The sequence below is a fragment of the Oleiagrimonas citrea genome, assembly GCF_012395255.1.
Taxonomy (GTDB): Bacteria; Pseudomonadota; Gammaproteobacteria; order Xanthomonadales; family Rhodanobacteraceae; genus Oleiagrimonas; species Oleiagrimonas citrea.
The window spans coordinates 57,672-114,111 of record NZ_JAAZQD010000005.1 but is presented as its reverse complement, the minus strand read 5'-3'; the positions used below and the strand labels follow the sequence as shown (position 1 = coordinate 114,111).

At 65.4% G+C, this 56,440-nt stretch carries 54 protein-coding genes and 1 tRNA gene (2 of these 55 only partly in view); 26 read left to right on the top strand and 29 right to left on the bottom strand.

The window, feature by feature from the left end:
* The 12 genes from atpD to HF690_RS12850 all read right to left on the bottom strand — a co-directional run.
* A protein-coding gene (gene atpD / locus HF690_RS12905; RefSeq protein ID WP_168609735.1) for a F0F1 ATP synthase subunit beta crosses the window boundary here: on the bottom strand, window positions 1–1,284 show its 5' portion. Its footprint begins 153 nt before the window's first position; only the first 1,284 of its 1,437 coding nucleotides appear in the window; its start codon is at window positions 1,282–1,284; the stop codon falls past the left edge of the window.
* Between the two features lie 108 nt (window positions 1,285–1,392).
* The gene (atpG, locus tag HF690_RS12900) at window positions 1,393–2,265 is read right to left on the bottom strand and encodes a F0F1 ATP synthase subunit gamma (RefSeq protein ID WP_425495914.1); all 873 of its coding nucleotides are present in this window, start codon (window positions 2,263–2,265) and stop codon (window positions 1,393–1,395) included.
* 115 nt (window positions 2,266–2,380) lie between these two features.
* On the bottom strand, window positions 2,381–3,928 hold the full coding sequence (gene atpA, locus HF690_RS12895) for a F0F1 ATP synthase subunit alpha (protein ID WP_168609733.1): 1,548 nt from the start codon (window positions 3,926–3,928) through the stop codon (window positions 2,381–2,383).
* 27 nt (window positions 3,929–3,955) lie between these two features.
* Window positions 3,956–4,489: a F0F1 ATP synthase subunit delta gene (locus tag HF690_RS12890; protein ID WP_113065683.1), complete on the bottom strand. Its 534-nt coding sequence runs from the start codon at window positions 4,487–4,489 to the stop codon at window positions 3,956–3,958.
* On the bottom strand, window positions 4,486–4,956 hold the full coding sequence (locus HF690_RS12885) for a F0F1 ATP synthase subunit B (protein ID WP_113065682.1): 471 nt from the start codon (window positions 4,954–4,956) through the stop codon (window positions 4,486–4,488). Before HF690_RS12885 ends, HF690_RS12890 begins: the two co-directional genes overlap by 4 nt.
* 100 nt (window positions 4,957–5,056) lie before the next feature.
* Entirely contained in the window at window positions 5,057–5,362 is a 306-nt protein-coding gene (gene atpE, locus HF690_RS12880) for a F0F1 ATP synthase subunit C (RefSeq protein ID WP_113065681.1), read from the bottom strand.
* 50 nt (window positions 5,363–5,412) lie between these two features.
* Window positions 5,413–6,222, bottom strand: a complete 810-nt coding sequence (atpB, locus tag HF690_RS12875; protein ID WP_168609814.1) for a F0F1 ATP synthase subunit A — start codon at window positions 6,220–6,222, stop codon at window positions 5,413–5,415.
* 18 nt (window positions 6,223–6,240) lie between these two features.
* Window positions 6,241–6,603 carry an ATP synthase subunit I gene (locus HF690_RS12870; RefSeq protein ID WP_113065680.1) on the bottom strand — a complete coding sequence of 121 codons (363 nt, stop codon included), beginning with the start codon at window positions 6,601–6,603 and terminating at the stop codon, window positions 6,241–6,243.
* 163 nt (window positions 6,604–6,766) lie between these two features.
* Window positions 6,767–7,126, bottom strand: a complete 360-nt coding sequence (gene queD / locus HF690_RS12865) for a 6-carboxytetrahydropterin synthase QueD (protein WP_168609732.1) — start codon at window positions 7,124–7,126, stop codon at window positions 6,767–6,769.
* Window positions 7,127–7,243: 117 nt separating this feature from the next.
* A complete protein-coding gene (gene zwf, locus HF690_RS12860) occupies window positions 7,244–8,698 on the bottom strand; it encodes a glucose-6-phosphate dehydrogenase (RefSeq protein ID WP_168609731.1) in 1,455 nt (484 codons plus the stop codon).
* Window positions 8,699–8,701: 3 nt separating this feature from the next.
* The gene (gene gnd, locus HF690_RS12855) at window positions 8,702–9,730 is read right to left on the bottom strand and encodes a phosphogluconate dehydrogenase (NAD(+)-dependent, decarboxylating) (RefSeq protein ID WP_193568511.1); all 1,029 of its coding nucleotides are present in this window, start codon (window positions 9,728–9,730) and stop codon (window positions 8,702–8,704) included.
* A gap of 239 nt (window positions 9,731–9,969) precedes the next feature.
* A tRNA-Met gene (locus HF690_RS12850) sits at window positions 9,970–10,046 on the bottom strand.
* A gap of 197 nt (window positions 10,047–10,243) precedes the next feature.
* On the opposite strand from HF690_RS12850, the gene HF690_RS12845 reads away from it, so the two are divergent.
* From HF690_RS12845 to bfr, 3 genes are all read left to right on the top strand, one after another.
* Window positions 10,244–10,783 (top strand): RNA pyrophosphohydrolase, encoded by a 540-nt coding sequence (locus HF690_RS12845; RefSeq protein ID WP_113065677.1) that lies wholly within the window; start codon window positions 10,244–10,246, stop codon window positions 10,781–10,783.
* A 103-nt stretch (window positions 10,784–10,886) separates the two neighbouring features.
* Complete coding sequence (locus tag HF690_RS12840; protein ID WP_168609729.1) at window positions 10,887–11,090, top strand: (2Fe-2S)-binding protein; 204 nt, start codon at window positions 10,887–10,889, stop codon at window positions 11,088–11,090.
* 124 nt (window positions 11,091–11,214) lie between these two features.
* On the top strand, window positions 11,215–11,685 hold the full coding sequence (bfr, locus tag HF690_RS12835) for a bacterioferritin (protein ID WP_113065675.1): 471 nt from the start codon (window positions 11,215–11,217) through the stop codon (window positions 11,683–11,685).
* Window positions 11,686–11,757: 72 nt separating this feature from the next.
* Here bfr and HF690_RS12830 read toward each other — a convergent pair whose 3' ends face one another.
* Window positions 11,758–12,189, bottom strand: a complete 432-nt coding sequence (locus HF690_RS12830) for a CopD family protein (RefSeq protein WP_168609728.1) — start codon at window positions 12,187–12,189, stop codon at window positions 11,758–11,760.
* A 109-nt stretch (window positions 12,190–12,298) separates the two neighbouring features.
* On the opposite strand from HF690_RS12830, the gene HF690_RS12825 reads away from it, so the two are divergent.
* The 5 genes from HF690_RS12825 to HF690_RS12805 all read left to right on the top strand — a co-directional run bounded on the left by HF690_RS12825 (window position 12,299) and on the right by HF690_RS12805 (window position 15,918).
* Window positions 12,299–13,045, top strand: a complete 747-nt coding sequence (locus HF690_RS12825; protein ID WP_168609727.1) for a DUF6776 family protein — start codon at window positions 12,299–12,301, stop codon at window positions 13,043–13,045.
* Window positions 13,035–13,505, top strand: coding sequence for a bactofilin family protein (locus HF690_RS12820; protein WP_168609726.1), 471 nt, complete (start codon window positions 13,035–13,037; stop codon window positions 13,503–13,505). The genes HF690_RS12825 and HF690_RS12820 overlap by 11 nt, the downstream gene beginning before the upstream one ends.
* 96 nt (window positions 13,506–13,601) lie before the next feature.
* The gene (gene erpA / locus HF690_RS12815; protein WP_113065671.1) at window positions 13,602–13,973 is read left to right on the top strand and encodes an iron-sulfur cluster insertion protein ErpA; all 372 of its coding nucleotides are present in this window, start codon (window positions 13,602–13,604) and stop codon (window positions 13,971–13,973) included.
* Window positions 13,974–13,989: 16 nt separating this feature from the next.
* Window positions 13,990–14,952, top strand: a complete 963-nt coding sequence (gene nudC, locus HF690_RS12810; protein WP_113065670.1) for an NAD(+) diphosphatase — start codon at window positions 13,990–13,992, stop codon at window positions 14,950–14,952.
* Between the two features lie 63 nt (window positions 14,953–15,015).
* The gene (locus tag HF690_RS12805) at window positions 15,016–15,918 is read left to right on the top strand and encodes a beta-lactamase induction protein (RefSeq protein WP_168609725.1); all 903 of its coding nucleotides are present in this window, start codon (window positions 15,016–15,018) and stop codon (window positions 15,916–15,918) included.
* A gap of 164 nt (window positions 15,919–16,082) precedes the next feature.
* On the opposite strand, the gene HF690_RS15025 is transcribed toward HF690_RS12805, so the two are convergent.
* The 3 genes from HF690_RS15025 to purD form a co-directional block, all read right to left on the bottom strand.
* Window positions 16,083–16,424: a hypothetical protein gene (locus tag HF690_RS15025; protein ID WP_205300838.1), complete on the bottom strand. Its 342-nt coding sequence runs from the start codon at window positions 16,422–16,424 to the stop codon at window positions 16,083–16,085.
* A gap of 65 nt (window positions 16,425–16,489) precedes the next feature.
* A complete protein-coding gene (locus HF690_RS12800; protein WP_168609724.1) occupies window positions 16,490–18,364 on the bottom strand; it encodes an MFS transporter in 1,875 nt (624 codons plus the stop codon).
* Window positions 18,365–18,441: 77 nt separating this feature from the next.
* Complete coding sequence (gene purD / locus HF690_RS12795; protein ID WP_168609723.1) at window positions 18,442–19,725, bottom strand: phosphoribosylamine--glycine ligase; 1,284 nt, start codon at window positions 19,723–19,725, stop codon at window positions 18,442–18,444.
* A 47-nt stretch (window positions 19,726–19,772) separates the two neighbouring features.
* Here purD and HF690_RS12790 point away from each other — a divergent pair, with 47 nt between their 5' ends.
* Window positions 19,773–19,910 carry a hypothetical protein gene (locus HF690_RS12790; RefSeq protein WP_168609722.1) on the top strand — a complete coding sequence of 46 codons (138 nt, stop codon included), beginning with the start codon at window positions 19,773–19,775 and terminating at the stop codon, window positions 19,908–19,910.
* Between the two features lie 6 nt (window positions 19,911–19,916).
* Here HF690_RS12790 and HF690_RS12785 read toward each other — a convergent pair whose 3' ends face one another.
* From HF690_RS12785 to HF690_RS12760, 6 genes are all read right to left on the bottom strand, one after another.
* Window positions 19,917–21,113 (bottom strand): exonuclease/endonuclease/phosphatase family protein, encoded by a 1,197-nt coding sequence (locus HF690_RS12785; protein WP_168609721.1) that lies wholly within the window; start codon window positions 21,111–21,113, stop codon window positions 19,917–19,919.
* A 173-nt stretch (window positions 21,114–21,286) separates the two neighbouring features.
* The gene (locus tag HF690_RS12780; RefSeq protein WP_168609813.1) at window positions 21,287–22,609 is read right to left on the bottom strand and encodes an AMP-binding protein; all 1,323 of its coding nucleotides are present in this window, start codon (window positions 22,607–22,609) and stop codon (window positions 21,287–21,289) included.
* A 98-nt stretch (window positions 22,610–22,707) separates the two neighbouring features.
* Complete coding sequence (tsaC, locus tag HF690_RS12775; RefSeq protein ID WP_168609720.1) at window positions 22,708–23,289, bottom strand: L-threonylcarbamoyladenylate synthase type 1 TsaC; 582 nt, start codon at window positions 23,287–23,289, stop codon at window positions 22,708–22,710.
* A gap of 13 nt (window positions 23,290–23,302) precedes the next feature.
* Window positions 23,303–25,798, bottom strand: a complete 2,496-nt coding sequence (locus HF690_RS12770; RefSeq protein WP_168609719.1) for a DNA topoisomerase I — start codon at window positions 25,796–25,798, stop codon at window positions 23,303–23,305.
* Between the two features lie 130 nt (window positions 25,799–25,928).
* The gene (dprA, locus tag HF690_RS12765) at window positions 25,929–27,065 is read right to left on the bottom strand and encodes a DNA-processing protein DprA (protein ID WP_168609812.1); all 1,137 of its coding nucleotides are present in this window, start codon (window positions 27,063–27,065) and stop codon (window positions 25,929–25,931) included.
* A gap of 96 nt (window positions 27,066–27,161) precedes the next feature.
* On the bottom strand, window positions 27,162–28,268 hold the full coding sequence (locus HF690_RS12760) for a LysM peptidoglycan-binding domain-containing protein (RefSeq protein ID WP_168609718.1): 1,107 nt from the start codon (window positions 28,266–28,268) through the stop codon (window positions 27,162–27,164).
* A gap of 186 nt (window positions 28,269–28,454) precedes the next feature.
* On the opposite strand from HF690_RS12760, the gene def reads away from it, so the two are divergent.
* The 4 genes from def (at window position 28,455) to HF690_RS12740 (ending at window position 33,006) form a co-directional block, all read left to right on the top strand.
* Entirely contained in the window at window positions 28,455–28,958 is a 504-nt protein-coding gene (gene def / locus HF690_RS12755; protein WP_113065660.1) for a peptide deformylase, read from the top strand.
* A gap of 4 nt (window positions 28,959–28,962) precedes the next feature.
* The gene (gene fmt / locus HF690_RS12750; RefSeq protein ID WP_193568503.1) at window positions 28,963–29,904 is read left to right on the top strand and encodes a methionyl-tRNA formyltransferase; all 942 of its coding nucleotides are present in this window, start codon (window positions 28,963–28,965) and stop codon (window positions 29,902–29,904) included.
* 11 nt (window positions 29,905–29,915) lie between these two features.
* Complete coding sequence (gene rsmB / locus HF690_RS12745; protein WP_168609717.1) at window positions 29,916–31,232, top strand: 16S rRNA (cytosine(967)-C(5))-methyltransferase RsmB; 1,317 nt, start codon at window positions 29,916–29,918, stop codon at window positions 31,230–31,232.
* A 67-nt stretch (window positions 31,233–31,299) separates the two neighbouring features.
* Window positions 31,300–33,006, top strand: a complete 1,707-nt coding sequence (locus tag HF690_RS12740) for a glycosyltransferase family 39 protein (RefSeq protein WP_168609716.1) — start codon at window positions 31,300–31,302, stop codon at window positions 33,004–33,006.
* Window positions 33,007–33,014: 8 nt separating this feature from the next.
* Here HF690_RS12740 and HF690_RS12735 read toward each other — a convergent pair whose 3' ends face one another.
* From HF690_RS12735 to HF690_RS12725, 3 genes are read right to left on the bottom strand one after another with little or no spacing between them, the layout of a single operon-like run.
* Complete coding sequence (locus HF690_RS12735) at window positions 33,015–33,848, bottom strand: glycosyltransferase family 2 protein (RefSeq protein WP_168609715.1); 834 nt, start codon at window positions 33,846–33,848, stop codon at window positions 33,015–33,017.
* A gap of 23 nt (window positions 33,849–33,871) precedes the next feature.
* A complete protein-coding gene (locus tag HF690_RS12730) occupies window positions 33,872–34,819 on the bottom strand; it encodes a glycosyltransferase family 2 protein (protein WP_113065656.1) in 948 nt (315 codons plus the stop codon).
* The gene (locus HF690_RS12725; protein ID WP_113065655.1) at window positions 34,816–35,763 is read right to left on the bottom strand and encodes a UDP-glucuronic acid decarboxylase family protein; all 948 of its coding nucleotides are present in this window, start codon (window positions 35,761–35,763) and stop codon (window positions 34,816–34,818) included. The genes HF690_RS12730 and HF690_RS12725 overlap by 4 nt, the downstream gene beginning before the upstream one ends.
* A gap of 250 nt (window positions 35,764–36,013) precedes the next feature.
* Between HF690_RS12725 and HF690_RS12720 the strand changes: the two genes are divergently transcribed.
* Complete coding sequence (locus HF690_RS12720; RefSeq protein ID WP_168609714.1) at window positions 36,014–37,141, top strand: glycosyltransferase; 1,128 nt, start codon at window positions 36,014–36,016, stop codon at window positions 37,139–37,141.
* A 2-nt stretch (window positions 37,142–37,143) separates the two neighbouring features.
* Here HF690_RS12720 and HF690_RS12715 read toward each other — a convergent pair whose 3' ends face one another.
* Complete coding sequence (locus HF690_RS12715; RefSeq protein ID WP_240151775.1) at window positions 37,144–38,397, bottom strand: O-antigen ligase family protein; 1,254 nt, start codon at window positions 38,395–38,397, stop codon at window positions 37,144–37,146.
* Window positions 38,398–38,615: 218 nt separating this feature from the next.
* Between HF690_RS12715 and HF690_RS12710 the strand changes: the two genes are divergently transcribed.
* Genes HF690_RS12710 through HF690_RS12695 form a run of 4 tightly spaced genes read left to right on the top strand, consistent with a single transcriptional unit; the run spans window position 38,616 to window position 42,541 of the window.
* Window positions 38,616–39,431 (top strand): glycosyltransferase family 2 protein, encoded by an 816-nt coding sequence (locus HF690_RS12710; protein ID WP_168609712.1) that lies wholly within the window; start codon window positions 38,616–38,618, stop codon window positions 39,429–39,431.
* Window positions 39,428–40,462: a CDP-glycerol glycerophosphotransferase family protein gene (locus HF690_RS12705; protein WP_168609711.1), complete on the top strand. Its 1,035-nt coding sequence runs from the start codon at window positions 39,428–39,430 to the stop codon at window positions 40,460–40,462. The genes HF690_RS12710 and HF690_RS12705 overlap by 4 nt, the downstream gene beginning before the upstream one ends.
* Before the next feature lie 34 nt (window positions 40,463–40,496).
* Complete coding sequence (locus HF690_RS12700) at window positions 40,497–42,218, top strand: ArnT family glycosyltransferase (protein WP_168609710.1); 1,722 nt, start codon at window positions 40,497–40,499, stop codon at window positions 42,216–42,218.
* Window positions 42,218–42,541, top strand: a complete 324-nt coding sequence (locus HF690_RS12695; protein WP_193568501.1) for a tetratricopeptide repeat protein — start codon at window positions 42,218–42,220, stop codon at window positions 42,539–42,541. The genes HF690_RS12700 and HF690_RS12695 overlap by 1 nt, the downstream gene beginning before the upstream one ends.
* A 63-nt stretch (window positions 42,542–42,604) precedes the next feature.
* Here HF690_RS12695 and HF690_RS12690 read toward each other — a convergent pair whose 3' ends face one another.
* Window positions 42,605–43,495, bottom strand: coding sequence for an LpxL/LpxP family acyltransferase (locus tag HF690_RS12690; protein ID WP_168609809.1), 891 nt, complete (start codon window positions 43,493–43,495; stop codon window positions 42,605–42,607).
* Window positions 43,496–43,941: 446 nt separating this feature from the next.
* Between HF690_RS12690 and dtd the strand changes: the two genes are divergently transcribed.
* From dtd to HF690_RS12665, 5 genes are all read left to right on the top strand, one after another.
* Window positions 43,942–44,382: a D-aminoacyl-tRNA deacylase gene (gene dtd, locus HF690_RS12685; protein ID WP_168609709.1), complete on the top strand. Its 441-nt coding sequence runs from the start codon at window positions 43,942–43,944 to the stop codon at window positions 44,380–44,382.
* A gap of 215 nt (window positions 44,383–44,597) precedes the next feature.
* Window positions 44,598–46,481 (top strand): RNA polymerase sigma factor RpoD, encoded by a 1,884-nt coding sequence (rpoD, locus tag HF690_RS12680; protein WP_113065647.1) that lies wholly within the window; start codon window positions 44,598–44,600, stop codon window positions 46,479–46,481.
* Between the two features lie 302 nt (window positions 46,482–46,783).
* Window positions 46,784–47,743: an EamA family transporter RarD gene (gene rarD / locus HF690_RS12675; RefSeq protein WP_205300837.1), complete on the top strand. Its 960-nt coding sequence runs from the start codon at window positions 46,784–46,786 to the stop codon at window positions 47,741–47,743.
* A 784-nt stretch (window positions 47,744–48,527) separates the two neighbouring features.
* Complete coding sequence (locus tag HF690_RS12670) at window positions 48,528–49,850, top strand: ABC transporter permease (RefSeq protein WP_168609707.1); 1,323 nt, start codon at window positions 48,528–48,530, stop codon at window positions 49,848–49,850.
* 7 nt (window positions 49,851–49,857) lie between these two features.
* Window positions 49,858–51,072, top strand: a complete 1,215-nt coding sequence (locus HF690_RS12665) for an ABC transporter permease (RefSeq protein WP_168609706.1) — start codon at window positions 49,858–49,860, stop codon at window positions 51,070–51,072.
* A 162-nt stretch (window positions 51,073–51,234) separates the two neighbouring features.
* Here HF690_RS12665 and HF690_RS12660 read toward each other — a convergent pair whose 3' ends face one another.
* The gene (locus HF690_RS12660; RefSeq protein WP_168609705.1) at window positions 51,235–51,867 is read right to left on the bottom strand and encodes a hypothetical protein; all 633 of its coding nucleotides are present in this window, start codon (window positions 51,865–51,867) and stop codon (window positions 51,235–51,237) included.
* Between the two features lie 180 nt (window positions 51,868–52,047).
* Between HF690_RS12660 and HF690_RS12655 the strand changes: the two genes are divergently transcribed.
* The gene (locus HF690_RS12655; protein ID WP_113065603.1) at window positions 52,048–53,442 is read left to right on the top strand and encodes a dicarboxylate/amino acid:cation symporter; all 1,395 of its coding nucleotides are present in this window, start codon (window positions 52,048–52,050) and stop codon (window positions 53,440–53,442) included.
* Between the two features lie 297 nt (window positions 53,443–53,739).
* On the opposite strand, the gene HF690_RS12650 is transcribed toward HF690_RS12655, so the two are convergent.
* On the bottom strand, window positions 53,740–54,495 hold the full coding sequence (locus tag HF690_RS12650) for a helix-turn-helix domain-containing protein (RefSeq protein ID WP_168609704.1): 756 nt from the start codon (window positions 54,493–54,495) through the stop codon (window positions 53,740–53,742).
* Between the two features lie 163 nt (window positions 54,496–54,658).
* Here HF690_RS12650 and HF690_RS12645 point away from each other — a divergent pair, with 163 nt between their 5' ends.
* Window positions 54,659–55,651 (top strand): beta-ketoacyl-ACP synthase 3, encoded by a 993-nt coding sequence (locus HF690_RS12645; RefSeq protein ID WP_168609703.1) that lies wholly within the window; start codon window positions 54,659–54,661, stop codon window positions 55,649–55,651.
* Between the two features lies 1 nt (window position 55,652).
* Window positions 55,653–56,440, top strand: partial view of an NAD-dependent epimerase/dehydratase family protein gene (locus HF690_RS12640; protein ID WP_168609702.1) — the 5' portion only. It continues 208 nt past the right edge of the window; only the first 788 of its 996 coding nucleotides appear in the window; its start codon is at window positions 55,653–55,655; its stop codon lies off the right edge, out of view.

Below are 56,440 nucleotides of genomic sequence, written 5' to 3'. Positions count from 1 at the left end.
GCCCGGCGCGCCGGTGAAGACCTCGGCGACGTGGAACGGCTGGCTGAAGAAGCGCTCGCACTTACGAGCGCGGGCCACGACCTGCTTGTCCTCTTCGGACAGTTCGTCCATGCCCAGGATCGCGATGATGTCCTTGAGTTCCTTGTAGCGCTGCAGCGTGCCCTGCACCTTGCGGGCCACGTCGTAGTGCTCGCGACCGACGATGTTCGGGTCCAGCTGGCGGCTGGTGGAGTCCAGCGGATCCACGGCCGGGTAGATGCCCAGGCTGGCGATGCTGCGCGACAGCGTCACGGTGGAGTCCAGATGCGCGAAGGTGGTGGCCGGCGACGGATCGGTCAGATCGTCCGCAGGCACGTACACGGCCTGGATCGACGTGATCGAACCGGTCTTGGTCGAGGTGATGCGCTCCTGCAGGACGCCCATTTCCTCGGCCAGCGTCGGCTGGTAACCCACCGCCGACGGCATGCGGCCCAGCAGCGCGGACACCTCGGTACCGGCCAGCGTGTAGCGGTAGATGTTGTCGACGAAGAACAGCACGTCCTTGCCCTTGCCGGACTCGTCCTTCTGGTCGCGGAAGTACTCGGCCATGGTCAGACCGGTCAGCGCCACGCGCAGACGGTTGCCGGGCGGCTCGTTCATCTGGCCGTAGACCATCGCCACCTTGGAATCGGACAGGTTGTCCGGCTTGACCACGCCCGACTCGATCATCTCGTGATAGAAGTCGTTGCCTTCGCGGGTACGCTCACCCACACCGGCGAACACCGACAGACCCGAGTGCTCGGTGGCGATGTTGTTGATCAGCTCCAGCATGTTCACGGTCTTGCCCACACCGGCGCCGCCGAACAGGCCGACCTTGCCGCCCTTGGCGAACGGGCAGACCAGGTCGATGACCTTGATGCCGGTTTCCAGCAACTCGTTGGAAAGCGCCTGCTCGTCGTAGGCCGGGGCCTCGCGATGGATGACGTTGTGCGCTTCGGCGTCGATCGGACCGACTTCGTCGATCGGTCGGCCCAGCACGTCCATGATGCGGCCCAGCGTCGCCGAACCGACCGGCACCTTGATGCCTTCGCCGGTGTTGGTCGCGACCAGACCGCGCTTGAGGCCTTCGGTGGAACCCAGGGCGATGGCGCGCACGACGCCGTCGCCGAGCTGCTGCTGCACCTCGAGCGTGATTTCGGTGCCGTCGACCTTCAGCGCGTCGTACACGGTCGGCACCTGGTCACGCGGAAACTCCACGTCGACCACGGCGCCGATGATCTGAACAACTTTGCCCTGACTGCTCATCGTTGTGTCCTCGAAAACTCTCTGATAACTCGTAAATTTGCAGGAACGCCGCCCTGGCGCGTGTCGTGCACAGTCGCGGCTCCGGGCCGCTCCTGCAGGTGTCCTGAATCAGACGGCGGCCGCGCCACCGACGATTTCCGAAATTTCCTGGGTGATGGCGGCCTGACGGGCCTTGTTGTAGACCAGCGTCAGTTCGTCGATCACCTTGTTCGCGTTGTCGGATGCGCTCTTCATGGCGACCATGCGCGCGGCGTGCTCGCTGGCCAGGTTCTCCAGCGTGGCCTGATACACCAGCGACTCGACGTAACGGGTCAGCACATGCTCGAGTACGGCCTCGGCGTCCGGCTCGTAGAGGTAGTCCCAGTCGTGCTCGCGCTTGACGTCGATGGCCTGCACCGTGTCGCCTTCGCCCTCTTCCTGACGCGCCACAATTTCCTCGGCGGCCACCGGCAGCGGCAGCATCGCGTCCAGGCGCGGCTTCTGCACCATGGTGTTGAGGAAGTCGTTGTAGCCCAGGATCACGCGATCCAGCTTGCCCTCGGTGTAGGCATCCAGCATGACCTTGATCACGCCGATCAGCTGCTCCATGCGCGGACGCTCGCCCAGGTGCGTGGCCGTGCCCAGCAGGTTGATGGACGCGATGCGGCGGAAGAACTGCACCGCCTTCTGGCCGATCACGACCATGTCCACTTCCACTCCCTTGGCCTGCCACTCCTTGATTTCCATCAGGGTCTTGCGGAACAGGTTGGCGTTGAGTCCGCCGCACAGGCCGCGGTCGGTGGCGACGATGACGTAGCCCACGCGCTTGACCTGCTCGCGCTCGACCAGGAACGGATGACGCACTTCGGTGTTGGCCGCGGCCACGTGCGCGATCACGTTGCGCATGGCGTGCGCATACGGACGCGACGCCTTCATGCGGTCCTGCGCCTTGCGGATCTTGGAGGCCGAGACCATTTCCAGCGCACGCGTCACCTTGCGCATGTTCTGCGTGCTCTTGATCTTGGTTTTGATTTCGCGTCCGCTTGCCATCTTCTTCGCTCGCTGTTTTCGCTACACGTGCGTCGCGCCGCCGACGGTGATCGGCGGCGCGGGCGACTTACCAGCTGCCGGTCTTCTTGAACTCGTCCAAGGCGCTCTTGAAGGTCGCCTTGATTTCGTCGTTCCAGTTGCCGGTCTCGACGATCTGGTTCATCAGTTCCGCATGATTCTGATGCATGAAGGCGTGCAGCCCCTTCTCGAACGGCAACACCTTGTCGATGGCCAGGTCGTCCAGATAGCCCTCTTCGGCGGCGAACACCGAGACCGCCAGTTCGGCGATGGACAGCGGCGCGTACTGCGCCTGCTTCATCAACTCGGTCACGCGCTGGCCGCGCTCCAGCTGGGCGCGGGTGGCCGCGTCCAGATCGGAGGCGAACTGCGCGAAGGCCGCCAGCTCGCGGTACTGCGCCAGCGACAGCTTGATGCCGCCGGACAGCTTCTTGACGATCTTGGTCTGCGCCGAACCGCCCACACGCGACACCGAGATACCGGCGTTCACGGCCGGGCGGATGCCGGCGTTGAACAGGTCGGTCTCGAGGAAGATCTGGCCGTCGGTGATCGAGATCACGTTGGTCGGCACGAACGCGGACACGTCGCCGGCCTGGGTTTCGATGATCGGCAGCGCGGTCAGCGAACCGGTCTTGCCCTTGACCTCACCGTTGGTCTGCTGCTCGACGTACTCCTCGTTCACGCGCGCGGCGCGCTCGAGCAGACGGCTGTGCAGGTAGAACACGTCGCCCGGGTAGGCTTCGCGGCCCGGCGGGCGCTTCAGCAGCAGCGAGATCTGGCGGTAGGCCACGGCCTGCTTGGACAGATCGTCGTAGATGATCAGGGCGTCTTCGCCGCGATCGCGGAAGTATTCGCCCATGGCGCAACCGGAATACGGCGCGATGTACTGCAGCGCGGCCGATTCGGACGCCGAGGCCACCACCACGATGGTGTGCGCCAGCGCGTCGTTCTCTTCCAGCTTGCGCACCACGTTCGCGATCGAGCTGCGCTTCTGGCCGATGGCCACGTAGATGCACTTGATGCCGGTGTTCTTCTGATTGATGATCGCGTCGACAGCCAGGGCGGTCTTGCCGGTCTGGCGGTCGCCGATGATCAGCTCGCGCTGGCCGCGGCCGATCGGAATCATCGAGTCGACCGACTTGTAGCCGGTCTGCACCGGCTGGTCGACGCTCTTGCGCCAGATCACGCCGGGCGCGACCTTCTCGATCGGGCTGGTGCCCTTGGCGTCGATCGGACCCTTGTCGTCGATCGGGTTGCCCAGCGCGTCGACCACGCGGCCCAGCAGGTCCTCGCCGACCGGCACTTCGAGAATGCGGCCGGTGGTCTTGGCGGTGTCGCCTTCGCGCAGGTGCTGATAGTCACCCAGGACCACGGCGCCCACGGAGTCGCGCTCCAGGTTCAGGGCCAGCGCGTAGGTGTCGTTCGGCAGCTCGATCATCTCGCCCGACATCACGTCGGCCAGGCCGTGGATGCGCACGATGCCGTCGGACACGCTGATCAGCGTACCTTCGTTGCGGGCCTCGGCGTCGAGCTTGAACGACTCGATGCGGGTCTTGATCAGTTCGCTGATTTCAGAGGGGTTGAGCTGGGTTGCCATAGTTGTTTCCCGGCGATCTCGATGCTTTTAATGAGTCAGGGCGGAGGCCAGTCGCTGCAGGCGGCCGCGCGCGGAACCGTCGATCACCTGCTCGCCGGTGTCGATGATGATTCCGGCCAGAAGGGCCGGATCGACGTCGGCGGCGATGTCGATCTCGCGCTGATAGCGGCGCTTGAGCGAAGCCTTGAGCTGTTCGGTCTGCGCATCGTCCAGCGCCATGGCGCTGGTCACGCGGACCTTGAGGACCGATTCGGATTCACGCTTGAGTGCGTCGAACAGCGCCTGCACCTCGACCAGCAGATGCATGCGGCCATGCGCCGCCATCTCGGCGAGAAAACGCGCAAACAGTGCGTCTTCACCGATTTCGGCCGGCAGGTGCATGGCCACGAGCTGTGCATCCTCGACGCGCGGATCGCTGCACAGGGCGGCGATCCGCGGGTCCGAAGCCACGGCGGCGGCAAAGGCCAACGCCTGCGACCACTCGTTCAGCGTGCCTTTCTCCTGCGCCAGCTCGAAGGCGGCGCGGGCGTACGGACGGGCGAGCGTGAGCGCTTCCATCAGATTTCCGCCGCCAGCTGATCCAGCAGCGCCTTGTGCGTGCCGGCGTCGATTTCACGCTGCACAATCTTCTCGGCGCCCTTGACCGCCAGCGAACCGACCTGCTCGCGCAGTTCGACGCGGGCACGCTCGGCCATGGAGGCGATCTCCTCCTCGGCCATCGCCTTCTGGCGATTGATCTCGGTGACGGCGTCGGCACGGGCCTTGTCGAGGATCTGATTGGCCTGCTGCTGCGCCTTGTCGATGATCTCGGAAGCCTGCACGCGGGCCTTCTTGATCTCGTCGGCGACGCGGGCGTCGGCATCCTTCAGTTCGGCTCGCGCCTTCTCGGCGGCGGCCAGACCGTCGGCGATCTTCTTCTGCCGTTCTTCGATCGCATTGTTGATGTGCGGCCAGATGAACTGGACGCTGAACCAGATCAGGATGGCGAAAGCGATCATTTCGCCGATCAGGGTCGCGTTGAATTCCATCGCTCGCTACCTGTGGATAGGAAAAATCATGAACCTGCGCGCCGAGGCACACATGCGTACCGCACGACGTCGCAAGTTCGACGTCGTGCGGTTCAGGCCGTTACTTGGCGGCGCCCAGAGCGTGCATATGATCCAGAGCGCTGGTCACCATCGGGTTGGCGAACGCCAGCAGCATGGCCAGGGCCACACCGATCAGGAACGCGGCGTCGATCAGGCCGGCCAGCAGGAACATGGAACCCTGCAGCATGGGCTTGAGCTCCGGCTGGCGCGCGGCGGACTCGAGGAACTTCGAACCCATCACGCCGATGCCGATGCAGGCGCCCAGCGCGCCGAGGCCGATGATGAGACCGATACCGATGCCGGTGAGGCCTTCGATCTGGCCGAGAAGGTTGGCGATGTGCTCCATGATGTTCTCCTGAAGAAAAGCTTCGAGTAGTTAAGGGTTGAACGTAATGCTCAGTGGTGATCGTGGGCCATGGAGATGTACACCACGGTCAACACCATGAAAATGAACGCCTGGATCGAGATAATCAGGATGTGGAAGATGCCCCAGGCGGTGTAGCCGAGGATGCCGAAGCCGTACAGCAGCCAGCTGCCGGCACTGAACAGGCCGGCGATCAGCATGAACACCATCTCGCCGGCGTACATGTTGCCGAACAGTCGCATCGACAGGCTGACCGGCTTGGACAGCAGCTCGACGATGTTCAGCAGAATATTGAACGGGGCCAGCCAAGGGCCGAACGGCGCCGTGAACAGCTCCTTCATGTAGCCGCCGGCGCCCTTGGCCTTGAAGCTGTAGAAGACCACCAGCACCAGCACGGTGATGGACATGGCGAAGGTGACGTTGAGATCGGCGGTCGGCACGGCGCGGAAATGGCTGGCGCCGGTATGTTCCGCAATCCACGGCAGCAGGTCGACCGGCAGCAGATCCATGAAGTTCATCAGGAACACCCAGACGAAGATCGTCAGGGCCAGCGGACCGAGCACGCGGCGGTCACCATGGAACACGTCCTTGACCTGGCCGTCGACGAATTCCAGCACCAGCTCGACGAAGGCCTGCCCCTTGCCCGGGACACCCGGGGTGGCCTTGCGTGCCTTCATCCAGAACCACGCGCTGAACAGCACGCCGAGAACCAGCGAAACCAGGATCGAATCCATATGCACCGACCAGCTCCAGAAACCACCCTCACCGACGTGGGGAAGGTTCCAGAACTTCATGTGGTGCTGGATATATCCGGTGAATCCACCTTCGGGCGCATTCGCCAACATGTTCAGTCCCATCGCTTATTGCTTGAATCGGAGCGCGAACAGATTGACCAGCACGGCCATGATCAGTCCCGCTATCGCAGGCGCCGGCGGTAACTGCCAGCGCACCATTATTACGTAAACCCCCGTGAAGACCACGGCCCACTTCAGCAGCGTCCCCAGGATCAACCGCGCCAGAGCCACTCCCGCTCCACCCGGACTGAATGCACGCGCCCCCGCGAGCGCGTTGCCCAGCGCCACGACAAGGGCGCCGGCCAGAGCGGCGAGCGCAGCCCGCCGGCCCTGTATCAGAAAGATGAAACCCGCCATCGCTGCCACGCCGAGCTGCCATAGAACAAGGCGCAAGGCGAGACGACGACCGGCGGCGAGGCTGTTAAGCACGCGGTTCTCCTGGAAGCGGCCGCACTTTTCGGCGCGGCCCGCGCATCACCAGGCCACGGTCAAGTTAAAAAATTATAGCAGGCGCTCGAAGCGCGTCACAAGTCATGAGCGCCCCGAAAAAACCTCCTCAGCATGAGGAGATACGCTCGTTCACCCCCACCACTCAGACTGGCCCGGTACAGACCGCGCCCGCCGTGCAGGTTTCATGCACCACCACCCGCTCCAGCGCCGGAAGTTCGGCTTTCAGACGCGTGAAGATCCACTGCGCGATCCGCTCACTGGTCGGATTCTCCAGCCCCTCGATCTCGTTCAGGTAATGATGATCGAGCTGCTCGTACAGCGGCGCGAAGGCGGCCTTGATCTCGGCGTAGTCCATGATCCAGCCGGTCTCCGCGCCGGGCTCGCCGCCGACATGGATCTCGACCTTGAACGAATGCCCGTGCAGGCGTGCGCACTTGTGCCCTTCCGGCACATTCGGCAGGCGGTGGGCGGCTTCGATGTGGAAAATCTTGAAGATCTGCATGCCGCATAGTGTAGCTGCCGCCGCAGCCCCGCGGTGGAACGGGATGCGCGCCGCCCCATGCATCGATACGCCTGAAGCGGTGCGCGCCCGGGACCCGGGCGCCAACGAATTTCCGGCCTACGCGTCGTCGTCGCCGGCAACCAGATGAACCGGACGCCATTCGTGGTCGGCATCCAGCAGGCGATGCTGCCCGGACGGCCCCTCGGAACCGACAGCGTAGGGTTCGGGTTTGCCGCGCTTCCACGCCTTGAGCACGGGATCGAGCACGCGCCAGGCCCACTCCACTTCGTCGAAGCGCAGGAAATGCGTGCGGTCGCCTTCGAGCGCATCCATCAGCAACTGCTCGTAGGCAGAGAACCCGCTGTCGCCGTCCTCCGCGTACGGTGCGGTCAGACGCACCTGGCGACCGTCCAGCTCCAACCCGGGAATCTTGGCGTTGGCCAGCAGGGTCATGGTCTGATTCGGCTTGATGCGGAAGATCATCCAGTTCTGGTCCGCGGCGACCTCGCCCGGCAGCGCGCCGGGATTGCGCTTGAACTGCACGGCGATCTCCGAGCAGTTGCTGGCCATGCGCTTGCCGCTGCGCAGATAGAACGGCACGCCTTCCCAGCGCCAGTTGTCGATCTCCAGACGCAGCGCGGCGAAGGTCTCGGTGATCGAGTCGCCGGGCACGTTCGGTTCCTCGCGATAGCCGCGCAGCTTGCGTCGCCCGACTCGGCCGGCCGCGTACTGACCACGCACGGCGTGCCGATCAACGGTCTTCGCGCTGAAACGCTTCACCGAGCGAAGCACCTCGACCTTGTGGTCGCGCAGCACTTCGGCGTCCCAGGTCGACAACGGCTCGATCGCGGCCAGACTGAACAGCTGCATCAGATGGTTCTGCAGCATGTCGCGCAAGGCGCCGGCATGGTCGTAGTAACCCGCGCGCTTCTCCACACCCAGCGTCTCGGCATAGGTGATCTGCACCTGCTCGACATGCTGCGCGTTCCACACCGGCTCCAGGAACCGGTTGGCGAAACGGAACACCATCAGGTTCTGCGTGGTTTCCTTGCCCAGGAAGTGGTCGATGCGCAGGATCTGCGGTTCTTCCCAATGCACATGCATCTGCGTGCGCAGTTTCTTCGCCGATTCCAGATCGCTGCCGAACGGCTTCTCCACGACCAGGCGACGCCACCCGCCGCGCGGCGCATGCGCGAATCCGGCTTCGCCCAGCGCATCGGCCGCTGCACCGAACAACGCCGGCGGCAGCGCCAAGTAAAACAGCGTGCCCGGCGACAGCAGCGGCTTCAGCGCACCGACCGCCTCGGCCTTCAACTCGCCGCTTCGGTACTCCAGGCGCTCACGGAAGCTCTCCCACTGCGCTTCGTCGAAATGCTCGGCAAATTTCTTCAGACCACCGTGAACATAACGCTCGAAACGTTCGCGCGACCACTTCTCCAGCGCGTAACCGACGATGCGCAGGTCGCCGATCAGATCCAGCGTGTGCAGCCGGTACAGCGCCGGCAACAACAGGCGCCGCGTCAGATCGCCGGTGGCGCCGAGGATGACCAGGGTGTTCTTGGACGCCGTCATGGCTCAGTCCTTGTCCGCGTCGGCATCGACTTCCTGGTGCCCGCCGAAGGCGTGGCGCATGGCCGACATCACCTTGTTGGCGAACAGGTCGTTGCCGCGCGAGGTGAAGCGCCCGAACAGCGCGGCGGTCAGCACCGGCGCGGGCACGCCCTGCTCGATCGCCGCCAGCGCGGTCCAGCGACCTTCGCCGGAGTCGGACACGCGGCCCTCGTAGTTCTCCAGCGCGGCGTCGCGGCGCATCTCGGCGGCGGTCAGATCCAGCAACCAGGAACCGATCACGCTCCCGCGGCGCCAGACCTCGGCAATCTCGCCCAGCGGCAGGTCGAAGCGGTAGCGTTCGGGGTGCTCCAGCGGCGCAGTCTCGGCATCCACGGCCCGCTCGCTGTCGCCGATATTGGCGTTGCGCAGGATGTTCATGCCCTCGGCGTACGCCGCCATCAAGCCGTACTCGATGCCGTTGTGCACCATCTTCACGAAGTGGCCGGCACCGCTGGGGCCGCAGTGCAGGTACCCCCGCTCGGACGGCGACGGCTCGCCCTCGCGGCCGTCGGTGCGCGGCGCGGCGTCCACGCCCGGTGCCAGCGCGGCGAAGGCCGGCTCGAGATGCGCATAGGCCGCGTCAGGCGCACCGATCATCTGACAGTAACCACGCTCGCTGCCCCACACGCCGCCGCTGACGCCGACGTCGACGTACATGACGTCGCGCTCGGCGAGCGCCTTGGCGCGACGCAGATCGTCGACAAAGTGCGAATTGCCGCCATCGATCAGCATGTCGCCCTTGGCCAGCAACGGCGCGACCTGGTCGATGACCTTGTCGACCACGGCCGCCGGCAACATGAGCCACACGGCGCGCGGGCCGGACAATTGCCCGACCAGGGCCTCGATCGAATCGGCGGCGGTGGCGCCGCTCTTGGCCGCCTGGGCGCGCGCGTCGGCGTCGAGATCGAAGACCACACAGTCGATACCGGCCTGCTGCATGCGCCGCACCATGTTCAGTCCCATCCGGCCAAGGCCGATGAAACCCAGTTGCAGGCCCGTTTTTCCGCCGTCGCTCATGATGCTGTCTCCGCGTTCTGTGATGAAGGCCGGGCGCGCATCGCCGGCAGAATGCATCGGTGCGCTCGAGCGCACGCATGACGGCACATGGTAACGGCAGCGGTCGGACAGGCGGATCATTCATGCTCGCGATCCCCACCGCCGCGATCCGGGCAACAAAAAACCGCGCCGAAGCGCGGTTTCCTGGAAGCGCCGCCGAAGCCGCGCGTTCATATTGGTGGCTAGGGGCGGAATCGAACCGCCGACCTCAGCATTATGAGTGCCGCGCTCTAACCGTCTGAGCTACCTAGCCATAGGTGGGGCCTGACTGAAGAACCGCAGCGCGCGGCGAACAGGCAAGGCGCGGAAGTTTAGTCGTGTGACGCCCAGCATTCAAGAGTGCCTTGCCGGTTGTTTGCGCACTGTGGTTGAATCGGAAGCAAGCGCGCTGCCGCGACGGTCTCGTTCTCAGGACGGTCGGCAGCCGCGCAAGCGGTTGAGGAGACCGGCATGATCGACGCCGATGGATATCGCCCCAACGTGGGCATCGTGCTGCTGAACGGCGACGGCCGCCTGTTCTGGGCACGCCGCGTGCGACGCGATGGCTGGCAATTTCCGCAGGGCGGCATGCGCAGCGACGAAACGCCGCTGGAAGCCATGTACCGCGAACTGGAAGAGGAAACCGGCCTGATCGCCGAGCACGTCGAAGTGCTGGCCACCACACCCGGCTGGCTGCGCTACCGCCTGCCCAACCGTTACGTGCGCCGCCACCAGCAACCGCAGTGCATCGGCCAGAAGCAGGTCTGGTTCCTGCTGCGCTTCACCGGCCACGAGCAGCATCTGCGCCTGGACGCCAGCGAAACGCCGGAATTCGACTCCTGGCGCTGGGTCGACTTCTGGTACCCGGCCGAACACGTGGTGTCGTTCAAGCGCCGCGTCTACGAACGCGCCCTGCGCCAGTTCGCGCCGCTGGTCGAGCGTGCCTGCCGCATCCACATCGAGCATCCGCGACGTCAACGCGGCGGCTCGACCGACATCGCTGCCGCCTGACTCTTCTCATCGCATCCGTTCCGCATCGGCGCTCAGCTGCGGTTTAGGAATTTATTGACAATCATTCCCATTTGCGTTTGAATCTGCATCGGAGGTTCAAGCCATGTATGTGTGCATCTGCAATGCGGTCACCCAATCCGACATCCACCGCGAGGCGGAGGACGGCGTGCGCGATTTCGCCGAACTGCAGGCACGCACCGACTGCTCGACCTGCTGCGGCTGCTGCGAGGCCGAGGCACGTCACACCCTGAATCGGGCCGTGCACGCCGTGCAGACACTGAACCTGCCGCTGACCGTCGCCGCCTGATCCCCGGGCGCGGCCGCAAATCGCCTCCATTCGCATTTCTGCAGCGCCGCCACCGGCGGCGCTATAGTCTTCTGCCGTACCCACGCGCGCCAGACGGACGCGCGAGCAACGCAAGGAGAACAGCATGAAAGGCGACGCCAAGATCATCGAACACCTGAACAAGGCGCTGCAGAACGAGCTGACCGCCATCAACCAGTATTTTCTGCATGCCCGCATGTACAAGAACTGGGGGTACAAGGAACTGGCCGATCACGAGTACGAAGAATCGATCGACGAGATGAAGCATGCCGACATGCTCATTGAGCGCATCCTGTTCCTCGAAGGCCTGCCCAACCTGCAGCAGCTGGGCAAGCTGCTGATCGGCGAGTCGCCGAAAGAAGCGCTTGCTTGCGACCTGAAACTGGAAATGGCCGCGGTGCCGGACCTGAAGGCCGCGATCGTCGACTGCGAGAAGCTCGGCGACTACGTCAGCCGCGAACTGTTCGAGAAGATCCTCGAGTCCGAGGAAGAGCACATCGACTGGCTGGAAACCCAGCTCGAACTGATCGGCACGCTGGGCGAGGTGCCGTACCTGCAGACCAAGCTCGACAGCTGAAGCAAGGGCGCATCACGAAACACCGAAGAGCCGGCGTCCGCGAGGGCGTCGGCTCTTCTGCATTCGGGCGGCTCAGCCCGGCTTGACCACCACCAGGATCACGATCGCGATCAGCAGCACAGCCGGAATCTCGTTGAAGATGCGCAGCGCGCGGCTGGACCAGTGCAGCGCGTCGCGCCGGGCGTCGCGCACCATCTTGATCAGCATGCCGTGGTAACCGATCAGCAGCAGCACCAGCCCCAGCTTGGCGTGGAACCACCAACCGTGCATCAGGTACGCGGGGCTATGCGCCAGCCACCAGCCCATCGTCGCCAGCCCGAAACCGACCGCCAGCAGGCCGCCGATGTGGGTGATACCGAGCAGACGCCGCTGCATCACCTTCAGCCGCTCGCGCACGACAGGCTCGTCCGCCTCGACGAAGTACACGAACAGACGCGGCAGATAGAACAGCCCGGCGAACCAGGTCACCACGAAGATGATGTGAAAGGCTTTCAACCAGAGCACGATCGCGAATCCGATGCGGAAAACAGTGTCGAAGTATACGCATCCACGCCGCGCGCCTTGACGCTCGTTCCGGGCGATGGCTATATGAGTCCTTTCCCACGGGTTGACCATGAGCATTCGTCCCCCGCCTCGATACGCCGTGCATCCAGTGCACGCTCCGCCCCCTGCTCCACCGCGACGCAAGCTGTGGTGGACCTTGGCCTGGATCGGTTCGGTGCTGGTCGCCATCGCGATCGGCTATGTTCTCGGCAACAACGGCCCGGCCGTGGTCCCCGGCAATCATCACAACGCGCGCCAGCTGGCCAAGGAGAATGCGCAGCTGAAGCAGCAGCTGGCCATCGCCCAACGCTCGCAGCAGGTCGCCAGCGTGGCGAGCAAGAAACTGACCGATAATCTCGCCGAGCGCGACGAGCAGATCAACGGCCTGCGCGCCGACCTGGCGTTCTACTCGAGACTGGTCGGCGGCGGCACCCAGCATCAGGGCCTGCAGCTGCAGATGGTGCATGTGACCCCGGTGCTCGGCTCGCGCGCCTGGAACATCGAACTGACCCTGACCCGCAACGCCAAGCGCGGCAATGAAGTCAGCGGACACGCCGAAGTCGATGTCGACGGCGTCCGCGCGGGTTCGCTCACCCGCATGCACTGGAAAGACATCAGCGCACCGGATCAGAAGGACGGCCTGGACTTCAAGTTCAAGTACTTCCAGCAGCTGCACGGCACCGTGATGCTGCCCAAGGGCTTCACGCCGAACCGGTTGCGCATCAGCATCAGCCCCAAGGGGGCGAAGACCACCACGCAAAGCATGTCCTGGACGGACGCGCTGAAGAATCCGGAGAGCACCGACCATGTGGAATAGCAATCAGCGCAAGCACGCGAACACGACCACAAACCACGACTCGCATGCCAACGACACCAGCCTGATCGCCTCGGGCACGCGCATCAAAGGCGACGTGCACTTCAGCGGCGCGCTGCATCTGGACGGCGTCATCGAGGGCAGCGTCAGCGCCGATCCCGACAACAACGCCGTGTTCACGCTCAGCGAGCATGGCCGCGTCACGGGCGAGGTGCATGTACCGCACGCGGTCATCAACGGCATCGTGAAGGGCAACATTCACGCCGTCGAACGACTGGAACTGGCGGCGCAGGCCTGCGTCGAGGGCGACGTGCACTACCGCGTGCTGGAAATGGCCGCCGGCGCCCAGATCAACGGCCGCATGGTGCACCAGAAGGAGAGCCCGCGGCAGATCACCCACCAGGCCGAGGAAGGCAACGGCATCTTCGACGACGACGTGGTCATGGACGGCGGCAAGGCCTGAACCCGGCGACCCCGGACTTGTTCCGGCGCTTCCGCGGCCCCATTTCGATTCTGCGGCCGCTTGCCGCGCCGGAACCGAAGCGCCACACTTGCACTCATGAACACCGTCACGCTCGACATGCCCGACTACCGCACCAGCGGCGCGCCGCTGGTGTTCACCGACGCCGCCGCGCACAAGGTGCGCGAGCTGATCGACGAGGAAGGCAACCCGTCGCTGAAACTGCGCGTGTACATCACCGGCGGCGGCTGCTCGGGTTTCCAGTACGGCTTCACCTTCGACGAGGAACAGGCCGAGGACGACCTGGCGCTGGACAAGGAAGGCGTCACCCTGCTCGTCGACCCGCTGTCGCTGCAGTACCTGACCGGCGCCGAGATCGACTACGCCGAGAATCTGAGCGGCGCGCAGTTCGTGATCCGCAATCCCAATGCCAGCACCACCTGCGGCTGCGGCTCCTCGTTCTCGATGTAGCCCGCGCGAAGGTTCCATGGACCTCGCCCGACAGCCCCCGCTGAACACCTTCGCCGGACTGGCGCTGGAACGCGCGGCCGAACGCCGAGATGACGACGCCTGGCTGCATGCGCTGGAACGCGATGCCGCCACCCGCTTCCTGGTGCTCGACCCCGACACCCGGCTTCTCACCGACACCGACGGCTGCCGACCGCGCCTGCTGACACCGGAGGAGCGCGCGCAACTGTTGCCGGACGTCAGAGCCAGCCTGCTCGGCGTCGACGCTCGCGGTGGCGGCCACTTCCTGCTGTGCGCCGACGCATCCCAGGCCGCGCACATGAGCGATATGCTCGACGCGCAGCGCATCCATCTGCGCAAGGCCGGCATGCTGTTCGATGCCTTCGACGCCGGCCTGTTCGCCTATGCCAGCGGCCTCGCCCACTGGCAGGCGCGACACCGCTTCTGCCCGGCCTGCGGCGGCACCCTGGAGCTGCTCGCCGCCGGTCATCGCGCACGCTGCACGCGCTGCGGCCAGTTACAGTTCCCGCGCAGCGATCCGGCCATCATCGTCATCGTCGAACACGACGGTGCCTGCCTGCTGGGACGCCAAGCGAGCTGGCCCGAGGGACGCTACTCGACGCTGGCCGGTTTCGTCGAGCCGGGCGAATCACTGGAGGACGCCGTGCGCCGCGAAGTGGCGGAGGAAGCCGGCGTCGCCGTCGGCGCCTGTCACTACCATTCCTCGCAACCGTGGCCGTTCCCGGCCTCGCTGATGCTCGGCTTCACCGCCCACGCCCGCAGCCGCACCATCGAGCTGCGCGACGGCGAGCTGGAGCACGCCCGCTGGTTCACGCCCGACGAACTGGTGCAGGGCATCGAGCAGGGCCACCTGCTCGCGCCGACGCGACTGTCGGTGTCCTGGCGCCTGATCGAGCACTGGCTGCGCGAACGTGCCGGCATCGAACTCGGCGAATTGTGCGAGGCCGCAGCCACGACCTGAGCGGCGCGGCCCGCTACAATCGCCGACAGCTTCATTCGCCCGCAATCCGGAGTCGAACCCGTCATGGCTATACGTCTGCTGGTCGTCCTGGTGGTCATCCTGCTGATCCACCTGCTGCCGCACATGCCCAAGTACCGCCGTCACGGCTGGTTCCATCGCTGGACCGACCACCATGCCGGCAGCGACGGCGCGGCCTTCGTCGCCTGGACACTGCTGCCGCCGTTGATCCTGTGCGCGGTGGTTTCGTTCGTGCTGTCGCAGATCCCGCTGATGACCGCGCTGTGGGGCCTGTTCGCCGGCTGCGTGCTGGCCTACAGCCTGGGACCACGTGATCTGGAACGCGACATCGACGCCGTACTCAAGGCCGGCGACCGCGAAAGCCGCGAGGCCGCCGCGCAAGCCCTGCGCGCCACCGACGACCGCGCGCCGCTGCCGTTCAGTGCGCCGTGTCTGGTCGAGGCCACGGTCTGGGCCGGCCTGCGCAGGCGCTTCTCGGTGATCTTCTGGTTTCTGCTGCTGGGACCGACCGGTGCGCTCGGCTACCGCCTGGCGCGCCTGCTGTTGATCGACCATGCGCCGGACGAAGACGCCGATCAGGATGACGATACCTCCTCGCCGGCCCGACGCCGCGCCGCCGCCCGCCGTCTCGGCGAGCTGCTGGACTGGCCCGCTGCGCATCTGATGGTGCTGGCCATGGCACTGGTGTCCGACTTCGATGCCGTGACAAAAGCCTGGCGCGCATGGCACGCCGACGCCGGCAATGCCGCGCGCAACTTCGACCCAGGTTTCCTGGGCGCCGTGGCGCGCGCCAGCGTCGATGCGGATGTGCAAGCCGGCGACGCCGGCACCGAGGACACCAGTGATGTGCTGGTCGAACTCGGCGACGCGCGCCGGCTGCTGCGCCGCGTGCTGGTGGTCTGGCTGGCCGTGGCCGCGCTGATCGTACTGGGCGGCTGGTTCGTCTGAGCCTCGCCCTGCGTTCGCTTCAGGGACCAATATCGCGTCGGGATGTCCGACTGCGCAACGACTCGCGCACCCGCGCCCCCCACTATGTGTGGCGGAATCCGAACGAAGATGGATGAGGCGTCACGCAGACGATTGCACCGCATGTCCAGACCGGAGGTGCTCGTTCAGTGCCTTGCCCAGCACCAGCACAAACTCCGGTTCCAGCCGTTCCAGCACCTCGTCAGACAACGCGCGGCGTCCGCCCACATCGCCGCAGTCGGACGCAGTCGCGCCCGCTCGCCCGGAAACGACTGAATGTAGTTGTGAAATGCCACGCGCTGCCAGAACGCACTGCGCTCATCGCTCGACGGTGAGCTCCCATTGGGCAACCCAAGGAAGAGTTTGGTCACGACCGTAAAGAAGCGATTGGTCTTTCCATGTTCAGCGTAGTCACGCACCCATTTGCACGTGTACTCGGGCACCTCCCGCTCCGGCAAGTCGTAATGCGACTCGCCCAGGATCAGCACGCGCTGCCCCTCCCAGCCCTCGCTGCGATAGCGCCGCCCGACCCACGGCTTGAAGCGATTCGGCTTCAGGCTTGATCTCCGCGCAACTCGCGCACGCGCGTCTCCAACACGGCGGCATCGGCGGCATCGGGCGCCACTGGTGCACCGACGATCAGTTCGATGCGCGCCCGGAAGCGGCGCGGCAACCGCGCACGACGAAGGAAATTGTCGCGTCGACTGAACACGCTCCCCCACAGACCACGCAGCGCCATCGGAACCACCGGCACCGGCCGGCGCTCGAGGATGCGCTCGACACCGGAGCGGAACGGCGCAATCTCTCCATCCTTGGTCAACCCACCTTCCGGGTAGATGCACACCACCTCGCCGGCTGCCAGCGCCGCGTCGATGGCATCGTAGGCTGCTTCGAGCAGCGCCGGATCCTCCTTGCGCCCGGCGATGGGAATCGCGCCGGCCATGCGGAACAACGGCCGAAGCAGCGGCAGCTGGAAGATGCGGTAATCCATGACGAAGCGCACCGGCCGCCGCACGCAGGCCATCACGATCAGCGGATCGGTGAAGGCGACGTGGTTGCACACCAGCAACGCCGGGCCGTCCTCCGGGATGCGGTCGATGCCCTCGCGGCGAATACGGTACAGCGTATTGACCAGCAGCCAATCGACGAACCGCAGCGGAAACTCCGGCACCAGCGTGAAAATGTAGACCGCCACGCCGGCATTGAGCAGCGCCACCACCAGGAACAGCTGAGGTACCGTCAGCCCCATCGCCAGCAGGCCGATGCCGAAGCCCGCGGCCAGCACCATGAAGAACGAATTGATGATGTTGGTGCCGGCGATGATGCGCGACAGCTGGCTGCGCTCGGCGCGCGCCTGCACCAGTGCGAACAGCGGCACGATGTAGAAACCGGACACCATGCCGATCAGGGTCAGGTCCAGCGCGATGTGCCAGCCGCCGCTGGACGTCAGCAGGCTCCACCAGTTCTGGCCATGCACCAGCGACGCGTGCGGACGCGTGAAGTACAGATCGATCCCGAAAAGCGTCATACCGGCGGCCCCCAGCGGCACCAGGCCGGGCTCGACCTTGCCGCCGGAAAGCTTCTCGCACAGCAGCGAGCCGACACCGATGCCGATCGAGAACAGCGCCAGCGCCAGCGTCAGCACGCTGGCATCGCCGCCAAGGAAGTTGCGCGTGTACAGCGGCAGCTGCACGGTCAGCGTGGCGCCGAAGAACCAGAACCACGAAATGCCGAGAATGGCGTTGAACACGGTGCGGTTGCGCACGGAATAGCCGAGTACGCGCCAGGTCTCGACGAACGGGTTCCACTCGAAGCGCAGGCCCGGCGCCGTCGCTGGCGAAGGTGGAATCGCGCGACTGGACAGATAGCCCGCGATGGCCACGCCGATCACCGCTGCCGAAGCCAGCTGCGGCCCGACATGCGGCACTGCCATCAGCGCGTTGCCCGCCACCGATCCGAGCAGAATCGCCAGCGAGGTGCCGGTCTCGACCAATCCATTGCCGCCGACCAATTCGTTCGGATGCAGCGTCTGCGGCAGGATCGAGTACTTGATCGGCCCGAACAGCGTCGACTGCAGCCCCATCAGGAACAGCACCGCCAGCAGCATGCCCGGACTGGCCAGCATGAACGCCACGGAGGCCAGACACATCACCGCGACCTCCATCGCCTTGACGATGCGGATCAGGCGGGCCTTCTCCATGCGTTCGGCCAGCTGGCCCGCGCTGGCGGAAAACAGGAAGAACGGGGCGATGAACAGCGCCAGCGCGATGTTGTTGTACGCGCTGAGCGCCTGCGAGGACATGCCCAGCCGGAACGTGGCCATGCCGATCAGCGCGTAACGGAACGCGTTGTCGTTGAAGGCTCCCAGCGCCTGCGTGAGGAAGAACGGGGCAAACCGGCGCTTGCCCAGCAATGCGAACTGACTCATCCGGTGCCCCCTTGAAACCCCGGCCAGCCTAGCGCAAAACGCGGGCGGCGCGATGACGCCCGCGCGTGGGCCGACGCTCAGCCGCGACGCAGCGCGCGATGGCCGATGTCGCGGCGGTAGAACACGCCATCGAACCGGATATCCCCGGCGCAGTCGTAGGCGCGATCACGCGCGGCGGCGAGGTCCTCGCCCAATGCGCAGACGGTCAGCACGCGGCCGCCCGCCGTGACCGTCGCACCACTGTCATCGAGACGCGTGCCGGCATGGAAGACCTTCACGTCGGGCCCGAAGTCCTTGTCCAGCCCCTGGATCGGCAGCCCGCTTCGCACCTTGCCCGGGTAGCCGCCCGAGGCCAGCACCACGCCGATCGCGGGACGTGGGTCCCACTTCGCCTCGGTCTTGTCCAGCCGGCCGTCCAGCGCGGCCTCGACCAGATCCACCAGGTCGGACTGCAGACGCATCATGATCGGCTGCGTCTCCGGATCGCCGAAGCGCACGTTGAACTCGACCACCTTCGGCGCGCCCTGCTTGTCGATCATCAGGCCGGCGTAGAGGAAACCGATGAACGGCGCGCCCTCGGCCGCCATGCCGCGCAGGGTCGGCTCGATGACCTCCTGCTGGATGCGCTTCTCAACCTCGGGCGTGACCACCGGCGCCGGCGAGTACGCGCCCATGCCGCCGGTGTTCGGACCCAGATCGCCCTCGTCGCGGCGCTTGTGATCCTGGCTGGACACCATCGGCAGGAAATTGTGGCCGTCGCTGACGACAATGTAGCTGGCCTCCTCGCCCTCGAGAAATTCCTCGATCACCACGCGCGCCGAAGCGTCGCCGAAGGCGTGCGCGCCGAGCATGTCGTGCAGCGCCTGCTCGGCGTCGGCGATGGTCAGCGCCACCACCACACCCTTGCCGGCGGCCAGGCCATCGGCCTTGATGACGATGGGCGCACGATGCTGGCGCACGTATTCGAGCGCCCGGTTCAGCTCGGTGAACACGGCGTAGCGCGCGGTGGGAATGTTGTGGCGCTGCAGGAAATCCTTGCTGAAGGCCTTGGAACCCTCCAACTGCGCGGCGATGGCGCGCGGACCGAAGCAGCGCAGGCCGGCGGCGCGGAAGCGGTCGACCACGCCGGCCACCAGCGGGGCCTCGGGACCGACCACGGTCAGCTCCACGCCCTCGTCGCGCGCCAGTTGCAGCAGCGCCTCGGGATCAGCGGCGTTCACGGCGACATTGCGCATGCCCGGCTCGGCCGCGGTACCGGCGTTACCCGGCGCCACCAGCACTTCGCTGACGCGTCGCGATTGACGGATCTTCCACGCCAGCGCGTGTTCGCGACCGCCGCCGCCGATCACCAGAACTTTCATGCCTTGCTCCACATCGTCTTGCGCGCACCATTGGTGCGGAGCCGCCTATGATCGCCGATGGCGCTGCTGCGGCCAAGCAGGAACCGGCGGATGGCCATCCCGTGTCCGTTCGATTCATGCAGAAACCGCCGCTCCCTACGGAAGCGGCGGCGGTTGTCTATCACGCAGCGCGCGAGGCGCCGTGAAGAAAATCACTTGGCCAGTGAGATGTACGGCGCGTCGTGATCCGGTTCGCCCCAAGGAGCGAAGTACATGTTGGCCTCGACCGCGTTGGCCAGATCGCCATAGGTGTCGGTCGGCTGCATCCGCGAACGCAGGTTCGTGCTCATCCAGAACTGATCGACCGTGCTCTGGTAGCTCTTGGTGTCGTAGGTCACCAGACCGTTGCCCATCATGTAGGCATAGCTGTAGCCGGGCTGCGCGGTGGCGAAGAACATCCCGGCGTGGCTCTCCATGCTAGTCAGCGTGTCGAGGTTCTTGCATTCGCCGTCGCCGACAAGCTCGTCGTTGAAATCGCCGGCGGCGATGAAGTTGCCCTGGTCGACACCGGATTCGTCGGCCCACTGCACGAACGAGTCGACCTGGTCCTTGCGCAGCTGACAGTCCGACGGCGAGGAGCCGGCCTTGAAGTGGATCGTGGCCATGGTGAAGGTCAGCGCAGAGTTGTTGACGGCGAAGGTCGCCACGTAGGGACGACGGCCGGCGCAATCGTCCCAGGTGCTGCCGTTCTCGTCGATCAGGCCGTTGGTGTCGGCAGCGTTGAGGTCGTAGCCGGACTGCAGCGAGACCGCGCTCTTGCGCCACAGGATGACGTCATGCTGCGAGCAACCGGCCTGGGTGATGCGGAAATCCCAGTCCGAGGCGTTGCCGAGATAGTTGTCGATCAGGTCCTGGATCGAGGCCGCGTCGAGGATCTCGTTCACCTCCATCACATCGAAATGGTAGCCGTTGATGACGTCGGCGATGGCCTGTTTCTTGGCCGCCGGATCGCTGCTGTCATACCACTCCAGGTTCCAGCTGCCGATGCGCACGCCGCCGACCGAACTGGCGGTGCCGCAGTAGATGTTGGTGTCGCTGGCCGACGCGTTGCTCAGGTAGACATTGCCCTGCTTGCCACGGCAGGCCCAGCCGCTGGGTGCGGACACCGACTCGACACGGAACTTGGTGTTATTGCGGATGTTGACGCCGAACGAATAGGCGCCGTTGCCGCTGATGGAAACATCCTTGCTGTTCTCGTAGTTCGAGCCCCAGGTCAGGCACATGGTGATGGTGCCCGGATTGGAATACACCTGCCCTCCGACGTCGCCGGCCACCGCCGGCAGCGCCACAGCCAGAGCCAGCAGCGCCACACAGGCGCGAAGCCATCCGTATGTCTTCGTCTTGCTCATCGTCGATCCTCCTTGTCTGTGGAATGCACGCATCGCCTCCCGAGGCGGCGATCCCCTCAGAGTGAAGCGGCCCGATGACCATAGAACGACAACCCGCGTCACGCGGGTCGGCGGATGAGAACGAAGTCACGATTCCGCCGACGCACCGTGCGTCGGCGGCCACCCGAGGGGCGTCAGGACGCGTTGCGCAGCGCGGCGAGCAGGGCCTGACGCGGCAGCTTGCCGGTTTCGTTGCGCGGCAGCGCGGCGACGCGGCGCAGCGGCCGCGGCAAGAAGGCGGGATCGAGCATTTCGCGCAGACGCGCCGTCAATTCGGCCTGACTCAGGGTCGGCGCCACCACCAGGGCCGCGATGCGGCGCACCTGCATGGCGTCGCTCTGATCGAGCTGGAACATCACACCGTCCTCGACGCCGGGAATCGACAGCAGGCGACGATTGAGATCGGCCAGCGATGCGCGCTTGCCGGCAATCTCCAGCAGATCGGTATTACGTCCGCAGAGACGGAAATGCCGCGGATCGGGCAATTCCACCAGGTCGGCCAGAATGACCGGCGCGGCCAATTGCGGCGCTTCGATCCGCGTACCGTCGGGCTGCGGATGCAGCTGCACGTCCGGGTACAGCGTCCACAACACATCGGTCGTGGTGCGTCGGCTGGCGAAGACACAGGTCTCGGTAGAACCGAACACTTCCAGCAAGGGGGCATCGAAACGCGCTTCTGCCGTCTGTGCCAGCTCCGGCGGCATGGGCGCCGTGGCCGAGACCATCGCCGCCAGTGGCGGAAGATTCACGCCCTCGGCCAGCAAGGCACGCAGATGCACCGGCGTGGTCACCAGCACGCGGGGCGCCGGCACTTCGGACAGCGCGCGCGCGATGTCGGCGGCGAAGAACGGCCGCCCGGCGTGCACGCCGACGTCGCCCAGCAGCGGCAGCAGCACCGACATTTCCAGACCGTACATGTGCTGCGGCGGCACCGTGGCGACGACCTGAAACGTGTCGCCGAGGGTCGGCGCGAAGCTGGCCATGTTGCCTTCATTGCTGGCGTGCAGGCTGCCCCAGGTCTTGCGGTTGGCCTGCGGCTGACCGGTGGAACCGGAGGTGTAACCGATCACGGCCAGCTGATCCGCAGGGATCGCGGGCACCACGAAGTTCTCATCCAGCACTGCATGCAACGCCGGCATCGAAATGAAATTCTCGGGCGGCTCGCACGGCCGCGTCTCGGCCAGAGCATGACAACCGGGATGCGCGGCCATGACCTCGGCCACCGCCTGGCGCGCACGCGACGGCGGCAGCAGATTGGCCTGCCCGGCCAGCACGATGGCGCAGAACGCAACCAGAAAGCTGTACCGGTCCTCGCAAAGATTCACCACGCAGGCACCCGGCGGAAGTATGGATCGCACCTGATGCACATGGGCCAGAAAGACATCGGCGCGGATCGGCGCACCATCGCGCCAGACCACCACGCTCGACGGATCGTCGGCCTGCAGCAGCGGAAGCATCGCCTGCTTCTGCGGCGCATTCTGCAGCCGCACGGCTTGCGATGCCGACACGCCGATCTTGGACTCGCTATTCACGAACTTCCCCACACAACATCCCCCTAGGCGCGAATGATAGCGCCAGTCACGGCATCGCGAATGCTGGTCGGGCGCGATGCATCGCCGATCGGCGCATCCAGCACCGCATCCAGCCGGTCGCCGAACGCAGCGCGCACCCCCTCGGCGTCGCGCGCCGGAGGCGTGCCGTGGCGGTTGGCGCTGGTCGAGACCAGCGCCGCCCCGAACGCGCGACACAGCGCCGCCGCCGGCTCATGCGCGGTCATGCGCAGAGCGATCCCTTCGTGGCCGCCGGTGATCCAGGCTGGCACCCCGGATGCACGCGGAAGTATCCACGTATGCGGCCCGGGCCAGCTGTCGCGCACGCGCTGCAGCGCTTCGGCCGGCAGTGCATCCATGTCGATGTAGGGACGCAATTGTTCGAAATCGGCCCCGATCAGCAGCACGCCCTGCGTCGAGGGACGCTGCTTGAGCGCGAACAGCCGCTCGAAGGCGTCACGGTCGTGCGGATCGCAACCGAATCCGTACACGGCCTCGGTGGGGTAGGCGATCACACCGCCGGACTTCAGCGCTGTGATGCAGCGCTCGAGTCCGGCCTGGAAGGAAACATGGGACGAATCGTTCATGTCGGGCGCTGTATCAGTCTGCGTCACTGACGCTCTTTCCGACTGCCTTCTTCACGGCCGTCTTCTTGGCCGTGGTCTTCTTCGCGGCTTTCTTGGTCGCCTTCTTCGCAGCGGTTTTCTTGGTCGCCTTCTTCGCAGCGGTTTTCTTCGTCGCCGTCTTCTTCGTGGCTTTCTTGGCGGCGGTCTTCTTCGCCGCCGTCTTCTTGGTTGCCTTCTTGGCCGCGCCGCGACGCTTGCGCACCGGCGCGGCGGCCAGCAGCTCGACGCACTCGGCTTCGGTCAGTTCCTTGGGCTCGCGCTCCTTGGGGATGCGGGCGTTCTTCTCGCCATCGGTGATGTACGGGCCGTAACGGCCGTTGAGCACCTGGATGCCGCTGTCGAATTCCTGGATGACGCGGTTGGCCAGCATCTCCAGCTTTTCGCGGATCAGCTCCTGCGCGCGCTCGAAGGTGACGGTGTGCGGGTCCTCTTCCTTGGGCAGCGAGGCGTAGGTGCTGCCCTGCTTCACGAACGGACCGAAACGGCCGATGCCGGCGCTGACTTCCTCGCCGTCGACCTCGCCCAGCTTGCGCGGCAGCTTGAACAGCTCCAGCGCCTCGGCCAGCTCGATGGTGTGCATGCTCTGGCCCGGGCGCAGGCTGGCGAACTGCGGCTTTTCCTCGTCGTCGCGGGTGCCGATCTGCGCGAACGGCCCGTACCGACCCAGGCGCACCGAGACCGGCTTGCCGGTCTTCGGGTCGGTACCCAGCTCGCGCGCGCCGGTGGCCTGTCCGCGGTCGACGGTCTCGATCTTGTCGTCGACCTGGTCCTTGAACGGCTTCCAGAAGCGTTGCATCAGCGGCACCCAGGCTTCCTCGCCACGGCTGACGGCGTCGAGCTCGTCCTCCAGCTTGGCGGTAAAGTCGTAGTCGACGTACTGGGTGAAGTGCTCGGTCAGGAAGTTGCTGACCGTGCGACCAACGTCGGTCGGCTTGAAGCGGCGGCTGTCGAGCCAGACGTATTCGCGGTTCAGCAGCACCTGGATGATCGAGGCGTAGGTGGACGGGCGGCCGATGCCGAACTCCTCCAGCGCCTTGACCAGGCTGGCTTCGGAGTAGCGCGGCGGCGGCTCGGTGAAGTGCTGGTCGGCGAGAATGTCGGTCAACGGCACGACGTCGCCCTTGGCCAGTTTCGGCAGACGGCGCTTGTCGTCGTCGTCGCCCTTGGTGTCCTGACCTTCCTCGTACACGGCCAGGAAGCCCGGATCGATGACGGTGGTGCCGGTGGCGCGGAAGCTGGAATCGCCGACCGGGAATTCCACCGACACGGTGTTCAGCCGCGCGTGGATCATCTGGCAGGCGACGGTGCGCTTCCAGATCAGTTCGTAGAGCTTGCGCTGGTCGTCGTTGAGGTACTTGGCCACCTCCGCCGGGCGGCGCATCGCCGAAGTCGGACGAATCGCTTCATGGGCCTCCTGCGCATTCTTGGACTTCGCCTTGTACACCTGCACGGTCTCGGGCAGCGCCTTGTCGCCGAAGTCCCTGGCGATGACTTCGCGCAGTTCGCTGGTGGCCTCGTCCGACAGCGCGGTGGCATCGGTACGCATATAGGTGATCAGGCCGACGTTGCCTTCGTCGCCGATCGCGACACCCTCGTACAATCCCTGCGCCACGCGCATGGTGCGGCTGGTGGAGAAACCGAGCTTGCGCGCGGCTTCCTGCTGCAGGGTCGAGGTGGTGAACGGCGCGGCCGGACGGCGCTTGCGCTCGCGGCTGCCGACTTCGCCGACCGTCAGCTGGCCACCGGCCGCCTTCAGCAGCGCTTCGCGCGCGGCGTGCGCGGTGGCTTCGTCGGTCAAGTCGAACTGCTCGAACTTCTTGCCGTGCAGGCGCGTGAGCTTGGCGCGGAACGGGGTTTCCGTATGCGCCAGGTCGGCCTCGATGGTCCAGTATTCCTGCGGATTGAAGGCTTCGATCTCCTTCTCCCGCTCGACAATCATGCGCAGCGCCGGACTCTGCACGCGACCGGCGGACAGACCCCGCGCCACCTTGCGCCACAGCACCGGCGACAGATTGAAGCCGACCAGGTAATCCAGCGCACGACGTGCCTGCTGCGCGTCGACCATGTTGATCGACAGCTCGCGCGGATGCTCCACCGCGGCCTTGATCGCACGCGGAGTGATCTCGCTGAACACCACGCGGTGCACGTCCTTGCCTTCGAGCAGTCCGTCCTCGCGCAGAATTTCGCTGATGTGCCAGGAAATGGCTTCTCCCTCGCGATCCAAGTCGGTCGCGAGATAGATGGCGTCGGCCGCGCGGGCTTCCTTCTCGATAGCGTCGACGTGCTTCTGGTTGCGTTCGATCACGTCGTACTTCATGGCGAAGTCCTGTTCGGGATCGACCGCGCCCTCCTTCGGGATTAGATCACGCACGTGACCGTAGGAGGCCAGGACCTTGAAGTCCTTGCCGAGGTACTTGTTGATCGTCTTGGCCTTGGCCGGCGACTCGACGATGAGCAGGTTCTTTGCCATGCGGGCACGCAATCCGTGTCAGCTTGAGGGGTTTCGCGCAGGGGCTACCCGCGCACACATATATCTAGTGGGACCACACGCCCTAGCGCACTGTCAAGCAAAATCGGCCCGGGGCGTGCGCCAGCGCGCATCAGGACACGCGCTGATAGCGTCCGCCGGACTGGCTGACGAGGACGCCGTCGAGCTCCAGGCGCAGCAGCATCGACGACAGCGCGGGCGGCGACAGACCGCTGCGCTCGCGCAGCGTATCCAGTGTCACCGGGTCGTGCCCCAATGCCTCCAGCAGGTCCGCATACACCGGATCCCGCTGCAGTGCAGCAACCGGCTCCTCGGGCCCGACCGGAACCTCTTCCCGCAGTCGCGCGGCCAGATCGGCGCCCTGCGCCCGCGCCAGCGGAACCAGGGACGCGCAGATCTCCTCGACGTCTTCCACCAGGCGCGCACCATCCCGGATCAACCGGTGGCAGCCGCGCGCGAGGGGATTGTGAATGGAGCCGGGCAGCGCGTAAACCTCGCGTCCGCATTCGGCGGCCAGGCGCGCGGTGATCAGCGACCCCGACCGCAAGCCCGCCTCGACCACCAGCGTACCCAGGGCCAAGCCGGCGATGATCCGGTTTCGGCGTGGAAAATGGCCCGGCCTCGCCTTCACGCCCGGCGAGAATTCGCTGACGATCGCGCCCTGCTCGGCAATCGCCTCGCGCAGTGCCGCATGACAGCGCGGATAGACAAGATCCGGCCCGGTGCCCACCACGGCGACGGTGCCGCCGCCGACCTCCAGCGCCGCCCGATGCGCCGCCGCGTCGATGCCCTCGGCGAGGCCGCTGGTGATGACCAGACCGCGCTGCGCGAGCGCCGCAGCGAAATCGTGCGCATGCCGACGACCGACCGGACCGGCATGGCGGGCGCCGACCACGGCCAACTGCGGGCGCAGCAGCAGATCGGCGTTGCCCACGACGAACAGTGCCGCCGGAGGGTCCGGCATGCGTTCGAGCTGGGGCGGGAAATCGGCATCGGTGCAGCACAACAGACGCTGATGTGGTCGAGCCAGCCACTCGGCATCGGCCTCCAGACGCGCCGAATCCGGTCGACGCAGGCCATCCCGGGTTCGAGGTGCGAGTCCGAGCGCCCGCCCGTCGCACCGCGCTCGTTCGAGCGCTCGACACACGTCGCCGTCCGCGAGCGCGAGCAACGCGCGCACGCCCTTGCTGCCGAGTCCTGGCGCGCGCAGCAGCGTCAGCCAGGCGGTTTGTACGGATATCTCCTGCATGTCGCCCAGTGTAGGAAGGCGCGCATACAAAAACGGCGCGGGCAATGCCGCGCCGTTCTGTAGGGCTGTGCCGACGCACCCGCGCCGGCCCTGACCTCATTCGGGCAGTCGCAACACGTCGCCGGTGCGCACCGGACGCACGCCGTCCATGATCAGACCGTAGCTGACGTGATCGAAGGTGCGGAACACCATCACATGACCGACGAACTCGTCCGGCAGCGTGACACGCTCGCCGACACCGCGAAGAATGCTCGGGCTGGCCACATCGTCATGAATGTTTTCGCCCGGCTGAAACACCGCGTAGGTCTGGCCGTTGTTGACACCATCGCTGCTACCGATGGACAACGCCACCACCTCGCGCCGGCCCGCCGAGTTCAGCGAATCGGTGAAGGCGATCACGCGTGCATGGTCGGGCAGCGACTTCGGCGCATGCGGGTAGTAGTACGGGTCATACGGCTTGTCGTTGACCGGCATGAGGCGATCGCCCTTGCGGATCTCACGGTTGCTGTCGGTGACCAGCAACGTCGACGGATCGCCGCCGCGGAGCATCTTGGCGGTGCCGATCACGCGCACTTCGACGCCGACCTCGTCGCCCTTGCCGTAATGGCCGTCACGACGCGAATCCTCTCGCCACGGACCATTGACCATCGACACGTTGCTGTCCAGCAGATGCGCGACACGCGTCGGCGAATCGTCGAAGTGGCGGAACATGTGCGTCGGCCGGACGATCGCCCAGCGCTGGCCCGGCTTCGAGTCCAGACCGCGCACGTACACGAACTGGCCGGTAATGCCTCGAGGCATGTTCTCTTCGAAGCCGACCACATAGGGCGCCTGCTTCACCTGGTCACTGGGAAGAACGCGCATGTCCTCGAGGAACATCTTCAGCTGATCCAGCGGAATCGCCGGAATCGCCGAACCGACCTCGCGCATGCGCGGCTTCAGCATTACGTGCTGACCGTCGTAAGACAGGTTGAGGACATCGCCCGGATAAATCAGATGCGGATTGTGCACCTGCGGATTGGCCTGCCAGATTTCCGGCCACAGCCAGGGCTTCTGCAGGAAACGGGCGGAGATGTCCCACAACGTATCGCCCTTCTTCACCACGTAGGTGTCCGGGTGGCCGGGACGAAGCTGGGCGCCCGCAGCGTACACGGCGACCGTCACCAGCAGACCGGCGAATAGGGCAAGCGTTTTCTTAAGCATGACGGGTAATCCCCCGTTCCCCCAAGGTTTTTGCGAGTGTAGCTGATTCGCCCCCCGACGCAAATGCGCAGCAGCGGGGATTCGCGGAGAAGCGATCAGCACCGTACAATAAGCATGCTAATGGCGTGCGCGCTTGGTTTTCGCCGATTCGCCCGCAAATTGGCATCGACACACGGATTTTTCATCATGAGCAAGCTGACCGTACTCGAGTTCCCCGATCCGCGCCTGCGCACGAAGGCCGCCCCCGTAGCGGTATTCGACGATGCGCTGCGCACGCTGGTCGCGGACATGTTCGAAACCATGTACGACGCCCAGGGCGTGGGCCTGGCCGCGACTCAGGTCGACCGCCACCAGCGGCTGTTCGTGATGGATGTCTCCGAGAGCCGCGACGAGCCGATGGTGCTGTGCAATCCGCGCATCGTCGAGAAGCGCGGCACGCAGATGGAACAGGAAGGCTGCCTGTCCTTCCCCGGCGTGTTCGCCAACGTCGAACGTGCCAGCTGGGTGCGCGCCGAGGCCGAGGATGCCGACGGCACCACTTTCACCGTCGAAGCCGAGGGCCTGATGGCGGTGTGCATCCAGCACGAGATGGATCACCTGGAAGGCAAGGTCTTCGTCGACTACTTGTCGCCGCTGAAGCGCTCCATGCTATTAAAGAAGCTGGACAAGCAACGTCGTCAGGCAGGCTGACGCCATGCCCCGTCCGTTGCGTCTGGTGTTCGCGGGAACGCCGGACTTCGCCTTGCCCTGCCTGCGCGCCTGCCACGACAGCGACACCGAACTGGTCGCCGTCTACACCCAGCCCGACCGTCCCGCCGGCCGCGGCCGCAAGCTGACGCCGAGCCCGATCAAGCAGGCCGCGCTCGATTACGGCGTGCCGGTGGAGCAGCCGAAGACGTTGCGCGATGCCGACGCCCAGGCGCACCTGGCCGCCTATCGGCCCGACCTGATGATCGTGGTCGCCTACGGACTGATCCTGCCGCAGACCGTGCTCGATATCCCCACGCTGGGCTGTTGGAACGTGCATGCCAGCCTGCTGCCGCGATGGCGCGGCGCGGCGCCGATCCAGCGCGCCATCGCTGCCGGCGACACGGAGACCGGCGTGGCGCTGATGCGCATGGAAGCCGGCCTCGACACCGGACCTGTACTGCTCGAACGTCGCCAGCCCATCGCCTCCGACGAGACCGGCGGCAGCCTGCACGACAAGCTTGCCGCCCTCGGCGCCGAGGTGCTGGCCGATGGCCTGCGCCGCGCGCTGGACGACGACCTGCCGCAGGCGCGCCCGCAGCCCGACGAAGGCGTCACCTACGCGCACAAGCTGGACAAGGCCGAGGCCGAACTGGATTTCTCGCGCTGCGCCGTGGAACTGGAGCGCAAGGTCCGCGCCTTCGATCCGTGGCCGGTCGCCGTCGCGGAGGTAGCCGGCGAGCGCCTGCGCCTGTGGTCGGCGAAAGCACTCGACCGCGATCACGACGCCGCGCCCGGCACCGTGCTGGGCGGCGACACCGACGGCCTCGACATTGCCTGCGGCGAAAACGTGCTGCGCGTCGGCGAGGTCCAGCGCGCCGGCGGCCGTCGCATGCGCGTAGCCGATTTCCTCAATGCCCGCCCCGACCTGCGTCGGCGCGGCGCCTGAGGACACGGCCGATGGCCAAGCCCGCCGCACCCGACACCCGCGCCCTCGCCGCGCGCGCACTGGCGGAGATCGCCCTGCGCGGCGCATCCTCCCGTGAAGTCCTCTCGCGCCTGACGCCGCAGCTTCCGGATGCTCGCGATCGCGCGCTGCTGAACGCGCTGGTGCAAGCCGGCGCGCGCAGCTGGCTGCGCTACGACGCCGCCCTCGACCACATGCTGGACAAGCCGCTGCGACGCAAGGAACCGGCGGTCCATGCGCTGCTCGTGGTGGGCTTGGTGCAACTGGACGTACTGGAGCTTCCCGCCTACGCTGCCGTCGCCGCCACCGTGCAGGCTGCGCGGGCACTGGGCAAACCGCGCATGGCCGGCCTAGTCAACGCGGTGCTGCGTCGCTGGCAGCGCGAAGGCGACGCCCTGCGCATGAAACTGGACGCCGACGACGTCAGCCGCTGGGCGCAACCGGCCTGGCTGATCGACGCCGTGCGTCGCGACTGGCCACAGGAAGCCGAACGCGTGCTGGCCACCGCCAACCGCGAAGCACCGCTGACCCTGCGCGTGAATCGCCGCCGCGGCACACGCGACGCCTACCTGGAACGTCTGCGCGCTGCCGACCTCGCCGCGCACGCGCATCCCGAACTCGCCGACGCCGTGGTGCTCGCCGAGAGCACCGACGTCACCCGCCTGCCCGGTTTCGCCGAAGGTGATTTCGCCGTGCAGGACGGCGCGGCCCAGTTGACGGCCGACCTGCTCGATCTGGCCGACGGTCAGCGCGTGCTCGATGCCTGCGCCGCGCCCGGCGGCAAGACCTGTCATGCGCTGGAGCGCCATGACGTCGACATGCTCGCCGTGGAACTCGAGGCCGCACGCGTGCCGCGCATCCGTGAGAACCTGCAGCGCCTCGGCCTCGACGCACACGTGGTGCAGGCCGACGCGGCCTCGCCCGACGCCTGGTGGGACGGCGCGCCGTTCGACCGCATCCTGATCGACGCGCCGTGCTCGGCCAGCGGCGTGCTGCGGCGGCGTCCCGACGCGCGCCTGCATCGCCGCGCCACCGACATCGGCGCGCTGAACACGATCCAGCGGCAACTGCTGGATGCACTATGGCCGCTGCTGGCGCCGGGCGGACGGCTGCTCTATGTCACCTGTTCCCTGCTGCGCGCGGAGAATGAAGACATCGTCGCTCCGTTCCTGGACCGGCACGCCGACGCCGAGGTGCTACCGATCACGCTACCGATGGGCCAGACCGCCGGTCCCGGATGGCAGATCCTGCCCGGCGACGCCGATCTCGACGGCCTGTACTACGCCGCCCTCGGCAAGCGCCGCGTCTGACGCCCGCCACACGGCATCGCCGCACACGGTATCCTGACGCGTCTTTCAGGCCCGCTGCCGAGCATCCGTGAACCGACCCGTCCCGCTTACCCGCGCCCGCCCCCTGTTTCTGCGCACCGCACGCAGCGAGCTGATCGCGCTGCTGCTGTTCGCCCTGGTGCTGCTGGGCATCGGCATCGGCCTGCGCGACCCGTGGCCGTCGGACGAACCGCGCTTCGCCCTAGTCGCGCGCTGGATGGTCGAGCACGGCCAATGGCTGTTCCCGCACCGCGGCCACGAGCTGTACCCGGACAAGCCACCGGTGTTCATGTGGCTGCAGGCAATCTTCTACCTGATCGTGCGCAGCTGGCGCGTGGCCTTCCTGCTGCCGTCGCTGCTGTCGGGCCTGATGACACTGGGCCTGGTCTACGACCTCGGCCGCCGACTGTGGAACCACCGCAGCGGTCTGTTGGCCGCGGCCACGCTGCTGCTGACGATCCACTTCACCTACCAGTTCCGCAACGCGCAGATCGACCCGCTGGAAGTGGGCTGGATCACGCTGGCCAACTACGGTCTGCTGCGGCACCTGCTGCTGGGGCCGAACTGGCGCTGGTTCGCCATCGGCTGTTTCTTCGCCGGCGTCGGCGTCATCACCAAGGGCGTGGGCGTGCTGGCGCTGCTGATGCTGGCGCCGTTCCTGTTCGCGCGCTGGCGCGGCTGGCGGCATCTCGCACAGCCGCACGGCGGCTGGCGCTGGGCCGGTTCGCTGGCGCTGTTCCTGGTGCCGATTCTGGCCTGGCTGGTGCCGATGGTGCTGACCGCGCACCTGGACGGCGATCCGCAGCACGCCGCCTACGTGCAGAACATCCTGTTCGGCCAGACCGTGCATCGCTACGCCACGCCGACCGGGCACATCCATTCGCCGCTCTACTTCTTCGGCATCATGGCCACCGACTGGCTGCCGCTGGCGCTGCTGCTGCCGTGGGCGATTCCGGCCTGGTGGCGACGCCTCAAGCGCCGCGATGCCCGCTATCTGCTGCCGCTGGGCTGGTGGCTGCTGGTGCTGCTGTTCTTCTCGCTGAGCCCGGGCAAGCGCGACGTCTACATCCTGCCTGCGCTGCCGATGGTGGCGCTGGCCATGGGTCCGCTGCTGCCCGGACTGCTGCGCAAGATCGGTCCGCGCCGCGCAATTTTCGGCCTCACGCTTTTGCTGGCGTCGCTGCTGACCGTCCTCGCGACACTGGCGATGACCAAGCATCCGCACTGGGCCGCGCACATCGAACGCAGTCTCGATCCGCGCATCTGGCGCGTGCTGCTGGCGATCGGCGTCAGCGGCCTGCTCGCCGCCGCACTGTTCCGCATTCGCCGCGCGGCACTGGGCTGGGCCTTCTTCGCGCTCGCGCTGTGGAGTCTGTACGGACTGTGGGGCTATCCGATCCTCAACGGTGACCGCTCGGCGCTGGACGTGATGCAGCGCGCGCGGGAGCTGGCCGGACCACGAGCGACCCTGGGCCTGGTGGCGTGGAAGGAGCAGAACCTGCTGATGGCGCAGGGACCCGTGGCCGAGTTCGGCTTCCTGCGGCCCTGGCCGCAGCAGTTCCAGGCCGCCACAGCGTGGCTGCGCGCCGACCCGTCGCAACGGCGACTGTTCATCCTTCAGCAGGCCATGGGCGACTGCGTGCAGCGGGACCGGGCCGTGCACATCGGCCACGCCAATCGACGCGAATGGTGGCTGGTACCGGCTGACGCACTGATTCCGGGCTGCGTACCCGCCGACGGGCACGACGACGACTGACCCGGCTTTCAGGCCGCGGCGTCGGTGCGCAGGTCGATCGGCGGCTGGGTGAATTCGCCCAAGTGTGCGTCGATACCCTGTTCGCAACGCTGCAAACCATGCGCGACGGTGGCATCGAGAATGTCGTCGTTGATGCTGCGTCCCTCGTACTTGCGGCTACGATGCCACAGATGCGTGGCCATGCCGGCAAAACGCAGATCGCACCGCATCAGGCCATAGTTGAAGGCGCGCACCGCCAGCTCGGCATCCTCGCGCCCCCAGCCGGTCATGGCCTCGTTGAAGCCATTGATTGCGATCAGGTCCTCGCGCCAGAACCCCATGTTGCAGCTCTTGATGCCGCGACGATTCACGCGTGGAAACGCCCACACACGCGCCAACCACGGCAGGCGCAACGCATGACGCCGCCGCTGCAGGCCACGCGTGAAAAAGTGTGGACGGAACCGCTTGTGCGCGAGCATGCGCTTGGTTGCCCGTTCATCAGGCAGCATGCGCGAGCCCTGCACGAAACAGCCTCGGCGCGCGAAGGCATGATGGTCGGCGATGAAGTGTTCACCCGGCACCATGTCGCCATCGAGCAGCACGATGTAGTCACCACGCGCGGCAACGATGCCGCGATTGCGCGCGCGACTCATACGCGCGCCGTCATCCGGTTGCCAGACATGCGTCAGGCGCACCGGAAAGTGCTGTGCGTGCCGGGCCAGCACCTGCTTCGTCTGCTCGTCCGAACCGTCATCGGTCACGATCACCTCGAACGGCAACTCACGCTGCCGCGCCAGCCCCCGCAGCACGGCATCCAGCGCTTGCGGCCAGTTGTAGGTGATGACGATGACGCTGATGCGCATCCGGTGTTCCCCTTGCTCGCGCCTCAACGGAGGTCGCGATATTCCTTGGCGATCCGCGACCGGCGTTTCCACACCGACCACAAGATGGCGGCGGCACGCTCCAGATTGCGCCACCAGATGTCACGCCGCATGCGCACTAGCATGGCGTATCGGCGCGCTTCACGCCAAGTCGGTTCCGGCTTGGTCTTGAATTCGTGCTTCGCGCTTTCCAGGCAGGTCTCGTCCAGCCCGATGCGGCGCGCATAGTGCTGGATGAGATAACGCGAGCGCATGCGATTGAGATATTCGTTCACGCGCGTGCGCTGCCCCCACCAGCCGTTCTTGCCGTGGATGCGGTAATGCACCTGCCCGGTCGGTAGATAGTACTTGCGGCCGCCCAGAATACTGGTTCCGAACACCAGACAATTATCGGCCGAGAGCCGCCAGGTCCGTACCATGTCCTGCGGCAGATCCAGTACCTGCTGCGCCATCGCGCGACGAAGCGAAAGCGCCGAGGTCGGTGCACCGTACCAGTGCGCCAGCATATAGGTGCTCACCGCGGTGTAACCAAGATCCAGCGCACGATCGGCATAGCCCATCCAGCAATTCTCGTCGCCGAACAGTTGCAGATCGGAGAACACGTAATCGATGTCCGGCCGCTTGTCGTACAGCGCGCCGATACGCGCCAGGTAATCGGCACTCCAGTGATCGTCGGCGTCGAGAAAGCAGACCACGTCGCCCGTGCAGGCCGCCAGACCACGCAAGAACGCCACCAACTGTCCGCCATTCTCGCCCAGCAACAGGGTGACGCGCGCGTCCTCGCCGTAACGTTGTCGCAGCAGATCGGGCGTGCCGTCGGTGGAGCCGTCGTCGACGACAATCAGCTGCATGGCGGCACGCGACTGCGCCAGGACACCTTCGATGGCCTGCTCGATGTATGCGCGGTAGTTGTAGCTGGTGATGACTACAGAGAAGGATGTGGAGGCGCTCACGCGGGCACCTCGGTCAGCAATTGGCGGAAATAGCGCACCGTCTCGCGTAGCCCGTCGTCGAGTCCGACGCGCGGCTCCCAATCCAGCTTGTCACGTGCCATCGCGATATCGGGCTGACGCTGGCGCGGATCGTCCGCAGGCAACGGCTTGAAGACCAGCCTGGATGTTCCGCCGACGATGCCGAGCACTTTTTCGGCCAATTCCAGCATAGTGAATTCGGTCGGGTTGCCGATGTTGATCGGTCCGGTGAAACCGGTCTCGGTATCCATCATGCGCAGCATCGCCTCGACCAGATCGTCGACGTAGCAGAAGCTGCGCGTCTGCTGCCCGTCGCCGTAGATGGTGATGTCCTCACCCTTCAGCGCCTGCACGATGAAGTTGCTGACCACACGCCCGTCGTTCGGGTGCATCCGTGGGCCATAGGTGTTGAAGATGCGCACCACCTTGATGTCCAGGCCGTGCTGGCGGTGGTAATCGAAGAACAGTGTCTCGGCGCAGCGCTTGCCTTCGTCGTAGCAGGCACGTAATCCAATGGGATTGACCCGCCCCCAATAACCTTCCTGCTGCGGGTGCACTTCCGGATCGCCATACACCTCGCTGGTGGAGGCCTGCAGGATGCGCGCCTTCACCCGCTTGGCCAAACCAAGCATGTTGATCGCCCCGTGCACGGATGTCTTGGTCGTCTGCACCGGATCGAACTGGTAGTGCACCGGCGAAGCCGGACAGGCCAGATTGAATATGCGATCGGTTTCCACGTACAGCGGAAACGTCACATCGTGGCGCATCGCCTCGAAATAATGGTGATCCATCAGATGCGCGATGTTGCGCTTGGCACCGGTGAAATAATTATCTACGCACAATACGTCATGCCCGGCTTTGAGAAGCCGTTCACACAAATGCGAGCCGAGAAAGCCGGCGCCGCCGGTAACCAAGGTACGGTTCATGGGTGTATTCACAGATCCTGAAGTATGCGCGGCGACCTCCTGTCATTCCACTGAAAGCACAGTGTGCCTCAATTGCGAATGAGCTTCGATGCACAGCGCTGTCCCGCAAGAATGCGTGCCACTATGCACAATTGTCGGAACCGCGTAGGCTATATGAATAAAAACAGGTCGGGAAATGCGCTACTAGGGGGCTAGTCAGGCGCAATTCATTGCCGATCACGTAAGCATCGGAAGCGCAAAACGAACTCGCATGGAAATCAACGTGCCCAGCATCAATCTCGTTGCCCGTGACAACGGCGTCGGCCTGAGTCGCGACTTGGGCGTTCTTGGGGAAACGCTTCGCGCTGGCGGTTTCGACGTGACTGTCACCGGCATTCGCGGCGGCAAACTGACAAAGTGGCTACGTCCACCCGCCAAGCGCATCGAGTGGCGCTATCGCCGTGTGCGTGGCAAGCATGTGGCGCCACGCTTCGACGTCAACATCATGCTCGAGCACATCTGGCCGGACGACCTGCCGTTCGCCCGACACAACGTGCTCATGCCCAATCCCGAGTGGTTCCTGCCTCGTGACCGGCGCCACCTCGGCGACATCGACTTGGTGCTCGCCAAGACCCGTCACGCGGAGCGCATCTTCCGCCGCCTGAACAAACCCGTGATGTATACCGGTTTCACTGGGCGCTGCCGCTTCGACCCCGAACAGCCGCGCAAAGCAACGTTCTTCCATCTTGCCGGGCGCAGTCACGCCAAAGGCACGGAACGTCTGCTGGCACTGTGGCGGCGACATCCGGAATGGCCACTACTGACCGTGGTGCAGAACCCGCGCACAGCGCGCCCCGGACCGCCGGCCGCCAACATCCATCACCACGTGGGCTACATCGACGACGCCGAATTGCGTCGCCTGCAGAACACGCATCGCTTTCATCTGTGTCCGTCCGAAACCGAAGGCTTCGGTCACTATATTGCCGAAGCGATGACGGTCGGCGCCTTGACCGTAACCGTGGATGCCGCGCCGATGAACGAGCTGATCACGCCCGAGCGCGGCCTGCTCGTACCGTGCGAACGCACCGGCACCCAGCACCTGGCCACGACGCACTTCTTCGACGAAGCCGCCATGGAACAGGCCATCGAAGCCGCAATTCGAATCGACAAGAACCGGCTCGAGCAAATGGGACAGGCTGCCCGCACGTGGCATCGCGAAAACCGCGAAAACTTCGGCCATCGCCTGATCAATGCCCTGCATCGCCTGTTGGACGGACCGGAAGCACTGCCTGTGCCGCCACGACAGGGATATGCCATGCCCTCGACACCGCCCCTGCAGGCATCCTTATCGCGCCGCACCGCGCAGAGTGGCAGCACGCTGCGCAAGACCGTGGCCTGAATTCAGGATTTGCCAGACGGCGTTGCAGCCGTGTCGTCATGCCTGAGAAGTGTACGACCCGCGTGCCCAGCCGCCAGCATCAGCGCCAACGCAAACGGCAACCACGTCAGTAGCCACTCGGGCCGCGGACTGCGCAACAGGCTCGGGCCATCGAACTGCAGTGCCACGCTGGCGAAAACCCACAGCCCCAGCACCACTCGTCCTAATGTGGCGGCGCGCATGCGCCAGCCGATCCAGCCGACCCAGCACCACAGCACCAGCCAAAGGGCGAGCCCCGGAAGGCCCAACTCGATACCGATGTTGCTGAACAGGTTGTGGCTGTGCGTCCAGCTCCGGTTGCCGACGGCGATGGTGTACTTGCTACCCATGCCGAGTCCGCCCCAGGGATGCCGCTCGATCATGGCCAGCGCACGCTCCAGAATCTGCGGACGATAGGACAATCCGCGATGCAGCAGCTCCGCCGGCTTCAGCGCGATGACCGCAACGGCCGCGAGCAGACCGCCGCCAGCAAACCAGCGCGCCATCCGTCCCGGCCGCCACAGAGGCTGACTCACCAGACACACGAACAGGGCCAGCCATGCACCGCGGCTGCCGGTCCAGACCACGAATACAAGCAGCGTCGTCAGCGCGACCAGCCACGCTGCACGCCATCCCACTCGCACAGGCGGCAACTGCGCCAGCCATACGAAGGCCGCGCCCATGGCGTAGGCAGAAAGATTGGGACCATCCAGCATGTCGAAACCGACCATGCGATGCGTCCAGACGATGTCTCGCCAGGGAAACGCCAGCATCGCCACCAGTGCGCTGAGCGCCATCCCCAGTCCGGTATAGCGCAGCAGGGACTCGACGCGATCCGGCCGCGACACCCCCCAGGCGACCCAGGCATACAGATACAGCACGATGAACAAGGGCACCTTGATCCGCTCGACCTGATGCTCTCCGCTGGCCCAGAACAAGGTCAGGCAAGCCCAGACGAGCAGCACTGCGCACACCAGCCATGCCGCGCGCGGCGCATCGCGAAAACTTCGCCCGCGTTCAGCGATCCATAGCCAGAGCGCGGGCACGAACAGCAGCAGCGCCACCGTCCAGTGATACACGCTGCTTGCATGCGGGCCTGGTACCAGCGCCATGCCGACCGGCAGCCAAAGCAGGCCGACAGCAAGCAGATCCCGAACTCGAGCATGTCGCTCTCGAGGTGGAACATGCGCCGAAGAGGGGTGTGTCGACTCGATATTCTTGTTGTTCTTGATCTGCATCACCAATGGCCGGATTCGTTCCAGCGGATCCCGATGAGGCACATGTCGATGTACCGTCATCCCTTGCCTCACCCCGGACGCAAGCATACCCAGCACGCGGCGATCTGTCGCCTGTCCGCAAGCACAAGCCGCGCACCTTCAGCACACGAAATCACCCTGGCGAAGGCCATGCACCGGAGCAATCCGGCCGTCCTCTCGATCTCGGCTAGAATGCACGGATGCCCAAGCCTGCGCTGACCCTGGTCGTGATGACCCACAACGAGGCCGCGAACATCGCCCGCTGTCTGGACAGCGTGCCGTTCGCCGCCGAGAAGATCGTGGTCGACTGCGGCAGCACCGACGCCACCTGCGACATCGCCCGCGCGCACGGCGCGAAGGTCGTGCACCAGGACTGGCTCGGCTTCGGCCCGCAGCGCAACTTCGCCACCACGCAGTCGTCCAACGACTGGATCCTGGCGCTCGACGCCGACGAGTACCTGTCACCGGAGCTGGCCGCCGAACTGGAACGGCGCTTGCCCGACGTGATGGATTCGGACGCCGCCGTCGGCACCCTGCGTCGTCGCACCCTGTTCATGGGCGCACCGATGCGCTGGTACCGACCGATGGTGGGCGAGAAGATGACCCGCCTGTATCATCGCGACCGCGCCCGTTGGCATGACGTGCGCGTGCACGAGTCGCTGACCTGGGACGGCGCCGCGGTGATGTTCGACGCGCCGTTCGAGCATCTGCACAACCCGACACTGGTGCACAAGGGCCTGAAGGTGATCCGCTACGCGGAACTCAAGGCCCTGGACTGGCGTCAGAAACGACGCCCGCCGCGCATGTGGGACTGTCCGCTGGTGTTCGCGACGAGCTTCATCAAGGACTATGTATTCCGGCTGGCCATGCTCGATGGCTGGCGCGGTTTCGTGGTGGCGCAGACCGCCGCCGCCTACGCCGTCTACAAGCGCATGCGCTACTACGAAATGTGCGTGAACCCCGAATCGGTCGACATGGCCGCCGAACTGATGAAACGCCACGGACTCGACCGATGAGCAAGCATTACCTCCTGTACGGCTCCGAACGTTACGCCCTGGCCATTCTGCGTCCGCTGCAGGACGCCATCCACGCGCGCGGCGACGAAGCCGCCTGGTTCTTCGATGGCCCGGGTGGCGAAGACCTGGTCCAGGGCGAACGCTGGCTGCGCACCACCGAGGAAGTGCGCGCCTTCAATCCCCGCGCGGTGCTGACGCCGTCCAATGCGGTGCCGCACTTCTTTCCCGGTGTGAAGGCCGAGATCTTCCACGGCTTCGACGCCGGCAAGCCGCGTCACATCTACATCCGCGGCTTCTTCGACCTGTACTGCACCACCGGCCCGAACGACACCAGGGCCTTCGGCGAGATGGCCGACAAGCTGGGCCACTTCAGCGTCGCGCAGACCGGCTGGCCCAAACTCGATCCGTTCGCCGATATGTTCCAGCCCGAACATCCGGCGCCGGCGCGCACGCCGCCGGTGATCCTGTACCACTCCACGTTCTCGCCGTCCTGGAGCGCCGCCGACACGCTGTACGAGGAGGTCAAGCGCCTGTCGCGCGACGGCCGCTGGCGCTGGATCGTCACCTTCCACCCGAAGATGAACGCCGAGACCGTGGCGCGCTTCAAGGCGCTGCAGAACGAACACCTGACCTTCGCCGAGAACGACAACATCCTCGAATTGTTCCCGCAGGTCGACATGATGTGCTCGGACACGTCTTCGGCGCTCAACGAATTCCTGCTGACCGGCAAGCCGGTGGTGACTTTCAACAACCGCCGTCCCGGCCCGCAGCTGATCGACATCCACGACGCCGCCGACTTCGAGCCGGCGATCAAGCGCGCGCTGTCGCGACCACCCGAGCTAATGAAGGCGATCCGCGACTACGGCGAAGGCATTCATCCGTACCACGACGGGCGCTCCAGCGAACGCGTGCTCGACGCGGTGGAAGCGTTCATCGCCAACGGCGCGCGTAACCGCAAGCGCAAACCCGCCAACTTTTGGCGCAAGCTGAAGATCCGCCGCCGCATCGGCTACTGGGGCCCGGTCCGCTGACCGCGCACTGACACTCTCTCGACGAAATCCGGGCATGCAACCGAAGCACTACTCCCGCTCCGAACACCTGCGCGCGCTGTGGCCATGGCTTCCGCTGTGGACCGTGTTGGCCCTGCTGGCAATCTTCGCCCACGGGCCGATGCCGATGTACTCGACCCGCACCCTGGCCGTGGCCTGGGAGATGTGGAGCGGGCACCACTGGATCGTGCCGTACTTCAACGGCGCGCCCTACAGCCACAAGGTCCCGCTGCTGTTCTGGCTGATTCACGCCGGCTGGTTCGCATTCGGCGTCAACGACGTGTGGCCGCGCATTCTCGAAGTCGGCTTCGGCGCCGCGCAGTTGGTGCTGGCGGCGACCATCGCTCGCCGCCTGTTTCCGGACCGCCCGTGGATCGCCAAGGCCACGCCGTGGATGCTCGCAGCGCTGGCCTATGCGTTCCTGTTCAGCCTGCAGATCATGTACGAGGTGCTGCTCGGCGTCTGCGTGCTGTCGGCACTGCTGACGCTGATCCCCAACGCCAGGCGCGTGGCGCCGCGCTGGTGGCTGTTCGGCTTCTGGATCGGCGCCGGCCTGCTGACCAAGGGACCGGTGATGCTGCTGCATGTCGCCTTCCCGTGGCTGCTGGGTCCGCTGTGGAGCGACTACGCCCGCCGCGAGAAGGCACGCTGGTACGGCTTCGGGCTGCTGGCCATCGTCGGCGGACTGCTGATGCTGGGCGCCTGGCTGTGGCCAGCGTTGGAACTGGGTGGCCATGCCTACGCCGACAAACTGCTGTTCAAGCAGACCGGCGGCCGCGTGGTCGATTCATTCGCGCACGCCCGACCGCTGTGGTGGTACCTGCAATGGCTGCCGGTGCTGCTGTTCCCGTTCGCGGCCTGGCCGCGCGCCTGGGTCGCCGTGGCCAGTCTGCGCCGGCCGCTGCTGCCGGGCATCCGCTTCCTGCTGAGTTGGCTGCTGCCGGTGCTGCTGGGCTTCTCGCTGATCAGCGGCAAGCAGCTGTACTACCCGCTGCCCGAATTTGGCGGCGCGGTGATGCTGATCGCGGCCGCCGTGGCGCTGCTGCGCGAACGTCACCCTCGCCTGGCCAGCACGCCCTGGCTGGGCGGCTGGCTCATGGCGCTCGGCGGCGTCGCCTTCGGCGTCCTGCTGCTGGTGCTGCCGTCGCTGGCCGGCCGACCGCCATTCGCCAGCCACTGGATGGTCGACCTGGCGGCCTACAGCCGCTACTTCGGTGTCATCTACCTGCTGATGAGCCTTCTGCTGCTGATGCGCGGCCGCGGCGAACTGCGCCGCATCGCCATCGGCGGCCTGATCGGCACCTTCGCCGCCAATGCTCTGTTCACGCTCGCCCTGTGGACGCCCTACGACCTGCGCCAAGCCAGCGCGCTGTTCGCGCAGGCCAGTGCGGAAGGCCACGCGACCGCCAGCGTCGGTTACCCGGAAGGCCAGTTCACATTCCGTGCGCGCCTGCGGACCCCGGTACGGCAATTACACGGTCAAAAAAGCATCCTGGCGTTCGCCGCACAACATCCGGATGGACTCGTGGCGACGTACCGGCAGAACGACGATCTGGAACCGAACGACCTGCGCTACGCGCTGCTGGTGCAGCCGTTCCGCGGCGACTGGCTGGTGCTGTGGAAGGCCAGCACGCTGGCGGCGATGAGCTCAGGCGAGACGCCGCCGGAACCGGCGCAACCCACGCGTCTGCTCCCCTCGCCGGACTACTGGCGCTATCGCCACGTGCGGACGCACTGATGGCGGACCGCATCGCTCCGCTGCAGGCGCAGGTGGGTGGCCCCCGCGACGGGGCCCTGCTGCGCTTCGCGCTGGGCAACGCGCTGCTCGACGCCGGGCGCACCGCGGAGGCCTGCGATGCCTTCCGCGCCGCGGTCGATTTCGACCCGGACTACTCGGCGGCGTGGAAACTACTGGGCAAGGCACAGCTTGCACGCGAAGACCTCGGTGCCGCCGCCGAAGCCTGGCAGCGCGGCATCGACGCCGCTGCGCGTCGCGGCGACAAACAGGCGCAGAAGGAAATGCAGGTCTTTCTGCGGCGACTGCAGAAGCCCCGCACATAAGCCTCGCAGACGGTCTTCGTACCCTGCTCGACCCGCGCAGCGCTTTCCACGCGGAGTACCGGCCTATTCGTTGTAGGGATTGTGATCGCCGGGCGCCGGCGGCGTGAAACGGCGATACGTCCACTGGTACTGCGTGAACGCCTGTTCGACGCATGCGGCGACGCCGCGATTGAGCGCCGCGCAGGCGCGATCCGGATCGGCATCATCCAGCCCTTCCGGCGCCGGCAGTAAATGGATGCGGTAGCCCGCGCCCTTCGGCAGACGTTCGGCAAACGCGAACAGCACCGTGGCACCGGTGCGCGCGGCCAGTCGCGGCAGCAGCACCATGGTCAGGGCGCGCCGCCCGTAGAACGGTGCGAAACGGCCGTCGCCCTGGCGCGGCTTCTGATCTGGAAGAATGCCCACCGTGCCGCCCGCGGCCAACCGCTTGAACAGCGTGCGCACTCCGGCACCCTCGGCGCGCACCTGCTCCGGGGCCAGATCGCCGCGCACCTTGCGCAGCAAGGCCTCCAATGCCTTCACATGCGGCGGCCGATACAAGATCGCCATGCTCGTCTGACTACAGAGCCAGTAATTGAGCAGCTCCCAGCAGCCCAGGTGCGGGGCGGCGATGATCACGCCGCGGCCACGCTCCAGCGCGGCGCGGAAATGCTCCTCGCCGCGCACGTCCCGCACACGCCTGAGCGCGCGCCGCGCGCCGCTGCCCCAGACGCTGGCCATCTCCATCACCGAACGTCCCTGCTCGCGCAGGCATGCGGCCGCCAGTCGGCGCTGCTCCGCCGGCGGCAGGTCGCCGCGCGCGATGGACATGTTCACCCGGGCCGTATGCGCCGAACGCGCGCCGAACATGCCCATCAACCGCCCCATGCCGCCTCCGACGGCATGCAACAGGCGCAGCGGCAGGAACGCCAGCAGGCGCAACAGGACGTACAGCACGGCAATATCGGGACGCATTCGGGGAAGTGTAGCGAATGCAATGCGCATGCGGGATCACCTCCTTCGCGGGCATGCCGACAACGGCAAGAGCCGGCGCGAACCAGGCATGACCGACCGCCCCTCGAGACCCCCATCCAGGACCTGTTCGCGCAGATGATCGAAGCGGGCGATTTCCGCATGGAATGACTCGCATGCCGCGGCCCGCAGGCGTTTCACCGCGCCACCGCGCCGCCGCGAGTTCGCCCCGCACACCCCCAGCCACCCGAACATCGCACCGGAGAAAATCACCTACCTACCAGGCTTCCTCGACCGCACTTTCTCCCTGCGCGCGCACACGTCTGGACCGACATCACGACCGCTCAGGACTCGACCGCACACGCCGACACAGGCATGGTAGAGCGCTCCGCGCCGCGAGCCGGCCGCGTGCACGCTCCACCGACCTCTCAACGCCCCGCAGAACAACCATGATTGCCCTGATTCAACGCGTCACCGAAGCCAGCGTCCGAGTGGACCAGGACACCGTCGGCGCCATCGGTCCCGGCTTGCTGGCACTGGTCGCGGTCGAACCCGGCGACGGCGAGAAACAGGCCCGCCGCATGCGCGAGCGACTGCTCGGCTACCGCGTGTTCGCCGACGACGAGGGCCGCATGAACCGCTCGCTGCACGACACCGGCGGCGGCCTGCTGCTGGTCAGCCAGTTCACCCTCGCCGCCGACACCGCCAAGGGCTCACGCCCCAGTTTCACCAGCGCCGCCAGCCCGGCGCACGCACGGCAATGGTTCGACCGCCTGGTCGAATTAGCGCGCGAAGCGCATCCGGGGGTGGAAATCGGGCGTTTCGGCGCCCATATGGTAGTCAGCCTGGTCAATGACGGCCCGGTGACGTTCTGGCTCCAGGCCCGTTGAGTCTCCCCGACTCCGCCCGCCGCGCCCGCACTCGATGCGGGCGCGGCGCCCGCGTCACCGACCCGCGCTGACCGACCGGGCGCGAGAAAGGGCCTGCAAACCCTTGTCAGGCATGCTTTTTGCTTCGCCTCCCTCGCAACGAAAGCACGCTTGAATACTGGCTAAAAAATCACCATCTGGTACACTGAACGGTTCCGGGTCCCGCGGTTTCATCTATGGAAAACAACAAGGCTCATCAGCAGCAGTCGGAGATCAAGCAGCTCATCACGAAGGGTCGTGAGCAGGGCTACCTGACCTATGCCGAGGTCAACGATCACCTGCCCGACGACGTCGTCGATTCGGAGCAGATCGAAGACATCATCTCGATGATCAACGGCATGGGCATCGAGGTGCACGAGTCGGCGCCCGACAGCGACATGATCAACCCCGACGCTGCCACCGGCAACGACGACGACACCGCGGCCGAAGAAGCCGTGGCGCTGTTCTCGGCGGCCAACGCGGAAGTCGGTCGCACCACCGATCCCGTGCGCATGTACATGCGCGAGATGGGCACGGTCGAGCTGCTCACCCGCGAGGGCGAGATCGCCATCGCCAAGCGCATCGAGGAAGGCCTGCTGCAGGTCCAGACTGCGCTGGCCAGCTTCCCGTGGGCGATCCAGCTGCTGATCGAGGAATACGATCTGCACAAGGACGGCAAGAAGCGCCTGTCCGAGATCCTTGCCGGCTTCAACGACGTCGAGGATCCCAACGACGTCATGAGCAACAACAACAGCAAGGACGACGACGACAGCGCCAGCTCCAACGACGACGCCGACGGGGATTCCGACGACGATTCGGATGACGACGACGGGGACGACGAGGACGAGAAGAAGAACACCAACACCGGCCCCGATCCCGAGGAAGTCGAGCGTCGCATCGAAGCGCTGCGCACGCTGTACGGCAAGTTCCAGCGCGCCGCCGGCAAGTACGAGATCGACGACAAGAAGGTCACCAAGATCCGCGATCAGATGGCCGAGGGCTTCATGGCCCTCAAGCTGCCTTCGGTGCTGATCGACGGCTTCGTGCGCAAGATGCGCGAAGTGGTCAACACCATTCGCCGCCATGAGCGCACGCTGATGCACATCATGGTCAAGAAGTGCCGCATGCCGCGCAGCGAGTTCCTGAAGACCTTCCCGGCCAACGAAGGTCGCATCGAGTGGGGCGCGGAGCTGGCGCGCAAGCGTCAGAAGTGGGTGCCGGCGCTGAAGAAGCACCTGGAAGAGATCGACGCCGAGCAGCAGAAACTGTTCGACATCGCCGCCGCGCTGTACCTGCCGCTGGCCGACATCAAGGAAATCAACCGCGCCATGTCCATCGGCGAGGCCAAGGCCCGCCGCGCCAAGAAGGAAATGGTCGAGGCCAACCTGCGCCTGGTGATCTCCATCGCCAAGAAGTACACCAACCGCGGCCTGCAGTTCCTGGACCTGATCCAGGAGGGCAACATCGGCCTGATGAAGGCGGTGGACAAGTTCGAATACCGTCGCGGCTACAAGTTCTCGACCTACGCCACGTGGTGGATCCGTCAGGCCATCACGCGTTCGATCGCCGATCAGGCGCGCACCATCCGCATCCCGGTGCACATGATCGAGACCATCAACAAGCTCAACCGCATCAGCCGCCAGATGCTGCAGCAGTTCGGCCGCGAGGCGACGCCGGAAGAGCTGGCCAAGGTCATGGAGATGCCTGAGGACAAGGTCCGCAAGGTGCTGAAGATCGCCAAGGAGCCGATCTCCATGGAGACGCCGATCGGCGACGACGAGGATTCGCATCTGGGCGACTTCATCGAGGACGTCAACGTCGACCTGCCGGTCGACGCGGCAACCGCGACCGGCCTGATCGAGAACGTGCGCGACATCCTCGCCGGCCTGACGCCGCGCGAAGCCAAGGTGCTACGCATGCGCTTCGGTATCGACATGAACACCGATCACACGCTGGAAGAAGTCGGCAAGCAGTTCGACGTCACCCGCGAGCGCATCCGCCAGATCGAGGCCAAGGCCCTGCGCAAGCTGCGTCATCCGAGCCGCTCGGAGCAGCTGCGTTCGTTCCTCGACCACGACTGACCGACGCACCAGGTAGTACCCCGGAAACGGCCGCCTCGCGCGGCCGTTTTCGTATGTGTAGAGGCAGAACGCGACGCACGGATGCTTCGACTCCACCATGCCGATGTGAGGATGTTTCATGACGAAACACCCACCTCGCAAAACCGTATCCGCCAGGTTGGCCACCTTCGCATGGAGGCGGGCGCCTACCCTGCCCGCCCCCACGCCTTGAGCCGCCCGCGTTTCGCCCCCAAGCTATGCCACCCTGTATCGGTGCGCGCGCCCCCCCCACGCGCACCTACTGCCGACCAAGGATTCCCCCCGTGTCCGACCTCCACTCCGGTTCCGACCCGCGCGCCACGCACCGCAACGGCCTGTTGTTCGGCCTGGCCTGCTACGGCATCTGGGGCGTCCTGCCGCTGTATTTCGTGCAACTGGACTTCGCGCCGGACCTGGAGATCGTCGCGCACCGCGCGCTGTGGACCCTGCTGATCTGCGTCGGCGTGCTCGCCTTTACCGGCAAGCTGCGCGACATGCGCGAAGCGCTGACCCACCCGCGCCAGCTCGGTTTCCTGGCCCTCGCGGCGGCACTGATCGCGGCGAACTGGCTGATCTACGTCTACGCCGCCAACCACCAGCAGGTGCTGCAGGCCTCGCTGGGCTACTTCACCAACCCCTTGCTGACGGTAGGCCTCGGCGTGCTGGTGCTGCGCGAACGCCTGCGCCCGCTGCAATGGCTGGCGATGGGCATCGGCCTGACCGCCGTGCTGGTGATCGCCGTCGGCGATGGCCAACTACCGTGGATCGCGCTCGGCCTGGCCTTCAGCTTCGCCCTGTACGGACTGACCAAGAGCTTCGCCGGCCGACGCAGCGGCGCGTTCGCCAGCCTCGGCGTGGAAACTCTGCTGCTGTCGCCGCTGGCCGCCGGCGCGCTGTGGTGGATGACCGCGCACGGCCAGTCGCACTTCACCACGCACGGCGCCACCAGCATGCTGCTGCTGGCCTCCACCGGCATCATCACCGCCGCCCCGCTGACCCTGTTCGCCGCCGCCGCGCGGCGTCTTCCGCTGAGCGTCGTCGGCATGCTGCAGTACATCGCCCCGACCCTGCAGTTCATCATCGCCGTGGCGGTGAACCACGAGCCCATGCCGCCCAGCCACTGGATCGGCTTCGGCATCATCTGGTTCGCCCTGGCCATCCTCACCACCGACGCCCTGCGCCACAACCGCCGCAACGCGCGACTGCGTCGTGCGCAAGTAGCCACTGCATCCACAAACGGGTAAACACAATTGTGCTCGAGAAGGTACACTTCCCGCCCACGGGCCTATAGCTCAATGGTTAGAGCAGGGGACTCATCGAAAGGTGCCACCGTGCAGGAATGCACGGATGGGAACGGGATGAATTCAGGGAAACCTCAGCGGTTCGGCCGGTGGCAACCCTGAGCCAAGCCGGCGGTACACCGTCGGAAGGTGCAGAGACTACCTGAGGGCTTTGAGCGCCCTTGATTACAGGCTCGAGCGTCCCGCACCCCACCCGCTTCGTCGGAGGGTGAAGAGATAGTCCGCGCCGGAGGGAAACCCCCGGGGTACGCGAATCCCTTGGTTCCAGGTTCGAGTCCTGGTGGGCCCACCATCTACCTGTCCAACAATATCCGTTGTGCACTTAACCGTAATTTGGCCATTTCGGCCAAATTATGGTTAACGCTTAACCATAACTTGGCCGCCTACAGCTTCAAGCTCGCCTGAGACCTCCGGTCTGTTTGCGCCCAGGCTTGTCAGGAATCAATGCGTCGGACCCCAGATCCTTGAGCTGAGATGTACACCTCAACGCTTTCAGGCGCCCGAGTGAGCGGCTTCAACCCCAGCCTTTGGTGGTTGGACTGACGGTTCAGCGCTCTTGGCGACGTTAATCAAGTGACTCAAACCGACCCGAAGCGGTCGGTCGAGGGCGGACTTAATTCCCTCCGCCCCCTTTTCCCTGGTCGGCGTGGACTTGATTCCCGCCATCCCCTTTTCGTACCGAGGCCGGCAAACAAAGTACGATGTCACCCGTGCAGGGGGAGCTAACGTGTTTGCCTATTATCTCGATCTGGCTTTGCACAGCTTGAAGCTGAACAAGAGCCTGACGGCATTGATGGTGCTGCTGGTCGGCGTCGGTGTAGCGGGCTCGATGGTGACCTTCGAGGCACTGCGCGTCGCCACGGGAGACCCTATGCCGGGCCGTTCAGCGCACTTGTTCGTACCGCAGATCGACAACCAGGGGCCATCGAATCGTGAAGACGGCGATGAGCCACCCTGGACATTGAGTTACCTCGACACCCGAGCCCTGCTCAAGGCCCGCGAGGCCCAACGACAGGCGGCTGTCTATGCGATCAGGCTTCCGCTGGTGCCCGCAGATGCGACACGCGCCCCGTTCACGGTCAAGGGCGAAGCGGTGACGCCGGATTTCTTCCCGATGTTCGGCGTGTCTTTCGTGTATGGAGGAAGCTGGGACCAGGCAGATGCCAATCAAGGCACGCATGCCCTGGTGATCAGTCGACAACTGAATGACCGGCTGTTTTCCGGTCGCAATAGCGTGGGTCGTGAAATACGCTTGGGAAAGCAGGTGTATCGAGTCGTGGGCGTATCCCGGTACTGGAATCCACAGCCGCGCTTCTACTCCGGGTCGAATATCAACGATCTGCGCAATCAAGGTGCAGAGCCGGACTTCTTTTTGCCGTTCTCAACGGCCATTGCCGCAAAGATCGAATCGGCAGGCAACGTGTCATGCAAACCCGACTACAAAGGGGACGGTTGGGGGGCGCTGCTGCGATCGGAGTGCGACTGGATCGCCGTCTGGGTTCAGCTGCCGAATGCAATAGGTGTGCGTGGTTATCACGCATTTCTGCACAATTACGCAGCCGCACAACAGCGTATGGGACGTTTCCAGTGGGCGCCCGACGTACGCCTCCGCAACTTGACGCAGTGGCTAGATTACGTGCATGCCGTACCGTCGGAGACACGGGTGTCCTTTCTCTTCGCCGTGGCACTGTTGCTTGTCTGCCTGTTCAACACGACCGGGTTGCTGCTGGCCAAGTTCATGCGCCGCAGTGGCGAGATCGGTGTACGGCGCGCCCTGGGTGCATCGCACGGTGCGATCTACACGCAGTTCCTCATCGAAGCCATGGTCATCGGCATGGCGGGCAGTCTGCTCGGAGTGCTTCTCACCGTCCTCGGCGTGTCCGGTATGGGTCTCGTGTTCCAACCAAAGATTGCCCGGTTCGTGCATGTCGATACGCGTCTGCTTGGCCTGACCGTGCTGGTTTCCCTTGTCACCATCCTGGTGGCCGCGATCTATCCCGTCTGGCGTGCGGCGCAAGTGCAGCCGGCCTGGCAATTGAAGTCGGGTTGAGTTGGCCATGCTGCAGATCAAGCCCATTCTTGCCGCGCTGAAACACCATCGCGTCGCCACTTTCCTTATCGCGACGCAGATTGCACTGTCCATGGCCGTTCTCTGCAATGCGGTATTCGTCATGCAGCTGCGGCTGGCGCACATGGCGCGACGTCCAGGCATCGACGCGGCGAATCTCGCCGTCATCCACTACCGCTGGATTGAGAAGCACACCACGCAGGAGGGTGGCGCCCTGATCGCGACGGATCTTTCCATGCTGCGCAGGCTTCCCGGCGTGACCGACGCCTATGCCGATTACACCGTTCCCGCAGCAGGGCAAGAGGTGGAATTGCTGTTACTCGGTCTCAGGCATGACCAACATGCACCGACTTCACTCGCCGAGGACTATCACGCGGACACGCACACGATGTCGACACTCGGCCTGAAGCTCGTCGCCGGACGCAATTTCCGGGCTGACGAGATCGAGGATATCGGCGACATGCAACCGTATCATCCGCCGAGCATCATCATGACCCGGGCATTGGCCCGCAAACTTTTCCCCGGCGAGTCGCCTGTTGGAAAAACCGTCCAGGTCAATAACCATCCCAGCACCATCATCGGCATCATCCGTCACCTCCAGGTGCCGAGCATGAATGCGAACCGCATAGCCGACTTCTCGGTGCTTGTGCCAAGCCGGCTGGTTTCACGCCAGGGGAATTACCTGGTGCGCGCCCGGCCCGGTCAGGTCGCCGACGTCATGGCCCTGGCTCGCAAAGCCCTGCTGGCAAAGGATCGCATGCGGGTTGTCAGCGTGAAGCGCTACAGCGACATGCTGGCCAAGGCGTATGGGCGTGATCGCGGCGTCGCTATCCTGATGATGGCGATTTGCTTCGTGCTTGTCGCTGCGACGGTGGGAGGGATCGTCGGCCTGGCCAACTTCTGGGTTGGGCAACGGCGTCGACAGATTGGCATTCGACGTGCAGTCGGTGCAACGCGAGGCGATATCCTGCGCTATTTCCAGCTGGAAAACTTCCTGATTGTGAGCCTTGGCATCATGCTCGGGATCTTGTTTTCGCTAGCACTGAATGCAGCATTGATGCATCACTACGAACTCCCTCGCATGCCCATCTGGTATTTGCCGCTTGGCACATGCTTCCTGTGGATTCTCGGGCAGATCGCCGTGCTTCCCTCCGCCTTGCGCGCCGCGAGCGTGCCTCCTGTCGTAGCGACGCGGACGGTATGACGAAGCTATAGGCACGTGGAGTTGCACACGCGCTTTGCTTTGCTGAACGCGTGACCAAACGTAAGCTCAACGTCTGCTTCTGGCCGATTGCGGCCGTTGTCCCAACTTGCGATGACAATCCATCATTGTCTCGACGTCTTTAGTCAACGTTTCCCCTGAAGATTAGTGCATGTCAGTGCGTGTTCCGCGAGACGAGCACGAACGCTCTCTAGGTCGTTGCAAGTTCCACAGCTCCGCAAGTCTTGCTCGAGCCATGTAGATAGGCACCACAAGCCGCTCCGCAATGACCTCGGCTTTGACGTGCCATCGAAGCCCCGCTAGATCCGGCCGCTTGAGATCATCCACCGTCAAAGCCTGAAGACGCTCCTGCTGCCGCTCACCCAGCTCGCGCCGAAGTCTTTTTTGCTGCGCAACCAATGCGGATGCCAAGTCAGGGAACCAGTGCCGGGCACTACTTACGGCGACCATCTGCTCTCTGCATATCCAGGCAAGCGACTTGCCAGTCAACCCGAGATCGAGCGCTTCCTTCAACGCTTTATGCAACCTTTCCTTGTCTTCAGGTGCCCGGCGTAATTGTCCATCGGGACTACGAATACGCTTGGGCTCCACACCGTACAAAGGACGAATGGCCGCAGCGTCTGCAGGATCGAGCAGAATGCTTCGCAACGGCACCCGAAAGAACTCTGCAAGGCGCAGTAGAGACGTGACGAGCACACGTGTCGGCTGTTGGCGCACATGGAAACAATCCCCCTCTTCCTGGACGAACTGCGTCCGACTCACAAGATCACGAACCATCCCCACGAAGGCACCGGGTGCAGCGGCCGAAAAGACGCAGTCCGGGTTACGCGATGGACTTCCCCGATGCGGTAGACACTTCGTGCCTATGATTGGACTGGTTCAGAAGAAACAGCCATACAAGAGCCGTATCATCGGGCATAACGCCACTTTTCCTGCTCGTGGGAGAACACCATCGCCATGCAGAACGACCGGGCAAGACGTCTTCATCCACGCTCGCTTGCGTACCTGAGTAGCTATCTGGATAAGCTGACCAAGGGGCGGCTGTGGCTGAAGGTCATCATCGGCATGGTGCTGGGTGTGGCCACGGGCATCGTGCTCGGCCCCACGGTCGGCCTGGTGGCGCCGGACACCGCGTCCGCGATCGGCAACTGGTTGGCGCTGCCCGGGCGGCTGTTCCTGCTTCTGATCCAGATGATCGTTATTCCGCTGGTATTCGCCTCGGTGATCCGCGGCCTCACGTCCGGAGGCAGCCTGGAGCAGCTGCGCAGCCTTGGCCTGCGTGTGACGCTGTATTTCGTGTTCACCACCACGGTGGCCATCAGCATCGGGCTGGCTGTGGCGCTGATCATCAAGCCCGGCCACTACATCGACAGCGCGATGGTCCAGCAGGCCATCGGCAGCAGTCCTGCACAAGCGCTGCCCACGACAGTGCCGGGCATGCCCGGGCTGAGCGAGCTGCCGCAAAAGCTGATCACGATCCTGCCTTCTAACCCACTCACTTCGATGGTGGAGGGACAGATGCTGCAGGTGGTGCTATTCGCCATCATTTTCGGCGTGGCACTGGTGATGATGCCGGCATCGAAGTCCAAACCCATGCTGGATGTACTCGGCTCGCTGCTGGAAGTGTGCATGACCGTGGTGCGCGTGGCGATGCGTCTGGCGCCCTATGCCGTGTTCGGCCTGATGACGCAGTTGACTACCAAGATCGGCCTGGATGCGCTGCTGGGCATGGCGGTGTATGTGGGTACCGTGCTGCTGGGCCTGGCGCTTCTGCTCGGCTTCTATCTGGCGGTGGTGCTGGTGGTCGGCCGTACCCGCCCGATCCAGTTTTTGTCCGCCGCACGCGAAGTCATGCTGCTGGCCTTTTCGACCTCCAGTTCCGCGGCGGTACTGCCGGTCACCATGAAGACGGCGCAGGAAAAGCTCCACATCCGCAGCTCCGTCGCCCAGTTCGTCATCCCCCTCGGCGCCACCGTCAACATGGACGGCACCGCGCTGTACCAGGGCGTGGCCGCCATCTTCCTGGCCCAGGTGTTCGGCGTGGATATCGGCACCGGCGGCATGCTGCTGATCATCATCACCGCCGTGGGCGCCTCCATCGGCGCCCCCGCCACGCCGGGCGTGGGCATCGTGATCCTGGCCATGGTGCTGGAATCGGCGAACATCCCCGTAGCCGGCATCGCCTTGCTGCTGGGTGTCGACCGCGTGCTGGACATGAGCCGCACCTCGGTCAACGTGTGCGGAGATCTGGCCGCGAGCACCGTCATGGACCGCTGGCTGCCGAGCGAAGACAACACACCTGCCGGACCGATCAACCGACGGACGCCGTCTCTCGACGAGACAGAGGCCTGAACAAGGACGCGGGATGGCGAATACCCGCTTCGAATCGAAGATAGCCAGCTTGATCGCAAGGCAGCGTTCGGCCACGAGCCGTCGCTGAAGTGCACGCTGACCCGGGTTTCTGGAACCGCAACACGTTCGATGCCTCGAGTGTGTCACAGAGAAGTCGTCCGGCGTGGAGCACGGGCGACATCGTCCTCGTCCTTCGCCTGGGCATGGCCTGGGCATGGGGCGGCATGGCTCGAACTGCCGCGTTGCAACCACTCGAACTTCGCGGGACGGCTTCGCGTCGCACCGGCACGGTTCGCACTACGAGCGAGCCGTCGCCACTCGCTTCCGCCGCAGACGCGTGAATTCGGAGAACTCCCACTTGCGAAACGCCAGCACGGCGCAGCAGCCGTCGCGCACGTCCAGCGACAGACGCGCATCCATGCGCGCCAGTTGCTCGAATTCCTCGACCAGGCGCGCAATGGCCGCCTGCATGCGTGCGCGGGAGCCTTCGGACAAGGTCGCGCCGACGAAATGGAAGGCATCGCTGGTGCCGTCGAAGCGCTCGCCGAAGAATTCCGGCAGCACGCGCGACATGAAGAAGCGGTGCACCGGACCGTCCTTGCGCCAGGAAAAGTTGCGGGCGGTCAGTTTCTTGATGCGCTGCGGCGGCCGGTATTCGATGATCTTCAGTTGATCCAGCTTCAGCAGCAGCGAGACCAGCTCGTTTTCGTCGATGCGGAACGTCGCCATGATCTCGCCGAAACGCCAGTTGTTGAGGATCAGGTAGGTGGTCAGCAGCAGCTTGGGATCGGCGACCAGGGAAGTTTCCTGCGCCTTGCTCAGTTCGGTCACGGCGCGCCGGTCGGCATGACTCTGGCGCAGCAGCGACTCGAGATCGGTGCCCAGCACGTCGCAGATCTCGTCCAGCCGCTGCAGCGTGAAGCCGCCCTTGCCGAGATGGCGCTTGATGGTGGGCTCGCTGACGCCGAGCCGGGCCGCGAGTTCACGATAGGTGATGCCGCGATGACGCAGCTCCGAACGGATGGCCTGCACGAGAATGGCGGTAGCGGACATGTCGTCCTCCGTGATCCTTATTCATCAAAAGTATCATTTTCTGATACCTTGCGACGCTCGCGCTGATCGGTCCGCACGGATGCGTTGTCCGGTCCGCGTGACTGCCGCAAGATGCATCGCACGCCGAAGAACGCGGTCGGCGGATCATAGGGAGAAGTTGACGATGTCGGTCCAGATTCTAGGTACGGGCGAGCATGTGCCCCGCCGTTGCGTGTCGTCGTCGGAACTGGATGCACGCTGGAACAAGCCCTCCGGCTGGACCCAGCGGCATGCCGGCATTACCCGGCGCTACTACGCCGATGCCGGGGAGACGACATCCGGCATGGCCGCGCAGGCGGCCGAGGCGGCTCTTCGCGCTGCCGGTCTCGCACCCGACCAGCTCGACTGCATCGTTTCGGCCTGCAGCGTGATGGAACAGGCCATCCCCTGTTCGGCCGCGCTGATCCAGCGGCAGCTGGGCCTGGGCGAGAGCGGCATTCCCGCGTTCGACATCAATGCGACCTGCCTGAGTTTCCTGGCCGCGCTGGACACCCTGAGCATGGCCGTCGACGCTGGCCGCTACCGGCGCGTACTGATCGTGTCCAGCGAGATCGCCAGCGCCGGCCTGCCGGAGGACGATGCGGAAACATCGATGCTGTTCGGCGACGGCGCGGGCGCCGTGGTCATTGGCGCCTGCGCGGGCGAAGGTCCGGGCCGCATCCTCGGCACACACTTCGAAACCTACGGCGTCGGCGCCGAGCTGTGCCAGGTGCGGGCGGGCGGCACGCGCATCCGCCCGCGCGAGGACATGCAGGCATTCCTGGACGGCGCGTGCTTCCAGATGCGCGGACGCCAGACCTATCGCATGGCCGCCCAACGCCTTCCCGCGTTCATCGCGCGCCTGTTCGAACGCGCCGGCGTGTCGCTGGAAGGCATCGACCGGATCATTCCACACCAGGCCAGCGCCAAGGCGCTGACGCACCTGCAAGCGCTGCTGAAACTGCCTACCGATCATCTTGTGCGCACCCTGGGCGAACGCGGCAACCAGATGGCGGCATCTATCCCGGTGGCGCTGCATCATGCGGTGACCACGGGACGGGTGAAACGCGGCGACACGATCGCGCTGATCGGCTCGGGCGCCGGCCTCTCGTTCGGCGGCGCGGTGCTGACCTACTGACATGGCACGTATCCTGGTCACCGGCGCCTCCGGCTTCATCGGCGCTCACGTCACCCGCACACTGGCGGCCGCCGGGCACGAAGTGCTCGCCAGCGGGCGCAACCCGGACCGCCTGACTGCCGCTGCCGGCTCGTTCGCGGACATCGCCACCGCCGATCTGGCGGACGATGCGCTGGACCCTCTGGTGACCGGACGCGACGCGATCGTGCATTGCGCGGCCTTATCCGCACCATGGGGGCCGCGCGAGGCGTTCCAACGTGCCAATGTCGTCGCGACCGAGCGTCTGCTTCGCGCGGCCGGGCGCCATCGGGTTCCACGCTTCGTGCATTTTTCCTCGCCCAGCATCTATTTCCGCCTGGCCGATCAATTCGACATTGAGGAATCTTTCGAACCGCCCGCGCGCTGGATCAACGCCTACGCGGAAAGCAAATGGCAGTCCGAACAGTGCGTCGCCGATGACTGCCATGCCGACATGACGCGCATCATCCTCCGTCCGCGCGCAGTGTTCGGCGAAGGCGACCGTGCGATTTTTCCACGCATCCTCGCGCTGGCCTCACGCGGCTGGTTTCCCTACATCGCCGGCGGGCACGCACGCATCGACACGACCTACGTCGGCAATGTCGCCGACGCCGTGCTGGCCACGCTGGACCTTCCCGCGTCGCGCGATCCGCAAGTGTTCAATCTCAGTAACGGCGAACCGATGGCCGTCCGCACACTGCTGCAGGAACTGTTCGACGCGCTGCACATGCACGTGCGCCCGGTGCACCTGCCGCGTACGCTGGCCCTGGC

Bases quoted from the DNA above. Each gene is read 5' to 3' on its own strand.
- atpG (WP_425495914.1), bottom strand. From the start codon at position 2,265: ATGCGCAAGGTGACGCGTGCGCTGGAAATGGTCTCGGCCTCCAAGATC.
- atpA (WP_168609733.1), bottom strand. From the start codon at position 3,928: ATGGCAACCCAGCTCAACCCCTCTGAAATCAGCGAACTGATCAAGACC.
- HF690_RS12885 (WP_113065682.1), bottom strand. From the start codon at position 4,956: ATGGAATTCAACGCGACCCTGATCGGCGAAATGATCGCTTTCGCCATC.
- atpE (WP_113065681.1), bottom strand. From the start codon at position 5,362: ATGGAGCACATCGCCAACCTTCTCGGCCAGATCGAAGGCCTCACCGGC.
- queD (WP_168609732.1), bottom strand. From the start codon at position 7,126: ATGCAGATCTTCAAGATTTTCCACATCGAAGCCGCCCACCGCCTGCCG.
- zwf (WP_168609731.1), bottom strand. From the start codon at position 8,698: ATGACGGCGTCCAAGAACACCCTGGTCATCCTCGGCGCCACCGGCGAT.
- HF690_RS12845 (WP_113065677.1), top strand. From the start codon at position 10,244: ATGATCGACGCCGATGGATATCGCCCCAACGTGGGCATCGTGCTGCTG.
- HF690_RS12840 (WP_168609729.1), top strand. From the start codon at position 10,887: ATGTATGTGTGCATCTGCAATGCGGTCACCCAATCCGACATCCACCGC.
- bfr (WP_113065675.1), top strand. From the start codon at position 11,215: ATGAAAGGCGACGCCAAGATCATCGAACACCTGAACAAGGCGCTGCAG.
- HF690_RS12825 (WP_168609727.1), top strand. From the start codon at position 12,299: ATGAGCATTCGTCCCCCGCCTCGATACGCCGTGCATCCAGTGCACGCT.
- HF690_RS12820 (WP_168609726.1), top strand. From the start codon at position 13,035: ATGTGGAATAGCAATCAGCGCAAGCACGCGAACACGACCACAAACCAC.
- erpA (WP_113065671.1), top strand. From the start codon at position 13,602: ATGAACACCGTCACGCTCGACATGCCCGACTACCGCACCAGCGGCGCG.
- nudC (WP_113065670.1), top strand. From the start codon at position 13,990: ATGGACCTCGCCCGACAGCCCCCGCTGAACACCTTCGCCGGACTGGCG.
- HF690_RS12805 (WP_168609725.1), top strand. From the start codon at position 15,016: ATGGCTATACGTCTGCTGGTCGTCCTGGTGGTCATCCTGCTGATCCAC.
- HF690_RS12800 (WP_168609724.1), bottom strand. From the start codon at position 18,364: ATGAGTCAGTTCGCATTGCTGGGCAAGCGCCGGTTTGCCCCGTTCTTC.
- purD (WP_168609723.1), bottom strand. From the start codon at position 19,725: ATGAAAGTTCTGGTGATCGGCGGCGGCGGTCGCGAACACGCGCTGGCG.
- HF690_RS12790 (WP_168609722.1), top strand. From the start codon at position 19,773: ATGATCGCCGATGGCGCTGCTGCGGCCAAGCAGGAACCGGCGGATGGC.
- HF690_RS12785 (WP_168609721.1), bottom strand. From the start codon at position 21,113: ATGAGCAAGACGAAGACATACGGATGGCTTCGCGCCTGTGTGGCGCTG.
- HF690_RS12780 (WP_168609813.1), bottom strand. From the start codon at position 22,609: ATGCTTCCGCTGCTGCAGGCCGACGATCCGTCGAGCGTGGTGGTCTGG.
- tsaC (WP_168609720.1), bottom strand. From the start codon at position 23,289: ATGAACGATTCGTCCCATGTTTCCTTCCAGGCCGGACTCGAGCGCTGC.
- HF690_RS12770 (WP_168609719.1), bottom strand. From the start codon at position 25,798: ATGGCAAAGAACCTGCTCATCGTCGAGTCGCCGGCCAAGGCCAAGACG.
- dprA (WP_168609812.1), bottom strand. From the start codon at position 27,065: ATGCAGGAGATATCCGTACAAACCGCCTGGCTGACGCTGCTGCGCGCG.
- HF690_RS12760 (WP_168609718.1), bottom strand. From the start codon at position 28,268: ATGCTTAAGAAAACGCTTGCCCTATTCGCCGGTCTGCTGGTGACGGTC.
- def (WP_113065660.1), top strand. From the start codon at position 28,455: ATGAGCAAGCTGACCGTACTCGAGTTCCCCGATCCGCGCCTGCGCACG.
- fmt (WP_193568503.1), top strand. From the start codon at position 28,963: ATGCCCCGTCCGTTGCGTCTGGTGTTCGCGGGAACGCCGGACTTCGCC.
- rsmB (WP_168609717.1), top strand. From the start codon at position 29,916: ATGGCCAAGCCCGCCGCACCCGACACCCGCGCCCTCGCCGCGCGCGCA.
- HF690_RS12735 (WP_168609715.1), bottom strand. From the start codon at position 33,848: ATGCGCATCAGCGTCATCGTCATCACCTACAACTGGCCGCAAGCGCTG.
- HF690_RS12725 (WP_113065655.1), bottom strand. From the start codon at position 35,763: ATGAACCGTACCTTGGTTACCGGCGGCGCCGGCTTTCTCGGCTCGCAT.
- HF690_RS12720 (WP_168609714.1), top strand. From the start codon at position 36,014: ATGGAAATCAACGTGCCCAGCATCAATCTCGTTGCCCGTGACAACGGC.
- HF690_RS12715 (WP_240151775.1), bottom strand. From the start codon at position 38,397: ATGCAGATCAAGAACAACAAGAATATCGAGTCGACACACCCCTCTTCG.
- HF690_RS12710 (WP_168609712.1), top strand. From the start codon at position 38,616: ATGCCCAAGCCTGCGCTGACCCTGGTCGTGATGACCCACAACGAGGCC.
- HF690_RS12705 (WP_168609711.1), top strand. From the start codon at position 39,428: ATGAGCAAGCATTACCTCCTGTACGGCTCCGAACGTTACGCCCTGGCC.
- HF690_RS12700 (WP_168609710.1), top strand. From the start codon at position 40,497: ATGCAACCGAAGCACTACTCCCGCTCCGAACACCTGCGCGCGCTGTGG.
- HF690_RS12695 (WP_193568501.1), top strand. From the start codon at position 42,218: ATGGCGGACCGCATCGCTCCGCTGCAGGCGCAGGTGGGTGGCCCCCGC.
- HF690_RS12690 (WP_168609809.1), bottom strand. From the start codon at position 43,495: ATGCGTCCCGATATTGCCGTGCTGTACGTCCTGTTGCGCCTGCTGGCG.
- dtd (WP_168609709.1), top strand. From the start codon at position 43,942: ATGATTGCCCTGATTCAACGCGTCACCGAAGCCAGCGTCCGAGTGGAC.
- rpoD (WP_113065647.1), top strand. From the start codon at position 44,598: ATGGAAAACAACAAGGCTCATCAGCAGCAGTCGGAGATCAAGCAGCTC.
- HF690_RS12665 (WP_168609706.1), top strand. From the start codon at position 49,858: ATGCTGCAGATCAAGCCCATTCTTGCCGCGCTGAAACACCATCGCGTC.
- HF690_RS12660 (WP_168609705.1), bottom strand. From the start codon at position 51,867: ATGGTTCGTGATCTTGTGAGTCGGACGCAGTTCGTCCAGGAAGAGGGG.
- HF690_RS12655 (WP_113065603.1), top strand. From the start codon at position 52,048: ATGCAGAACGACCGGGCAAGACGTCTTCATCCACGCTCGCTTGCGTAC.
- HF690_RS12650 (WP_168609704.1), bottom strand. From the start codon at position 54,495: ATGTCCGCTACCGCCATTCTCGTGCAGGCCATCCGTTCGGAGCTGCGT.
- HF690_RS12645 (WP_168609703.1), top strand. From the start codon at position 54,659: ATGTCGGTCCAGATTCTAGGTACGGGCGAGCATGTGCCCCGCCGTTGC.